The sequence below is a fragment of the Sphingomonas sp. FW306-1B-B10E genome, assembly GCF_058782005.1.
In genome coordinates, this window is record NZ_JBYSXG010000030.1 from 1 (window position 1) to 55,448 (window position 55,448).

The following is a 55,448-nucleotide window of genomic DNA, read 5'->3' on the forward strand; positions in this document are numbered from 1 at the left end:
GGTGGGTCGGGCAAGCCCCCGGCTTGCCCTAAACCATACGGCGCATGGTTTACCCAACGCTCCCTCCCGCAAGCGGAAGGGGAGCGCCTACTTCTACCATTACGCCTTTACCCCCAGCTCGCCATCGGGGGCAGGCTCATCAGGATCGCGTCGACATTGCCGCCGGTCTTGAGCCCGAACAGGGTACCGCGGTCGTAGATCAGATTGAACTCGGCATAGCGTCCGCGCCATTCGAGCTGCTGCGCCTTGTCGGCTTCGGTGAAGGGCTGGTCCATCCGCCGCCGGACGATCCGCGGGAACACGTCGAGGAACGCGCGGCCGACATCCTGCGTGAAGGCGAAGTTCGCATCCCAACTGCCTTCGAGATGATCGTAGAAGATCCCGCCGACGCCGCGATGGACCTTGCGGTGGGGAATGTAGAAATAGTCGTCGGCCCATTGCCTGAAGCGCGGATAATGCGCGGGGTCGTGCGCGTCGCAGGCCGCCTGGAGCACTGCGTGGAACTCGGCGGTGTCCTGCTCGACCGGGAGCGGCGGGTTGAGGTCGGCGCCGCCGCCGAACCAGCGCTTGGTCGTGCACAGGAAGCGCGTGTTCATGTGGACCGCGGGGACATGCGGATTGGCCATGTGCGCGACGAGGCTGATGCCGGTGGCGAAGAAGCTCGGATCCTCGGCCGCGCCGTGGATCGTCTTGGCGAAGTCGCCTTCGAAGGCGCCGCCGACGGTCGAGACGTTGACGCCGACCTTCTCGAACACCTTGCCCTTCATCACGCCGCGCACGCCGCCCCCGCCCGCTTCGCCCGAGGGATCGGTGCGGTCCCAGGCGAGATAGTCGAAGCGGGCGTCGGAGCCGGCCTCGGCCTCGATCGCTTCGAATTCGGCGCAGATCTGGTCGCGCAGGCTTTCGAACCAGGTCCGTGCCGCTTGTTGCTGGAGGTCGAGCGCTTGCATGGACCGGCTGATAGGCGGGGGCGGGGAAGGCTGTCGAGTGGACAGAATGTCCCGCCTCAGGCGGGCCAGCCGTCGGTCTGGCGCAGCGCCTCGGCGAGCGCGATCCCCGCGGATACCGAGAGATTGAGCGAGCGCATCCCGGCGGCGAGCGGGATGCGCACCGCCAGGTCGACGTCCTGGTGGACGAAATCGGGCACGCCGGCGCTCTCCGACCCGAACAGCAGAGTGTCGCCCGGCGCGAAGCGGACCTCGGGCAGCCGCGTGCCGCCGCGGGTGGTGAACAGGACCAGCCGCCCGGGCGTCCGGGCCTTGAACGCATCGAAATCGGCGTGGCGGGTGACCTCGACCTTGCCGTCATAGTCCATCGCGGAGCGCTTGCGTGCCTTGTCGCTCCACGGGAAGCCCATCGGCTCGATGATATGGATCGGCACGCCGAAACAGGCGCCGAGGCGGAGGACGGCGCCGACATTGCCGGCGATCTCGGGCTGGAAGAGGGCGATGCGCATGCGGGGCGCGATAGCGCCCGTGGCGGCGGGCGTCATCTCGATTGCGCATGGCGGTTGGCGGCACGGTGCCGGTGAGCCGTGCCGCTCGCGAGATCGGCGGCATGCCGCGACGGATGCGGCGGCGTGCGTCGGCGCTAAAAGGGGGCGACGAGGGAGGTCCGCGCTTGAAACGCTTTCTGCTGGCCGCGGCGTTCGCCGCCGCCGCTACATGCGGTATCGCCGCGCCCGCTCGCGCGCAGCAGCACCAATGCTGGCTCGATTCACTGTCCGATGCCGAAAAGCGCGCGCTCGTGCTCGGCTATGCCCGCGAGCAGCAGGCCGAGGGCAAGGCCGCTGCCGACGCCTGGGCGCAGGAACAGCGCGCCGCCTACACGCGCCGTGCGATCGACCAAGGCACCTGTTCCGCCGACGGCGCGGCCAAGCAGCCGAAGCCCGCGCCCGCGCCTGACAAGGAGCAGGTCCTCAACCGCTACGGCCAGCCATGCCGGCGGTTGGAGCTCGAGAATCAGAATGTGCCCAATCTAGGCGGAGCGATGGGGTGGGCGCTGGTCCAGGTCTGCAAGGATTAACGGCGCAGGCTCTCGAGAGCGGCCCGTCTGCTAGCGCCCCGATTGCCGACGCCTTCTTCAAGCCCTCTCCCGCTTTCGCGGGAGAGGGTTGGGTGAGGGTCTTCTTCTGTGCGTTCGTCTTCTCGATCCCCATCGCAGACCTCTATGTCACCCCGGCCTTGTGCCCGGGTCCACTGCGCCTCGAGCGACAGCCTCGCGACGCTTGCGCTTCGGCAAGCCTCCTGGTGGACCACGGCACGAGGCCGGGGTGGCGCTTGAGGTGGGCGCTTGCTTGCAGAGCTCCCGCGTATGGCGTGCGCGTGTGTTGTGAGAAGCAGAAGAAAGAAGACCCTCACCCAACCCTCTCCCGCGAGAGCGGGAGAGGGCTAGAAGAGCAACGGCAGCTAAACACCCAAGCTCGGACGTTCAGCCCTCGCGCCGGAAGCGATCGTTGATTGCCCACGGCATCGTAAGGCGGTGGCGGCCGAAGCGGGCGCCGCGCCTCTATAATGGAGCATCCGCGTGCGCGCGTGGGGTGGGGTGTTCCATGGCTTCGATCGGCTCCGTGTCCGCGATTCCGTATCTGCCGGCGAACTTGCTCGCGGAGGAAGCGGGCACCGAGATCGCGTCGAGCGTCCCGGGAAAGGCCGCGAACGCAGCGGCCATCCGCACCGCGTTCCTCTCGCCCGAGACCGCCGCGGCACTGCTGATCGAACAAACGGGAAGGCACGCGCTCACACCCTTTGCAGGGTCGCCGAACGGGAATTTCCATACCGTCGGTGTGACGCTGGCGAACCTCAGTGGTGCCGAACTGCGCAGCCCCGGGGTGCCGGGTATCGATCTCGCCGGCGTCGACCTGTTGATGGCGAGGCTCGCATTGCCGGGAATGGTGGCGAATTTGACTGGCTCGGCACAGCGCTTGCCGGGCGCGCCGCTGGGCCTTGTGCTGGGCGGCGGCGAATTTGCGGGCATCGACTTTGGCGGCGCCTATCTCGCCCTCGTCGGCACGGACGGTGATCTGGCCGACCTGCCTTGGGTGTCGGGTGATCAGGCGATGTTCGCTGGCGGCGACGGCAACGCCCAGCCGCGCGCGCCGAGCATGCACACGGTCTTTGCGGCTGGCTATCCAAGCGGTCTGGGGACGAAATCCTTGTTCCTGTTCGGCTATGCATTGGGCGACCCCGACCTCGAAGGCGTCGTCGGAACGCCGATCCGCGCCGCCACCGCCGAGGCGAGCGGCTTGGCGATGGCCGGGGCGGCGCTGCGGAGCATAGCGTATGCAAATCCCAATCTGGAGAGCGCGCGCCTTGCAGGGCCCGCGTTCCAATACACCGCCTTCTTGCTGACCGATCTGATGGCCGCGCATCTCGCCGGCGCACTGGGCGCATCTGCGCGGCGCGCGGCCGAGCGGGGCCGTGCCGAGCGGCGGCGGCTTCTCCGGCGCCGGCTCCAGTGGCGCCTCTCCTGGCGCCGGCAACAGCGATAGTCTCCGCGCCCGCCCTGGCGCCTCCGCGATGCCACGGCCCGTCACCTGCCGGTCAAAATCCTTGTTGGCAAAGCCGCTTCGGCCCGTCTATCAGACCCGCCAGCCACCGGGGGCAACCGGGCGGCGATGGGCGCGCATGCGCTCGTGTCCGGTTTACCCCGCGCGGTCGTCGCGGTTTGTTTCGAAGTGCAAGGGCTGAAGCATGGCAACGCTAGAAGACGGTGTTTCCCCGACCCAGACCGTGGTCCCCCCCGGCGATGTGATCGAGAACCCGCGCCGCCGCGATTACCTGCAGATCGCCGCCGTGGCATTTGCCGGCGTCGGCGGCGCCGTGACCGTGCTGCCGCTGATCAATTCGATGAACCCGTCCGCCGACGTGCTGGCCCAGTCGACCACCGAGATCGACGTCTCCGCGATCGAGCCGGGCCAGGCGATCAAGGCGCAGTTCCGCAAGCAGCCGCTGTTCGTGCGCAACCTGACCCCGGCGGAGATCGCCGCGGCCGACGCGGTTCCCGTGTCGAGCCTGCGCGACCCGCAATCGCTCAAGGATCGCACCAAGGAAGGCCATGGCAATTGGCTGATCACGCTCGGCGTGTGCACCCATCTCGGCTGCGTGCCGCTGGGCGCGGGCGAGGGCGAGAATCGCGGGCCGTTCGGCGGCTATTTCTGCCCGTGCCATGGCTCCGCCTACGACACGGCCGGCCGCATTCGCCAGGGCCCGGCACCGAAGAACCTCGAGGTTCCGGAATATGAATTCACGTCGCCTACGGTCGTCGTGGTCGGTTGAGGATAGACAAGCATGAGCTTTCCCTGGGCACGCCATTACGAACCCAAGAACCCGGTGATGCAGTGGGTGGACAGCCGCCTGCCGCTCCCACGCTTCGTCTATAACGCCGTCGGCGCCGGCTATCCGGTGCCGCGCAACCTCAATTACTTCTGGAATTTCGGCGTGCTCGCCGGGGTGGCGCTGGTCGTCCAGATCGTCACCGGCATCGTGCTCGCGATGCACTTCCACTCGTCTGCCGCGGGCGCATTCGATTCGATCAACGGCACGATCATGCGCGACGTCAACGCCGGATGGTTCCTGCGCTTCGCGCACGCCAACGGCGCGAGCATGTTCCTGACGGTCATCTACATCCACATCTTCCGCGGGCTCTATTACGGATCGTACAAGGCGCCGCGCGAGATGGTCTGGCTGATCGGCGTGGTGATCTTCCTGCTCACCATGGCGACCGCGTTCATGGGCTATGTGCTTCCCTGGGGCCAGATGAGCTTCTGGGGCGCGCAGGTGATCACCGGCTTCTTCTCGGCGATCCCGGTGGTCGGCGAATGGATCCGCGTCTGGCTGCTCGGCGGCTATGCGCCGGACGACGCCGCGCTCAACCGCTTCTTCTCGCTCCACTATCTGCTGCCCTTCGTGATCGCCGGCGCGGTGATTCTCCACATCTGGGCGCTGCACATCCCGGGCTCGGGCAACCCGACCGGCGTGGAAGTGAAGGGCGAGCAGGATACCGTGCCGTTCCACCCGTACTACACCGCGAAGGACGGCTTCGGGGTCGGCGTGTTCCTCATCGTCTTCTCGACCTTGATCTTCTTCTTCCCCGATTATCTCGGCCACCCTGACAATTACATCCCGGCCAACCCGCTCTCGACCCCGGCGCACATCGTCCCCGAATGGTATTTCTGGCCGTTCTACGCGATCCTGCGCGCCTTCACCGCGGACTTCATCATCCCGGCGAAATTGTGGGGCGTGGTCGCGATGTTCGGCTCGATCCTGCTGTTGTTCTTCCTGCCCTGGCTCGACAAGTCGCCGGTGCGCTCGGCGAACTTCCGCCCGATGTACCGCATCGCCTTCTGGGTGCTCGTCCTCGACGTGCTGATCCTCGGCTATTGCGGCGGCTCGGCGGCGACGCCGGCGGTGGTCATCACCAGCCAGATCACCGCGGCCTATTATTTCGCGCACTTCCTGATCATCGTGCCGATCATCTCGCGCCTCGAGCGTCCGAAGCCGCTGCCCAACTCGATCACCGAGGCAGTGCTGGGCGAGCATGGCGGCTCGCGGATGAGCGAAACGGCGCTGAGCGCGTAAAGGGGAAACGAGAAAATGCTTCCGCTGTTCTTGCGCTCGATCAAGTTCCTGATCGGTCTCGGCTTCGTCTTCGTGCTGTTCCTCGCGCTGATCGGGACCGTCACCGGCCTGATCAAGGAGCCGCCGGCCGCGACCGCCGAGGAGGAATTCCACCACCATCCGAAGGAGCTGTCGCTCGCCTCGGACGGTCCGTTCGGCAAGTTCGACAACCAGCAGCTGCAGCGCGGCTTCCTGGTCTATGAGAAGGTCTGCGCAAGCTGCCACTCGCTGAGCCTCGTCTCGTTCCGCGACCTCCAGCAGATCGGCTATAACGAAGCCGAAGTGAAGAAGATCGCCAAGGACTGGGCGAACAAGCAGCCGGTCCAGGACGCCAAGGCGGGCACCTGGGGCGAGCGCGATAATTTGCCCTCGGACCGTATCCCCAAGGTCTATTATCCAGGCACCGGCACGCCGCCGGACCTCAGCCTGATGACCAAGGCGCGCCATGGCGGCGCGGCCTATGTCTATTCGCTGCTGACCGGATATGAGGAGAAGCAGCCGGCCGAGCTGCTCAAGAAGTTCCCGGGCGCCAAGACCCCCGAGGGCTCGCATTACAATCCGTATTTCGCGAACCTCAACATCGCGATGCCGCCGCCACTGACCAGCGAGAACCAGGTCACCTATTCGGACGGTACCCGCGCGACGGTGGACCAGATGGCGAAGGACGTCGCGGCGTTCCTCGTCTGGACCGCCGAGCCGACGATGCAGCGCCGGCATTCGGCCGGCCTCGCGGTGGTGCTGTTCCTGCTGATCGCGACGGGGCTCGCTTATGGCGCCTACCTGACCGTGTGGCGCGGCGTGAAGCACTAAGCGGACGACATCGCTGGACTATCGAGATCCCGCCGCGGCGCCGCCCGGCGGGATTTCTTTTGGGAATGAGCACATGAACGACAATGCCGGCATCCGCGATCGCATCCGGACGATCCCCGATTTCCCCAAGCCGGGGATCATGTTCCGCGACATCACCACCTTGCTGCTCGACGCCGAGGGGCTGAAGCTGACGATCGAGCGGATGGCGGAGGCGGTCGACGGGCCGGTCGACCTCGTCGCCGGGATCGAGGCGCGCGGCTTTCTGTTCGGCGCGGCGCTGGCGGTGCAGCTCGGCGCGGGGATGCTGTTGATCCGCAAGGACGGCAAGCTGCCCGGCGCGACGATCGCCGAGGATTATGCGCTGGAATACGGCACCGACCGGATCGCGATCCACGCCGATGCCTGCGCGCCGGGCGCGCGGGTGCTGCTGGTCGACGACCTGATCGCCACAGGCGGGACGGCGCGCGCGGCGGTGCGGCTGCTTCGCAAGGCGGGCGCCGAGGTGACCCAGGCGGCGTTCGTGGTGGACTTGCCCGAGCTTGGCGGTGCCGACGCGCTGCGCGGCGACGGGATCCAGGTCGACGCGCTGGTGGCGTTCGACGGGCATTGAGCTTGCCGTCATCCGGTGAAGGCGGGGCCGCAGCCTCGACGGACTTGATGCGTGTATCCCGCCTACGCGAAATCAGTATAACTGGGCCCCGGCCTTCGCCGGGGTGGAACTAACTATTCTTCGGCCGGACGTCGCCGCATCAATGCAAGCGCGGTGAAGCGCAGCACCGGTTCGTCCTGCTGGTTGAAGGTGGTCATCTGGTTGCGCACGCTGCCCATCTCGGGGCGGCTCTGCGACGGGCGGACCTCGAGCACTTCGGTCTCGCAGCGAAGCACGTCGCCCGGATAGACCGGCTTGAGCCAGCGCAGTTCGTCGACCCCGGCCGCGCCGAGGCTGGCCTGAGGGTGTTCCTTCATATGCTCAACGAACATCGCCATGGTCATAGCACAAGTGTGCCAGCCGCTCGCCGCGAGCCGGCCGAAATGGGTCTCGGCGGCGGCCTCGTCGGTGAGGTGGAAGGGCTGGGGATCGTATTTCTGCGCGAAGGCCAGCACTTCCTCGCGGGTGACCTGGTAGCTGCCGAAGCTGCGCTTCATGCCGACCGCGATATCGTCCAGATAGAGCATGACTTCAGTTTCGGATGAAAACTGGAGTTTGGCAAGCCTCAGCGGCGGAGCGCCGGGGCGAAGACCGCGTCGCTGCCGTCGACCCCGGCCTGGGCGGGCAGCCCGACCAGGTCGCGCAGCAAGGGATATACGTCGACATTGTCGAAGGACGGCAGCCGCGCCGGGCGGAAGGCCGGGCCGTGCGCGACGAACAGCGCCGCCATCTCGGGCGCGGATGGGTCATAGCCGTGATTGCCACCTGTCTTCGGTTCGGTGGGCGCGGTCTTGACGACCTCCCAGCCGGTCTCGGCGAGGCAGAAGATCGGGGCGACGCGCGGATTGGTGCCGTAATGAAAGCGCGCGGGGAAGGCGCCGCGGCGCCAGCATTGCAGGTGCGCATGCTTTCGCAGCAACGCGCTTTCGACTGCCGCCTCCTTGCCGGGCAGCGGCGACAGCGTCGCGAAGGCGCCGGTCTCGATCAGGCGGATGGCGTCGAGCGGGACGATGTCGCCGAGCACGACGACGCGGCCGCTGCTCGTCGCGGCCATGCCGTGATCGGCGACGATCACCAGATTGGCGGGCTGGCCTTGTTCGGCGAGACCCGCGACCAGCGCGCCGATCTGGCGGTCGACCCCGGCCACCGCCGCCAGCGTGCGCGGATCGGCAGGGCCGAAATCGTGCCCGGCCTCGTCGACGGCATCGAAATAGAGCGTCAGGAAGCGCGGGCGGATCGCGGTCGGGCGGCGCAGCCAATCGAGCACGCCGTTGACGCGCTGGTCGCCGGTGATCGCACCGTTGAATTGCTGCCAGTCCGAGGGCCGCGCGCCGCCTTCGACTTCCCAAGCGTCAGGCTTGGGCCGCGTGCCGCCGATCGCCACGTTCGAGCCGGGCCAGAATTCCGTGGCGGTGCGGATGCCGACGCGCTCGGCGTCGAGCCAGATCGGCGTGGCCGCATTCCACCAGAACGGGTCGTCGGTCTTGGTGGTGAAGGTCTCGCCGGGGCGGGCGGGGTCCTCCATCTTGTTGGCGACGATGCCGTGCCGGTCGGGGCGCAGCCCGGTGACCAGGGTCCAGTGATTGGGATAGGTCTTGCTGGGGAAGCTGGGCCGCATCGCGGCGCGAGCGCCCTCACCGGCCAGCCGCGACAGGTTCGGCGTCACGCCCCGGTCGAGATAATCGGCCCGGAAGCCGTCGATCGAGATCAGGATCGTGACCGGCGTGCGCCCCTCGGCCGCCACGCCGGGCTGCGGCGCGACCGCGGGCGGGGTGACGCAGGCCTGGAGCAAGGCAGCAAGTGCCGCCGCGGCGAGCTTGGAGATCCAGCGCATGGCGCGCCTTTGGCACGGGGATGTTGCCGGCTTAAGTCGCTTGCCTGCCTGCAGACGGAGAGTAGCATTCCGAAAAATGGGAGGGAATGTCATGATTCGGAACGCCGCGCTCGCCATTGGACTGTCTCTTTTGGTTGCGACCGCCGCCCAGGCCGGCCCGGAGCGGGTCAAGGCGGTCGCCGCCGCGCCGTCGGCGGAGAAGATCGGCGGGATGGCGGCGAACGCCTATCTCGCGCGCCGCGACATCGTGCCGCTGCGCACCAAGGACGCGCTGGGCGTCCATTATGCCGACGTCGCATCGGGCTATGGCGCCGCGCGGCTCGCCGAGGCTACCGGGAACAAGGCGTTGCTCGACCGGGTGATCGCGCGCGAGCGGCAGGCGAGCGCGTTCGAGAATTCGGCCAACCATGTCGATGTCAGCGTCTACGGCACCTGGCCGCTCGAAATCGCGCGCCAGATGGGTGACAAGGACGCGCTGCGCCGCGGGCTGGCACTGGCCGACAATCAATGGGCCAGGACCGGCGAGGACGGGCTCACCACGCAGGCGCGCTATTGGATCGACGATGTCTGGATGATCGGCGCGCTGCAGGTCCAGGCGTATCGCGCGTCGAAGGACACCAAATATCTCGATCGCGCGGCGCTGATGGCGCGGCGCTATGTCGAACGGCTCCAGCAACCGAACGGATTGTTCTTCCACGGTGACGCGGCGCATTTCTTCTGGGGGCGCGGCAATGGCTGGGTCGCGGCGGGCTTTGCCGAGATCCTCACCGACCTGCCGGCCGCGCATCCCGATCGGGCGCCGATCGAGGCGGGCTATCGCCGGATGATGGCGGCGTTGCTCGCCGACCAGGCCGCCGACGGCATGTGGCGCCAGCTGATCGACCATCCCGAGAGCTGGAAGGAGACGTCGGGGACCGCGATGTTCGGCTTCGCGATGGCGCGCGGCGTGCGGCTCGGCATCCTCAAGGATCCCGCTTATACGCGAGCGTACAAGCGGGCCTGGGCCGCGCTCGCCGGCTATGTCCAGCCGGACGGGCAGATCAGCGACGTCTGCGTCGGCACCAACAAGGCGGACAATGTCGAACATTATCTGAACCGTCCGCGCGCCACGGGCGACCTGCATGGTCAGGCGGCATTGCTGTGGTTCGCGGCCGAGCTGGCCGGGCGCAAGGCGAAATAGACCGCAACGACCGGGCGAAGGCGCGCATTCCTTAACTCCTTCGTATGAGTCGCGGGCGTACCAAGCCTCTCATGCGGCGTGCTAATTTGCCCGACGGAAGCGAAGCGATCCGATTTGTGCGCGCCGGCGGCTTGCTGCTGGCGGGCGCGGCGGTGCTGGCGTGCGTGTGGCTGGGACATCCGGCCTGGGGGGTCGCGCTGCTCGCAGCGGCATCGCTGGCGGCGATGCTGGTCCTGCGGCGTCGCGTTTCGGCGATCGCGGCGCGACTGGCGGCGCTGGCCAAGATGCCGGCGGCACGCTCCCCATGGGAGACGCTGCGCCAGGCGACCGACCTTCTCGAAGACCGTATCCGCAGCACCGAGGATCGCATTGAGCAGCGCCATGCGCTCACCGGCCTGCCCACTCGCGAGCCGCTGCTGGCGCGGATGGAAAGCGAAGGCGCGGGAACGCTCGGGCTGATCGCGCTCAACGATTTCGACCGGCTGTGCGCGTTCGATCCCGCGCTCGCCGATCGCGCGCTCAAGCGCTTCGCCGAGCGGATCACCCGGATGGTCGGCGACGCGCGGATGGTCGCGCATGTCGATCGCTCGCACTTCGCCTTATGGCTCGGCGCGGGCGTGTCGAGCGAGGAAGCCGAGCGCCAGCTTGTCGCGATCAGCTATGCGCTGGGCGACGTGATGGTCGAGGACGGGCGCGAACTGGTGCCCGAGGTCCGCGTCCACCACGCGGCCTGGTCCGCCCCGCAGGAAGCCGCGCCGGCGACGCTGTCGCGCGTGCTCGCGGCATGCGCGGCAGGACCCGAGGGGCCGCTCCAGGTCCAGCGCGTCGACGCCAATTCGGCGGCGGCCGAGCGCGACCGCTATGCGCTCGAACAGGATCTGCGCGGCGCGCTGACCAATAATGAGTTCGAGCTGCGCTATCAGCCGCAGGTCGATGCGGCGAGCGGGCAGGTGATCGGCGCCGAGGCGCTGCTCCGCTGGAACAGCCCGAAGCGCGGAATGGTCTCGCCGGTGCTGTTCATTCCGATCCTCGAAAGCGGGGGGATGATCGAGGAAGTCGGGCTCTGGGTGCTCAATGCGGCGTGCCGCGAGGCGCGCGCCTGGCACCGGCTGGGGCAGGGGCCGCTGACCGTCGCGGTCAACGTCTCGGCGCACCAGCTCGACCGGCCCGACATCCAGACGCTGATCAAGCGTACGCTCGAGCGGCATTCGCTGCGCGCCGGACTGCTCGAGATCGAGCTGACAGAGAGCGCCGCCGCCGCCGATGTCGGGCGCGCCGAACGGCTGTTCGAAGCGCTGCACGGGCTGGGCATCCACATCGCGATCGACGATTTCGGCACCGGCTTCTCCAGCCTGTCGGCGCTGCGCGCGCTCGCCTTCGACAAGATCAAGATCGACCGCCAGTTCGTCACCGATGTCGAGCAGCGCCGCGACAGCCAGGCGATCTGCCAGAGCATCATCGCGCTCGCCCGCGGGCTCGGCATCCGGGTGCTCGCCGAAGGCGTCGAGCGGCAGGAAGAATATCTGTGGCTGCGCCGCCACGGCTGTTCCGAGTTCCAGGGCTATTATTTCTCGCCGCCGCTGGGCGGTGCCGAGTTCCAGTCTTTCGTCCGCAACCCCGCCCCGCTTCGCGACCGGCTCGTGCTCGACGCACGGCAGGTCCAGGCCACCCTTACCCGAAGGCTCGCCCGATGAACCACCGCTCGCTCCTCCGTCTCGCCGGCTTCGTCAGCCTAGCCGCGCTCGCCGCCTGCTCGAAGACGCCCGCCCCGCAGCCCGTGGTCGCCGTCGCACCGGTTGCCGAAAGTGCGATCGAAGGCGTGCAGGCGCTGCTGATGCAGGGAGACCGCAAGGGCGCCGAGAAGAGCCTCAAGCCGCTGATCAAGCGCGAGCCGATGAACCCCAAGCTGCAATTGCTCCGCGACTCGATCGAGGGCGATCCCAAGGAGCAGCTCGGGCCGACCAACTATCCCTATACGGTGCGCGCCGGCGAGACGATCGAGCAGCTCGCCGAACGCCTGCTCGGCAACCGGCTCAAGGCCTATCAGCTCGCGCGCTACAACGATCTCGCCAATCCTTCGGCGCTCGTTGCCGGACAGATCCTGCGAATCCCCGGATCGCCGCCGCGGCCCAAGCCGCTGCCCCAGCCGGCGCCTGAGCGCCCGTCGCGCCCCGCGCCTGCCGCCGCGCCGCGGCCCAAGCCGGCGGCGCCGGCTGCCGCGCCCGCACCGGCTAGGCCCGTCGCCAATCCGGCCGCGGCGCAGCGTGCGCGATCGGCCGGGCTGGCGGCGCTCAACCGCGGCGCGGTCCACGAGGCAGTCGGCCTGCTGCGGCGCGCGCATGCGCTCGACCCCGGCAATGCCGTGATCTCCCGCGATCTCCAGCGCGCCGAGCGGATCGCGGCGACGGTGCGCGCGCGGCAATAGGAAGAAATCCTTAAGTTCCCGCCGTTAAGCTCGGCCCCTCAGCGGGTGGAAGGCGTTATGGACAGGCTGGGCCGGTACAGGATCGAAGCGCGGATCGGCGAGGGCGCGATGGCCGACGTGTTTCGCGCGCACGATCCCGATATCGGGCGCGTCGTCGCGATCAAGGCGCTCAAGCCCGATTACCGCCGTGACCCCGAGCTCGGCGCCCGCTTCCTGCGCGAGGCGCGCGCCGCCGGCGCGCTCAACCATCCCAATATCGCGACGATCTACGATGTCGGCGAGGCCGACGGCGTGCCCTATATCGCGATGGAGCTGATCGACGGGCGCCCGCTCGACATCGTGCTCCAGGCGCAGGGACGCATGCCGTTCGAGCGCGTTCTCGCATTGGGCGCGCAGCTCGCCGACGCGCTGTCCTGGGCGCATGCGCAGGGCGTCGTCCACCGCGACGTCAAGCCGTCGAACATCCTGCTTTCCTCGGACGGCAAGACCGCCAAATTGCTCGATTTCGGCGTGGCGCGGATCGGCGAGACCGACGGGCATCTCGCGCGCACCCAGGCCGGGCAGATGATCGGCACGCCGCGCTATATGAGCCCGGAGCAGGCGCTCGGCCTCGTGGTCGATGCGCGCTCGGACCTGTTCTCGCTCGGCGTCGTGCTCTACGAAATGGTCACCGGCAAGACCGCGTTCGACGCGCCGGGGCTCGCCACTTTGGCGCTGCAGATCGCACAGGAGAAGGTGGCGCCGATCGAGCGCTCGGCGGCGGATTGCCCGCCGGGACTGCGGCAGATCATCGACAAATTGCTCGCCAAGAAGCCCGACCAGCGCTTCGCCGATGGCGGGCAGTTGCTGCGCGCGCTCCAGCGCGAGAGCGCGGCGCTGACCACCGAGGACAGCGTGACTCGGCGCGGGCTGTCGCTGCGCGTCAAGCTGCCGCTGGCGTTGGTGAGCATCACCCTGATCGCGCTCGTGCTCAGCATCGCGACGATCCTGACGCGCCAGCAGCACGCGCTCGAGCATATGGCGATCGGCTCGGGCGAGACGATCGCGACCTTCGTGACCAAGAACGCCGCCGTCTCGCTCGCCGACAATGCCGGGCTGCCGCCCGAGCAGCAGGATTGGGCTACGCTCCAGGCGTTCGTCGCCGCGGCGAGCCAGGACGGCGGGGTGCGCGGCATCGTCGTCGTCGACGCGGGCGGCACGATCCGCGCCGCGAGCGACGCCCGCCGCGTCGGCCAGCATTATGTCGCGCCCTCCGGCGAGCAGCGGCTCAATGATGGCGGCCTGGCGGTGACCAACGCCGCCGACGCCAAGGGTGGGGCGCTGCGCTTCGTACGGCCGATCCGCTATGCCGGTGCGGATTTCGGCAAGGTCGACCTACTGCTGCCGCGCACCGCGCTAGACGCGGCGATGGCCAATGCACGCACGCTGATGATCGCACTGGCGTCGATCGTGATGCTCGTGGTGCTGGCAATCGGCTATCTGACCGGCGCAATGGTCGTGCGTCCGCTGCGCCGGCTTCAGCAGAGCTTCGACGCGGCGCGCGAGCAGGACTTCGCCCTGCGCATCTCGCATCGCCGCCGCGACGAGATCGGCGCGCTGTTCGACGGTTTCAACCGGCTCGCCGCCGAAATCGAGCCGCGCCTGCACGGCACCGCGGTCGAGGAACCCGCGCTCGATGCGACGTGCATCCAGATCGCGCCGAAGCGCGCCGCCTGACCATGTACATGCTCCAGCTCTTCGACGTTGATGACGCGGTCCAGCCGATCGATGCGCGGCTGCTGCGCGACGGCATGATCAGCATCGGCCGCGACACCAAATGCGACTGGCCGATCGCCGATCCCGACCGCGCGCTTTCGCGCGAGCATTGCGAGGTCGCGGCGTCGACCGACGGGCTGATCGTCCGCCCGATCGGCACCAACGGCGTGTTCGACGATGCGACCGGCGACCGGCTTCCCGACCTGGTCGACGTCGCGGTCGGCGTGCCGTTCACATTGCGCATGGGGCGCTTCCGCATCGCGGCGACGCATGCGCCGCTCGACGACGAGAGCACCGACACCTCGCGCACGATGGTGCTGACGCCGCCGCTCGGCGCGTCGGTCGCGATCCCGACCGACTGGGTCGATGCGCAACCGATCGCGGCATCGAACGGCGAATCGCTGCTCGAGGCGTTCTGCCGTGGCGCCGGACTCGATGCGTCCTTGCTGTCGAGCGAAGAGCCGGTCGAAGTGATGGAGCGCGCCGGCGCGGTCTATCGCCAGATGGTGCTCGGCATCGCCGATCTGATGGTCGAGCGCGACCGTGCGCGCGGGCGCTACAACCTCACCCGGACGACGATCGGCGGATCGGGCAACAATCCGTTCAAATGGGCGCCGACGCAGCGTCTCGCGATCGACCTGCTTCTCTCCGGGGTTGGCGGGTTCCTGTCGGGGCCGACGGCGATCAGCAGCTCGCTCCAGGACGTCAAGCGCCATTTGATCGCGACCTTTGCGGGATTGCAGGCGTCGCTCCGCCAGGCGGTCGCGACCTTCGACCCGCAGGCGATCGACGCGGCGGTCGCGAAAAACGGCTCGCTGCTCAAGAGCAAGCACGCACTGCAGAGCCAGGAGATCGAGGCGCGGCACGCCGATCTGGCACAGCAACTCGACGGCGCCGAGGGGACGCTCGACCGCGCCTTCGTCCAGGCCTATGCCGCTGCCGAGCAGGGCAAGTGAGGCCGATCCTGGCGCGATCCGAACCCGCCGAGGAGCCGCTTGCGGCGTTCCGCTCGGTCTCGCGCAGCCATGTCGGGCGCGTGCGCAAGGTCAATGAGGACCGCGTGCTCGATCGCCCCGACCGCGCGCTATGGGCGGTGGCCGACGGGATGGGCGGGCATCGCGGCGGCGACATCGCCGCCGATCTCGCGATCGCGGCGCTGCGCGGCCTGGCCGACGCGCCGGCGCCGATCACGGGCGCCACGATCCGCGCAGCGCTCGAACAGGCCAATGCGGAGATCCTCGCGCGCGGCGAGGGGGCAGGCGGCGTCATCGGCTCGACGATCGTCGTGCTGCACATCGCCGACGGCGCGGCGCAGATCTTCTGGGCGGGCGATAGCCGTGCTTACCGTGCACAGAGCGGCGGCTGGGAACCGCTCACCCGCGACCATAGCCTCGTCCAGCAATTGCTCGACCAGGGGCTGATCGACCGGGCGCAGGCGGCGCGGCATCCGCAGGGGCATGTGATCACGCGGGCGCTGGGAGTCGAAGCGGCGGTCGAGGTGGAGACCCGATCGTTCTCGGTCGCGCCCGGAAGCGTGCTGCTGTTGTGCTCGGATGGTCTGAGCCGGTCGCTGCCGGGCGAGATTCCCACCGCATACGATTCGATCGACCCGCGCACAGCGGACCAGATTCTCGGCACTGCGCTCGAGAATGACGGTAGCGATAACATCAGCTTTGTAATCGTTTCCGCGCGCTAAGCCGCGGCATTCCCTCGCACTTTTCGAACGCGCGCAATCGAGGTCGCATTGCGCGTTGACATATCGATGTCGATTAGTAGGATCGCATACCAGTATGTGATACCACTGCGTCGAGTAATGTTAGCGCTACCATAAATATGGAGTGCGCCGGGCGGAAGCGGGTTGGACCCGTTTTTGCTCCTCGAGACGCCGGCGCGTGGTGATGGAGGGGAATATCGACATGAAAATTCTGGATATGCGTTCGCGCCTGCTGTGCGGGGCTGCACTTGCCGCGGCCGGGCTTTTGCAGGCCATGCCGGCTTTTGCCCAAACCGAAGCGACGGCAGCGCAGACCGAGGCGGATGCGCCCGCAGAGGCGCAGGAGAGCGAGATCGTCGTCACCGGATCGCGCATCGCGCGGACCGGCTTCGATGCCTCGACCCCCGTCAACGTCGTCGGTGCCGAGGACATCAAGCTCTCGGGCAATCTCAACGTCGAGAAGACGCTCGCCCAATTGCCCCAGGCGGTCGGCTCGCAGCTCGGCAGCGCGACCTCGAACACCGTGCCGGGCGGCTTTGCCGACGTGAACCTTCGCGGCTTCGGCGCGACGCGCAACCTCGTGCTGGTCAACGGCCGGCGTTATGCGATCTACGGCCCGGAGCAGGTCGTCGACCTCAACACCATCCCCTCGACCCTGATCGCGCGGACCGAGATCGTCACCGGCGGCTCCTCGGCGGTGTACGGATCGGACGCGATCACCGGCGTGGTCAATTTCATCACGCGCGACGACTTCCAGGGCATCGAGACGCGGATGCAGCTCAACGTCGACTATCCGACCGGGACGCCGGTCTACAATGTCGACCTGACCGCGGGGACCAACTTCGCCGACGGACGCGGCAACATCGTCGTCTCGGGCAATTATCTGATGCGCAACAGCATCACCCGCGGCGAGCGCGGCGACTTCGCGTTCGAATCGTTGTCCGACGGCTGCATCGTTCCGGGATCGGGCGGGCGCAACACTTCGGGTTCGCCTTTCGCGGTGCCGGCGGGGCAGACCTGCACTTCGGCGGGCGGCGAGCTCGGCTTCCTCGCGGGCGGATCGGGCGACATTCCCAATGGCCGCTTCTCCGGCATCCCGGCGGCGGGCGGCTCGAACGCAGCGCTCAACGCGGCCTATGCCGCGGCGGGGCTGAGCGGGCTCGGCTCGCGCGGCTTCACCTTCAACAGCGGCGGAACGGCAGCGCGCCCGGCGATCACCCCGCAGGACGATTTCAACCTCGGCCCCGACAATTACCTGATCCAGCCGCAGGAGCGCTGGATGGTCAACAGCTTCGCGCATTACGACCTGACCGACAAGATCACGGCGTATATGGAGCTGCATTACTCGCGCAATAAGGTCGCGGCGCGGCTGGCGCCGACCAATGTCGGCTCGCCGACCTTGTTCAACGTCAACAATCCCTATCTGAGCCCGCAGCTGCAGGAGGTGTTCCGCCAGCTGGACCTCGCCGAGACCGGCACCACCACGGTGACCAGCGGCACCGCGACGCGCACCACCGTTCGCGGCGACGGCCTCGCGCTCGTCACGGCGGGGCGGCGCTATGTCGAGGTCGGCCCGCGCAAGGCCACCGAGACGCGCGACGTCTATCGCGGCGCCTGGGGCATTCGCGGCGACATTGGCAGCGTCTCGGACAATGTGCTGAGCAACTTGAAGTTCGACGTCTATTACACCCACTCGCGCAGCGAGAACACGCTGCTGCTCCAGAATGCGCTGTCGCGCAGCCAGCTCCAGGCGTCGCTGCTGTCGGTCGGCGGCGCCGCGCCGGTGTGCAACATCTTCGGGCAGAACATCTCGCAGGCGTGCATCAGCGCGATCTCGATCGGCGCGACCAACCGCACGGTGGCGACCCAGCAGGTCGCGCAGGCGAGCCTGACCGGCGACCTGTTCACCTTGCCCGCCGGGCCGCTCGGCTTCTCGGTCGGCGGGGAATGGCGCAAGACCAGCGCGACCTTCTCGCCCGATACGTATCTGGCCTCGGGCGATGTCGCGGGCTTCAATCCCGGGCTGCCGACCAAGGGCAGCGTCACGGTCAAGGAAGTGTTCGGCGAAGTCCGCGTGCCGCTGATCCACGATACGCCGCTGATCCAGAGCCTCGTCGCGAACGGCGCGTTCCGCTATTCCGACTATGATCTCGACGGGATCGGCGGCGTGTGGACCTATCTCGGCGGAGTCGACTGGAAGGTCAGCCCCGACATCGCCTTCCGCGGCCAGTATCAGCGCGCGATCCGTGCGCCGAACGTCGGCGAATTGTTCGGCGGCACCACGCGCGTGGTCGGCGTCGCCACCGATCCGTGCTCGAGCCGCGCGCCGGTCGCGCAGCAGACCGAGGCGGTGCGCGCAGTGTGCATCGCCACCGGCGTCCCCGCCGGCCAGGTGTTCGCCGCGAGCGTCCAGCCCAACACGATCTTCCCGGCCGATTTCGGCGGCAACCCGAACCTCGGCGCGGAGAAGTCCGACACCTACACCGTCGGCGTGGTGCTGACCCCGCGCTTCGCGCCGCGGCTGTCGATCAGCGTCGACTATTTCAACATCACGCTCAACGGCGCGATCGCGTCGCTGGGCGGCGGTCTCCAGAACACGCTCAACCTGTGCTATAACATCCTCCAGGACGCCAATAGCGAGTTCTGCCAGGCGATCCGGCGCAGCCCGACCACCGGCGAGATCAACGACCCCTATGTCGCGCAAATCCGCAACGCCAATACCGGTGCGCTCAAGACCTCGGGGATCGACATCGCCGCGCGCTATCATTTCGGGCTGGGCTTCAATCCGTTCGGCGGTACCAGCTCGTTCGACCTGAGCACCAACGTCACCTATCTCCACGAATTCACTTCGACCCCGGTCGAGGCCTTCCCCGACATCAAGAATTATTGCGCGGGATCGTTCGGGCCGACCTGCGGCCAGCCGCTGCCGAACTGGCGCGCAATCAGCCGGGTTACGTGGAACATGGGCGACGATTTCAGCCTCAGCCTGCGCCACCGCTATATCGGCAAGGTCACCACCGACCGCTACATCCTGCCGACGCGCTCGGGCTCGGCTTCGGCGCCTTCGCTATCGAGCATCGCCTATCCGACACTGTCGGCGCAGAACTATTTCGACGTGTCGTTCGACTTGGACGTCAACGACAAGGTCGAGGTGTTCGGGGGCGTGAACAACGTCACCGGCAAGCTGCCGCCGGTAACGACGCAGGGCCCGAACTCGAATACCTGGGCGGCGACCTATGACGTGCTCGGGAGCGAGTTCTTCCTCGGCGCGACGTTCAAGTTCTAGAAGGGCGGCATGATCCTCGACCGGCGCAACCTGCTTCTCGGCGGCACGATCGGTGCGGCGGCATTGCTGGGCGGGCGCCCGGCGGCCGCCGCGCTGCGCGAGGCGGCGCGCGGGCGCGGCTGGATCGACGTGCGCGACTTCGGCGCCAAGGGTGACGGCGTCGCGATCGACAGCCCGGCGATCAACAAGGCGATCGATCACGCCGCAGCGCGCGGTGGCGGGACGGTGTGGTTCCCGGCGGGCACCTATGCCAGCTACACGGTCCGGCTGAAGAGCCGCATCACGCTCCATCTCGACAATGGCGCGACGTTGCTCGCCGCGCCGGCGCCGCAGGACGGGCGCGGCGGTTACGACTTGGCCGAGCCGATCGACCCGGCGATCGCGGGCTTCCAGGATTTCGGGCACAGCCATTGGCGCAACAGCCTGATCTGGGGCGAGGGGCTCCATGATATCGCGATCACCGGGCAGGGGTTGATCTGGGGCAAGGGGCTCGGGCGCGGCGATGGCAAGGACGCCTGGCTCAAGGACCCCAATGGCCCGGGCACCGGCAACAAGGCGATCGGGCTCAAGAATTGCCGCAACGTGACGCTGAGTGATTTCAAGATATTGGAGGGCGGCTGGTTCGCGCTGCTCGCCACCGGCGTCGACAACCTCACGATCGACAATCTGCTGGTCGACACCAATCGCGACGGCTTCGATATCGACTGCTGCAAGAATGTCCGCGTGTCGAACTGCACGGTCAATTCGCCGTGGGACGACGCGATCTGCCCGAAGAGCAGCTATGCGCTGGGCGAACCGCGCGTGACCGAGAACGTCACGATCTCGAACTGCCTGGTCACCGGCAACTACCAGGTCGGATCGGTGCTCGACGGCACGTGGCGCAAGATGCCGCCCGAATTCGCCAAGGACATTCATGGCCGGATCAAGTTTGGCACCGAGACCAATGGCGGCTTCCGCAACATCACCATCACCAACTGCATCTTCGAGGACAGCCGCGGGCTGGCGTTCCAGACCGTCGATGGCGGGATGGTCGAGGACGTGACGGTCTCGAACCTGACGATGCGCGGGATCGTCAACGCGCCAATCTTCCTGCGGCTCGGCAAGCGCATGCGCGGGCCGGCGGGGCGGCCGATCGGGACGATGCGGCGGATATCGATCGAGAACGTCGTGAGCTCGGGGGCGAACCTGCTGCCCTCGGTGATTGCCGGGCTCGCCGAGCAGCCGATCGAGGATATCCGGCTGTCGAACCTCTACCTCCAGCATGTCGGTGGGGCGCCGGCGGCGATGGCGCGACTGCAGCCGCCGGAGGCCGAGCTCGGCTATCCCGAGGCGACGATGTTCGGCGACCTGCCCGCGACGGGGTTCTTCATCCGTCATGCGCGGCGCGTGTCAATGCGCGACGTCGAAGTAGCGGTGGCCGCGCCCGATCCGCGGCCCGCGTTCCGGCTGGAGGATGTGGCAGACGCGGATTTCGTCGGGGTGCGGGTGCCGAAGGGGCCGGCGTTTTCGCTGGAGGGAGTCGTCGGGTTCCGGAGCACGGGGAGCCGGTGGGTGAGGGACCGCGTGGCCGACGGGGCGATTTCGGGGATATTCTAACACGCCGCGATTGCCGCGCGCGTCAGTTGCCCGCAGCGGGCTCGGCAAGAGTCTTACCGAGTTCGCGTCGCATCTCGGCACGTTGCGCATTGGCGCGAAGTTCGGGCCGGGTGCTATAATAAGCGTGCAGCATCCCCATGTCCCATTCGGTAAGCGACAGAGGCACTTCGCTGCCCATCGGCGCCTCGATCGCTCGGAGGATGCTTGGCGTCGTCGAACCGGCGAGTTTGTTCGGGTCGCCGCGAAGCAAAGTGCGCATTGTGGCATAGTCGGCGACCTGCGTAACGCTGAGCCCGTCCAGCGCGCCGGTCTCGATCACGACCACCGCTGCGAACGTCGACGTGCGTGCAGACCTGGTGATCCGCGACGCCTGTCGCGTGGTACGATTGAAATACACGCCCTTACCGCCGCCGAAATCCTCGCTCGCCAGCTCGACTCCGTCAGCATTGCGCGGCCTCCCGGCGATCTGCCACGCTGCGGCCGGGCCGGGCGATTGGGCGAGCCGGCGCACTTCGCTCTTGGGCACTCCGGCCAGGAAAGCGGGATGGCGGCGCGCGAGCGTCTCGATCAGCACGCGCTTGTCGCGGGTCGCGAGCAGCAGGGTGTTGGGCAGGCAATGGTCGCCGCCGACGCGAAGGCCCGCGGCGCGCGCGACGCGGCGCATGCGCTGCACAAGCGCGTCGCGCTGGCGGGGTTCGAAGCCGGCCGCGCCGGGGCAAATCTCGCTCTCGAAGCGGCTGAGTTCGCCCGGGCTCGAGGTCGGGGTGAGCGCGGCGACGAAATCGGTGATTTCCTGCTCGACGGTGCGGTTGGCGGTAATGACAACCTGCGGTTCGGACTGGTCCTGCGCGAGCCCGGGGCCCGCGATCGTCAGCGAGAAGACAGCCAGGCAGAGGCGGGCGAGGGCAGACTTCGGCATCGATGGCTCCGTTGGCGGGACCGGATACGCGATATTAGCGAGGCCGCGGGGCGAAGGATAGCGCGTGCACGGCGCGTCAGGCGAATACTCCGACCACGGCCTTGACCTCGAGGAACTCCGCCAGCCCGAACTTGCCGTGCTCGCGGCCGTTGCCCGATTGCTTGTAGCCGCCAAAGGGCAGGTTCGGGTCGGGCTGGCCGCCATTGACATAGACCATGCCGGCGCGGAGCCGCGGCGCGACGCGCTTGACGCTCTCCGCATCGCCGAACAGCACCGCCGAGAGGCCGTAATCGGTGTCGTTGGCGATGCGGATCGCGTCCTCCTCGTCGTCATAGGGAATGATCGTAACGACCGGGCCGAAAATCTCCTCGCGCGCGATCGTCATGTCGTTGCGCACGTTCGAGAAGAGCGTCGGCTTGACGAAATAGCCGGTCTCGATTCCGTCGGGCCGGCCGGGACCGCCGGCCTCGAGCTTGGCGCCTTCTTCGAGCCCCTTGGCGATGAGGCCCTGGATCTTGTCCCATTGCGTTTTGTTGACGACCGGGCCGAGATGGCGCCCTTCCTCGGACGGGTCGCCAGTCTGGGTGGCATTCATCATCTCGGCGGCGAGCGTCGCGACCTGGTCCTGCAGATGCCTGGGCACGAGCAACCGGGCGGGGGCGATGCAGCTCTGGCCCGAGTTCATCAGCACGCTGAACAGGGTGCCGGGCACGGCCTTGGCCAAATCGGCGCTCTCGAGCACCACCGAGGGCGACTTGCCGCCCAATTCCTGGTGGACGCGCTTGACCGTGTCGGCGGCGTTCTTGGCGACGAGGATGCCCGCGCGGGTCGAGCCAGTGAAGCTGACCATGTCGACGCCGGGGTGGCGGGACAGCGCAGTGCCGACACCGGGGCCGTCGCCGTTGACGAGGTTGAACACGCCCGCGGGGACGCCGGCGGCTTCGAGCACTTCGGCGAAGATCGCGGCGCAGCCCGGGGCTTCCTCGGAGGGCTTGAGCACCATGGTGCAACCGGCGGCGAGTGCGGGGGCGACCTTCGAGACGATCTGGTTGAGCGGCCAGTTCCACGGGGTGATCATCGCGACGACGCCGATGGGTTCGTGGACGACGAGGCTGTTGCCGATCTGCTCCTCGAAGGCGAAGCTGCGCAGCGCCTCGATCGCGGCCTTGAAATGGCCGATGCCCGAGCCGACCTGCGCGGTCCTGGCGAGGCTGAGCGGGGCGCCCATTTCGAGGCTGATCGCCTCGGCCATGTCGGCGGCGCGTGCCTTATAGGCCTCGACGATGCGTTCGATCAGCGCGATACGGTCGTCGACACTGGTCCGGGAGTAGCTTTCGAACGCACGTTTCGCTGCGGCGACGGCCTTGTCGACGTCCGCAGCGGAGCCGAGCGTGATCTCGGTGACTGCAGTCTCGGTCGCCGGATTGATCACTTCGTGGCGCGTGCCGCCGTCGCTCTCGACCCAGGCGCCGTCGATATAGTGCTTCAGGTTGCTGCGCATCCGCCTCTCCGATTCGAATTTTCGGTATGGCGTCTAGATGGCGGGCGGGCGATGCGGTTGCAAGCTACAACGCGCAACGCAAAACGCCCGGACCTCTCGGCCCGGGCGTCCTGCTGTCCGAACGGATCCGAGGATCAGGCCGAATAATACATGTCGTATTCGACCGGGCTCGGCGTCATCTCCCAGCGGGCGACTTCGGCGCGCTTGATCTCGACATAAGCGGCGATCTGGTCGCGGCTGAAGACGTCGCCCTTCAGGAGGAAGTCCTGGTCGGCTTCGAGGCTGTCGAGCGCTTCGCGGAGCGATGCGCAGACGGTCGGGACCTGCTCGAGCTCGGCCGGGGGCAGGTCGTACAGGTTCTTGTCCATCGGGTCGCCCGGGTGGATCTTGTTCTGGATGCCGTCCAGGCCCGCCATCAGCAGCGCGGCATAAGCGAGGTACGGATTGGCGAGCGCGTCCGGGAAGCGGAATTCGACGCGCTTGGCCTTGCTGCCCGCGCCGTACGGGATGCGGCACGAGGCCGAGCGGTTGCGCGACGAGTAAGCGAGCAGCACCGGCGCTTCGTAACCCGGGACCAGCCGCTTGTAGCTGTTGGTCGACGGGTTGGTGAAGGCGTTCAATGCCTTGGCGTGCTTGATCACGCCGCCGATGAAATAGAGGCACATGTCGCTGAGGCCCGCATAGCCGTTGCCGGCGAACAGCGGGTTGCCCTTATCCCAGATCGAAATGTGGGTGTGCATGCCTGAGCCGTTATCTTCCTTGATCGGCTTGGGCATGAAGGTCGCGGTCTTGCCATAGGCATGCGCGACCTGGTGCACGACGTACTTGTAGATCTGCATGCGGTCGGCGGTCTCGACCAGCGTGCCGAAGGTCAGGCCGAGCTCGTGCTGCGCGGCGGCGACTTCGTGGTGGTGCTTGTCGCAGGGCAGGCCCATTTCGAGCATCGTCGCGACCATCTCGCCGCGGATGTCGACGGCGCTGTCGACAGGGGCGACGGGGAAGTAGCCGCCCTTGGCGCGCGGACGGTGGCCGAGATTGCCGCCTTCATATTCCTTGCCCGAGTTGCCGGGCAGCTCGACATCGTCGATTGCGTAATAGCTGGTCGAATAGCTGTTCTCGAAGCGGACGTCGTCGAACATGAAGAATTCGGCCTCGGGGCCGACATAGACGGTGTCGCCGATGCCGAGCGTCTTGAGATAGGCTTCCGAGCGCTTGGCGGTGCTGCGCGGATCGCGCGCGTAGAGTTCTCCGGTCGAGGGCTCGACGACGTCGCAGACGAGGATCAGCATCGGGGTGGCCGAGAACGGATCGACCCAGACCGCGTCGAGATCGGGCTTGAGGATCATGTCGGACTCGTTGATCGCCTTCCAGCCTTCGATCGAGGAGCCGTCGAACATCAGGCCGTCGGTCAGCTCGTCCTCGCCGATCACCTTGGCGACCATGGTGAGGTGCTGCCACTTGCCCTTGGGATCGGTGAAGCGAAGGTCAATCCACTCGATCTCGTGCTCCTTCACCATCTTCAGCACGTCATTGGCCGAATTCGCCATCGCTAAACCCTTTCGCTCTCTTTCGTGTGCCCGACGAATCGGGCAATAAAATTACTTTTGCCAACGCCGCAATATTACAGTGCTGCGCTGCGTCAAATCGCGTTTTCGTTGCGTTCGCCGGTGCGGATGCGCAGCGCGGTTTCGACCGGGATGACGAAAATCTTGCCGTCGCCGATCCGGCCCGTCTGGGCGGCGGCGGCAATCGCCTCGACCACGCGCTCGGCAAGGGCGTCCTCGACGACGACCTCGAGCTTCACCTTGGGGAGGAAATCGACGACATATTCGGCGCCGCGATAGAGCTCGGTATGCCCCTTCTGGCGGCCGAAGCCCTTGGCCTCGGTGACGGTGATCCCGCTGACGCCGACTTCGTGCAGCGCCTCCTTCACTTCATCGAGCTTGAACGGCTTGATGATCGCTTCGATCTTTTTCACGTGTTCCCCCAAAGGAGTGAGGCAGAGCTCCCCGTAGCGCGCGTCTGGCAACATCCGTGCCAGAGGCGGAGTCGAGGATATGCCTCGGGTCGCACGCTGCGCCGCGCATAACAAGTGCCTGTCAAACGGGCAGTGGCCGTCAGGCTGCCCGATTGCGCGGCAGCGGCCGCTGCGCCGCTGACATCGTTACGACGCGGGAACATAGGTTAGGATTGCACGTTTCCGCATGTGATCTGAAAACGAGATTCATATGCTGAACGTGCCTATGAACATGCCTGCGGAGTTGCACCATCTGGGCCCAGCCGCGGCCGGACACAATCGCGTGACGCGGGCGCCGCTGGTGATCCTCGCTTATGGCCTGCGGGCGATGGAGCCGGGGCGGCGGGAGCAATTCGTGATCCGCAGCCCGCTCGGCGACCTGACCGCCATCGAGGCGGAGGCGGCGCTTCGCGACTGGCACGCGCCGCGCGCCGGCTGAGATTGGTGCCGGTCGCATTCGCCGGATCGTGATGTCGGTGCGGTGAAGCGTATTCCCTCGCATGCGCCGACGCTCGCCATCCGAAAGGATCTGTATTAGTCCCGCGCCACGCGATCGCGTATCCGGGCAGCGAGGGGGACACCGCTATGAAGATCAGGAAGCTATTGGCGCTGGCTGCGGCGTGCGCCGCTTTGTCGGCAGGGGCTGCGCCGGCGCAGGCGCAGTTCGGCGGCCTGGGTGGGCTTGGCGGACTGGCCAAGAAGGCCGGGATCGGACTTCCCAGCCTGCAAAAAGCGCCGATCAGCACGAGCCTCAAGGATGCCAGATGGGGGGCGCCCGACCAGGACGGCTTCACCCCGCGCGAGGCCAAGCGCTCGCTGATGCAGCTGCAGCGTACCCCAAATGGCGGCTTCGTCCTGCAGCAGGGCTATTATGAGTTCCACGACCAGAGCTATTGCCTGCATGCCGGCACGCACGGGCCGGGCGGCGGCGATGGCTATCTGTTCGGCCCGACCAGGGGCTCGGCCGAAGATGCCGTGATGTCGATCGTGCGCAATTCGGTGAACCATCCCGAGATCGACCAGCATGACATCCAGACCTTGCTCTGGGCGATCGTCGCGCGCGCCAAGTTCGAGGATCTGTCGACCGAGCACAAGGCGATTGCCGCGCGGCTGCTGACTCCGCGCCAGCTCGCCTCGCTCAACCGCAATGCGCTCGACATGCTGACCACGGGGCCGCTGGCCGACAATCTGCCGAGCGGCCTTCGCCAGGTGCTCCAGGCCGAGGCCGATCTGCGCCGGATGCTGACGTCGCCGGGAACGAGCTTCGCCGAGCTCGAGCGCGTCGCGGTGCTCGCCGGCGCGGCCGGGATCGGCCCGGGCAGCCAGGAAGTGCCGACGGGCCGCTGGAGCCTGCATCCGGACGGCTATTACATCCGCTATCTGCCGCAAAGCTACAGCAACACCGTGGTCAACATCTGGGTGCCGCAGGGCAGTCCGGCGGTGGGCAAGGAATATGATCCGGCGACCCATATCGCGGTGCCGGGGAATACCAGCCGCCAGCGGCTGATCCAGTCGGGACGGGCGTACGGGGCACGCTGAGCGAACCGGGACTTCGGGCGTAACGGCTAGGAATGCATGCCCGAACGGGGAGGGGATAGGATGCGCATACCTCTATTCGGTCGGAAGGTTCCAGCTGCGCCCGCTCCGCCGCCACCGCCGGTTGAGCAGGAAAATGAGAAGCGGGGCCACGCGGCCGTGTTGGCACACCTGCGCGAAAGGGACGCGGCGGAGCCGTTCGCCCGCTTGCAGCTCGCCGGGCGGGTGCTGTTCGACCTCACCTGCAGGATGATCCAGAACGAACGCGGCGTGCGCATCGAGGACGCGCTGGCCATCCTCGCCTCCACCGGGGGCTTCGCTTGCATACACAGCACCCTGACGCTGCTCGCTGCGCGGGGCGAGAGGCGCGAGGACGGGGGGATCGCCACCGCGCAGGGTGCGGACGGCAACGCCTATCTGTTCGGCGACCTGCCCAATCGGATGCTAATCGAAAGCGAGCATGCGTTGCTCAGCCTTGCCATTGGGCGCGGCGCAACATCTCGGCGGGCAGGTTTCGCTCGACATGGTGCATGATGCGATGCGGCATGTCGCGGGCAGCGTTGGGGGAGCCGAGTTCGGCGTGCCGCGGGTGCCGCCGCAGCACCAGCCCGGCGACCTGCCGGTCAACTATGTCCGCCATCTCTGGCCGAATATCATCGAGGCGCTCGATCTCTACGAAGTACCAGTCGAGCGGCGGCCCGCCGCGATCGGCTTTGCGCTGCAGCAGGCAATCGAGGCCGGCAAGGAGGCGCTTGATCCGACGATTTCGGCACTGATCGTCGTCGAGTGCGCTGCGCCTATGGCCAAACTCGATCCCGCAAGGTTCGACTGGGCCTGACGCGGGTCAATAAGGCGGGTTGTGGAGGCCCTTGGGGCTGGTGGTGAAGATCTCGCAGCCCGTCTCGGTAATGCCGATCGAATGCTCGAACTGCGCCGAGAGCGAGCGGTCGCGGGTCACGGCGGTCCAGCCGTCGTCGAGCAGCTTCACGTCGGGGCGGCCGATGTTGATCATCGGCTCGACCGTGAAGAACATCCCCGGGCGCAGCTCGGGGCCGGTGCCCGGGCGGCCGACATGGACGACCTCAGGCGCGTCGTGGAACACCTGGCCGAGCCCGTGCCCGCAGAAATCGCGGACGACGCCGTAGCGGTGCTTCTCGGCATGGCGCTGGATCGCGTGGCTGATGTCGCCGAGATGATTGCCCGGCTTGGCCTGCTCCAGACCCAGCATCAGGCACTCATAGGTCACGTCGACGAGGCGGCGCGCCTTGATCGGCACGTTGCCGACCAGATACATCCGGCTGGTGTCGCCATGCCAGCCGCCGAGCATCGGGGTGACGTCGATATTGACGATGTCGCCGTCCTTGAGCGTCTTCTCGCTCGGAATGCCGTGGCAGACGACATGGTTTATCGAAATGCAGCAGCTGTGCGTGTAGCCACGATAGCCGAGCGTCGCAGGGACGCCGCCGGCGGCGATTGTCATGTTGCGCACGATGTCGTCGAGTTCGGCGGTGGTGACGCCCGGAACGACGTGGGGGACGAGCGCGTCGAGGATCTCCGCGGCGAGGCGGCCCGCCTTGCGCATGCCTTCAAAGCCTGCGGGCCCGTGGAGCTTGATCGCGCCGTCGCGCGCCTGCGGCATGTCTTCGGTGACGGTGACATATTCGGTCATGGTCGGCGATATAGGCGTTTGCGCCACGGTTTGCGAGGCTCTAGGCCGGGCAAATGAGCGAGCGCATCTGGACCGCGGCATTGGTGGTGATCGGCGACGAGATCCTCTCGGGTCGGACGCAGGACAAGAATGTCGCGCAGCTCGCGAGCTGGCTCAACGTCCAGGGGATCCGGCTGCGCGAGGTGCGGGTGGTGCCCGATGTCGAGAGCGCGATCGTCGAGGCGGTCAACGCGCTCAGGGCGCGCGACGACTATCTGTTCACCACCGGCGGGATCGGGCCGACGCACGACGACATCACCGTCGATGCGATCGCGGTCGCATTGGGGGTGCCGGTGGTGGTGCATCCGGAGGCGCGCGGGGTGCTGGAGCATTATTATGAGACGCGCGGCGGGCTGACCGATGCGCGGCTGCGGATGGCGCGGGTGCCGGAGGGGGCGGACCTAATTCCCAACCGGATGTCGGGCGCGCCGGGAATCCGCTGGGGCAATGTCTTCATCCTTGCCGGTGTGCCGCACATCACCGCAGGGATGCTCGATGCGCTTACCGGCACGCTCGAGGGCGGGCTGCCGGTGCTGTCGCGGACGCTCGGCGCGTGGGTCGCCGAGAGCGAGATCGCCGACATGCTCGGCGCCACCGAGCGCGCGCATCCCGGCGTGTCGATCGGCAGCTATCCATTCTTCCGCGACGGGCGGACGGGGGCGAACTTCGTCGTGCGGGCTACCGAGCAGGAGTTGGTGGACCGGACGGTGGAGGCGCTGGCCGAGGGGCTGCGCGCGGCGGGGAACAGCAGTTTCAGCGCGTCGGCTGGAACCTACTTCGCCAGGTCGCGGATCACCGCTTTGTAGAAGGTCACCGCCGGGCCGATCTCGCCGACCGGGATGCGTTCGTTGAGGCCGTGCGCGAAGCTGTCGCTCGACTTCATGAACAAGGGGCTGACGCCGTAGCTCGGCACGCCCTTGCCCCGGAACCACATGCTGTCGGTCGCGCCGGCCGACATCACCGGCACCACCGGCACGTCCGGGAAGCGGGCGTGGACCGCCTTGGCGATGACCTTGATCAACGCGGGGCGGAGCGGCGAGGCGTCGCTGGGGACCGAGCCGCTCTCGACCTTGGTGACCTTGACCGCGGGATCGGCGATCACTTCGGCAAGCTTGGCCTGCACCGCGGCGATCGGCGTGCCGGGGAAGATCCGGCAATTGATGTTGGCGGTGGCGCGCTGGGGCAGCGCGTTGGTCGCGTGGCCGGCACTGGCCATCGTCGCGACGCAGGTCGTGCCGGTCTGGCCGACATAGCCGGGATCGGCGCGCAGAACCCCGCGCGCCTCGGCATCCTCGGGATTGGCGGCGAAGCGGCGCATCGCATCGGCGAGCTTGGCATCGGGAGTGCGCGCCGCCGTCGCCGCCCAGCTCGCCTTGGTGATCTCGTTGACCTGGCCGGGGAACTCGTAGGCCGCGACCTTGTCGAGCGCGGCGGCGAGCTGATAGATCGCATTGGCCTTGCGCGGCGCGCTCGAATGGCCGCCGGGATTGGTCACGCTCAGCTCGAAATCGGCATAGGTCTTCTCGGCGCCCTGGACGCCGAACATCACCGGCTTGCCGGCCTCGTCCATGTCGCCGCCGCCGCCGTCGATGTTGAGCAGCAAGTCGGCGTCGTGGAACTGCTCGGCGAGCGCGGCGGTGGTCTTCATATTGGTCTCCTCGTCGCCCGAGAGGAGCAGCACCACGTCGCGGCCGGGCCTGAAGCCGGCACGCTTGAGGTCGATCAGCGCGGCGACGAAGGTCGAGACGTCGAACTTGTTGTCGCTCGATCCGCGCCCGAACAGATAGCCGTTCTCGACCACGGGGGTGAACGGATCGCGCTCCCAATCGGCGGGCTTGGCCTCGACCACGTCCATATGGCCCGAGATCAGGATCGGCTTGGCGCCCGCCTTGCCGGTGCCGCGATAACGCGCGACGAGATAGGCGGTGTCGCCCAGCTTCTCGATGCGAACGTCGGTGTCTGCGAACCCGCCGGCGACGAGCTGCGCCTTGAGATAGGTCGCGAAATCGAAGGTCTGGTTGCCCGGGCCGGCGACGCTGCGGAACGCGACGGCGCGCTTGAGCAGCTCGAGCGCCTGAGTCTCGGCCGGCGATCCGGTCTGCGCCTGTGCGGGCATGGCGGCGAGCGCCCCAGCGAGAAGGATCGCGAGGTGGCGCATGCGGCGAGCTCCGTTTCGGAAAGGGATGGAGCGGGTGAAGGGAATCGAACCCTCGTCGTAAGCTTGGGAAGCTTCTGCTCTACCATTGAGCTACACCCGCAAGTCACGGTGAAACCGTCACTTTATCGCAGCGAACGGTCGGTTTGCGACCGGCCCCGCAGCGATATGCCCGGCGAGTGCCATAGGACGGGCGCTCGGGTCAACATGCCGCGCGCGAATTCGCGTCCGCTGTGCGGTCCGCCGCCGGGGCACTTCAGGGGATCAGGCGGTCGGCGCGGAGCTCTGCAAACAGGTCGAAAAAGGCGTCGTCGGTCGGCTGATATTCCTTGAAGCCGAGGCGGCGGCTCTTGGACATGTCGGTGACGACTTCGATCGGGCGGCCGAGATCGGCGTCGGTGTGCCACGCCGAGGCCAGGCGAGAGAGATCGGGCTCGACCAAGCCTTCGCGCTCGGCGATGCGGCGCCAGAGCTCGGCGTCGCTGACCATCTGCTCCTCGAGCGGGCGAACCACGCCGTCGAACGGCGCCGCTTCGACCCCGAACCATTCGGCGATGCGCTGCCACATCCAGCTCCAGCGGAAGACGTCGCCATTGACGACGTTGAACGCCTGGTCGGCGGCGGCGGGGGTGGTCGCGGCCCAGAGCATGTGGCGGGCGAGCTGACGCGCGTCGGTCATGTCGGTCAGCCCGTTCCACTGCGCGGCCGAGCCGGGAAAGGTGAAGCGCCGCCCGGTCTCGCGGCAGAGGGTGGCGTAGACGGCGAGCGTGGTGCCCATGTTCATCGCATTGCCGACCGCCTTGCCGATCACGGTGTGCGGGCGATGCACGCTCCAGGTGAAGCCGTCGCGCGCGGCCGCGGCGAAGACTTCGTCCTCCTGCGCATAATAGAAATTCTCGACGTCGAGGCGCCCCTGCTCCTCGCGGAAGGGCGTCTGCGGCAACGTGCCCTTTCCATAGGCCTCGAACGGTCCCAGGTAATGTTTGAGGCCGGTGACGAGTGCGACGTGGCGCGGCCCGGTCGGCTTGGGCAGCCCGTCGAGCAGGTTGCGGACCATCGCCGAATTGACCCGGATATTCTCCGCCTCGCTGTCCTGACGCAGCCAGGTGGTGATGAACACCGCGTCGGGCGCCACGTCGCGCAGCGCCGCCGCGGTGGCGCCGGCGTCCTGGAGATCGGCCGCGACCGGCTGCACGCCGTCCTGGACGGCCGGGCGGCGGGCGAGCCCGTGCACCGTCCAGCCTTGCTCGATCAGCAGCGCCGCCGTCGCGCTGCCGACGATCCCGCTTGCGCCTACTACCAATGCCGTCCGGGTCATGTTCTTTTCCTTGCGGTCAGGCCGCGAAATGCGCCTTGGGGATGTGGGTGATCCGGCAGGCCAGGTCGGCCTCGCCCGAGGCGACGACATAATGGTCGCCGGCATCGGCGATGCCGGTGCTGAACGCTACGTCGCGGACGTACATCTTGTCCTCGAGCGGGCGGGTGAGCTCGGCATCGGGCTCGAGCAGGGGCGCGTGCTCGGTGCGGATCACCTTCGACGGATCGTCCTTGTCGAGGATCGACCAATAAGTGCGGTAGATGCCGACGATCTCCTTGGGCTCGACGCCGTGCCACAGGGTCAGCCAGCCCTGGTCGGTGAGGATCGGCGGGGTGCCGCCGCCCATCCGCGCGGTGTGCAGGGTCGCGGCGTGTGGGCGCAGGCCGGGATCGCGGTGCGGCTTCCAGTGGAGCGCGTCGGGCGATGTGGCCAAGTTGATCGATGGGCCGCCGCGCCATTCGCTGCCCGGCGGATAGGTGAAATAGAGGTCGCCCAAGGGTCGGGTCTGCGCCCAATATCTGCCCCCGATCAGCCCTTCGAAGATCAGCATGTCCTTGTTCTGATGATCGAGGACGATGTCCTCGAAGGTCCAGTCGAGCCCGTTGGTGGAGCTGTAGAGTGTGGTGCTGTGGCGCTCGGGGCTGACCGAGCAGGTCGTCATCAGCCAGCGGTCGCCGACCTTCGATACGCGCGGATCCTCGACGCCATAGCATTGGAAGCTGGCATGCGGGGCGACCGCCTTGTCGTAATGGACCGTCACTACCTCGAGCCCGTCGGGGGTGAGCTCGACGGGAAGAATCCAGGACAGCGAGGTCAGCGCCATCACCTTCCAGCGGCCGCCGCGGATCAGGAATTTGCGCGGATCTGCGGTGTCGACCTGGTCGAGCGGCCAGGCGTCGAGGACATAGCGTCCGTCGTCCCACCGTATGGCATGGACATGCCCGTCGAACACCGGCGTGCGCAATGCCTCGGCGATGCGCACGAAGATCGCGAGGTTGCCGTTGGGGAGGCGCGTGAGGGCGGGGTTGAACGCCCCCAGCACATAGGTCTCGGCGCCGAGCTGGCCGGCAAGCGGCGAGCGCGACAGGTCGACATCGTCGGGGCCGAAGACCAGCCGGTCGGTTGCGAAGCTCATCGCGTCTGCAGGCGCGGCTCGACTTGCATCAGCGTGACCGCGCTGCGTCGCGGCTGGCTGAGCATGAAGTGCGCGGCGGCGGCGATGTCCTCGGCGCGCAGCATCTCGTGCTGGTGGATCATTTCCCGCTGCTTCTCATTCGGGATGTCCGGATATTGCATGTCCGAGCCGGTGAGGCCGGGCTCGATATTGCCGACCTTGATGTCCTTTTCGGCGAGCTCCTTGCGCAGGGCCTCGGCAAAGGCCTGCACCCCGGTCTTGGTGGCGGCATAGACGGTCGATTCGCCGCCGCGCGATTGCGCCGACATCGAGCCGATGATCAGGATGTCGCTGCCCGGCTTGAGATGCTCGAGCGCGGCCTTGCCCGCAGTCATATAGGCGGTGAGGTTGGTCTCGACAATATAGGGGATGTCGTTCGCCTCGGTTTCGGAAAGCGAATCTGCCGGGATCGCGGCGTTGAGCACGGCGATGTCGATCCCGCCGAGATAGCCGGCGCCTTCGCTGACGAAGCGCTTGACCGATTCGTGGTCGGTGAGGTCGATGCTCAGCCCGTCGCCTTCGCCTACTTCGCGGATGCGGGACAGCGCGTCCTGGAGATAATTGGGGTCGCGGCCGCAGATATAGACCTTGACGCCCTCGGCGGCGAGCAGGATCGCGATGGCGCGGCCGATCCCGGTGGTGCCGCCGGTGATGATCGCCTTGCGCCCGGCGAGGCTTGGCTGCTCGGTATGCGCGTCGGCTTCGCCCTTCACGGGCGGTTCGGCGAGATCGGACATTTTTTCAGGCTCCTAGCTTCGGCACAACAAGGATCGGAAGGGGCTTAGGTTCCTCACCAGGCCACGGTGATTCGTCCATTTGCGGGGACGTGGAATTCCATGCGGTCGTCGATCACGCGGCCGCGGACGCGGTCGCCGTCCATCGTCGTCACGGTGAAGTCGGGCAGCTTGGCGCGTCCGGTGCGGACCAGGCACAAGCGCGCCTTGCAACCCTCGCCGCCGCCGAGCTGGAAGCTCAGCGACTTGTCGCTCGGACGGTCGCTAGCGAGCAGGAAATGATCGCAGAAAATGCGGAATGGCGCGCCGCCCACGCTGTGGAAGGTGCGGCTGGCGAAGACGAACGCCGCGCCGGCGCCATAAATCTCCTGGCCGACCTGGCCGGCCTTCTGGCCATCGACATAGAGGTCCTCGACCGGGAAGGAGAGCTTGCGGTCGATATAGGAGTTGCGGACATTGTCGGTCTCGATCGCTTCCTCGGGGAGCGCGTCGGGATAATAATACCAGGCCCGGTCGAGCGCGTAGCGGCAATATTCGCTGAGCAGCAGCCGCACCGCGGGGATCACGTCGGGGCCGCTATCCTTGAGGAAGCGTTCGAACGCGGCGAAGCTGTCGAAGCATTCGTACATCGCCATGTACGGCGCGTCGTGCAGCGCGGTGACGCCGAGGAAGTTCTTGTAATGCTTGGCGTAACCGATCTCGGATTCCCAGATCGCATTATTGTGGAAGAAGCTCGCCAGGAAGACATAGGCCTGGTCGAGATAGGTCCGCTCATTGGTGATCCGCCATAGCCTGAGGCACGCGGCGGCGCCCCAGGCAGTGAGATTGGCCTGATAGTTGAGCTCGAAGCGCATGCCGCGCGTGGCGTCGATCCCGGCGCGGGCCTCGTCGAGATAGCGCTTGTCGTCGGTCAGCTCGAACGCCTGGAGCATGACATACGCGAAGATGCCGCCGACATCGGTCTGGCCGAGGCCTTCGTCGTCGCGTGCCGCAGTGATCACCGAGCGGTCGGTGATGTTGTACTGGATCGGCCATTTGTAGTCGAAATGGTGCGCGGACTCGATGCCGTAGTCGATCGACTGGAGGAAGAGGCGCTTGGCCCTGGCATTGCCGTCGATCGCGAGGCGGCCGAGGTTGAGGAGCGGGTGGTACAGATACCAGCTGTCGACGGCGTCCTTGTCCTTGTCCTTGCCGACATTGGGCAGATAGCGGCGCATCGTCCCCAGCTTGGGATCGTAGAATTTGCGCAGGCCCGCCTCGAATTCGTCGAGCAGCGGGATTTCCTGCTTCTTCCACGCCTCGTAGTCGCGGATCGAGGCGAGCACCGAGAGCTGGACCATCGAGTCGGGATATTCCGTGGCGGTGTAGGGATGGATGTAGCGGAAGCCGTAATGGCGGATCGTCGCGGCGGGGGCCTGGTCGAGGTCCCTGAGCGAGCGCTCGGCCCGGTCGACCCAGTCGTGATAGTCGGTCTCGGGATGGTCGAGACGGCGATAGACCGCGCCGAGCAGCCCGAGGAACCGCCCGGCCATCGCGGTCTCGTCGCCCGCCGGATCCTCGTGGAAAGCGAGATAGGTGTCGGCGATCGCCGTTTCCTTCCCCGCCGGAAGCGGGTTGAGCGAGGGCTTGCCCTGCTGCGGGGCAGTGGGGGGCAGATAGCCGATTTCGGGCCATTCGCCGCCGACCGCGCCATCAGGCTTGGTGCCGGTTGCCGCGAAATAGGGGTTCAGCGTGGTGAGGTTCTGGAAATAGAGCACGCTGCCGAAGCCGGGCTCGGTCAGCCGGAAATAGGCGTAGCCGGCGTTCATCCCGCGCTGCGCCGCCTCGACCTGGCCGACCGAGCGGGTGGGGTCGTCCTTGGCGTCGAGCGGGTAGAGGTCGCGCGGCAGGAACGGGACGAGCAGCGGCACTTGCGGAGTGAGGCGGGTGGTGACGCGCAGGATCGGCACCTCGTCCTCGTGGAGGCGGAAGGCGACGGTCTGGCGGCCGATCGTCGAATCGAATTCGAGCCGCAGCGCCTCGCCCTCCTCGGCCTTCCGCTTGCGGACGGTGCCGCAGCCGCCCGGGGCGTGCGCGGCACGAAGCGCGAGCCCGCCCAAGCCCTCGCGGCGGATGATCGCCCACAGGGAATCGCAGCCGGCGCTGATCTCGATCTCGACGTCGCCGAGCGCGAGCGTAGCGACCTGCTCCATCGATCCCGCGCGAAGTTCCTCGCGCAGCAGCAGGACCTGGGGGCTGACGCCGGGGAGCTTGCCGGCCTTTGCCGGTCGAGTGGGAAGCATGTCGATATCGGCCATGTCGCGGAAAACCCCGAAAAATCGAAAACGTTTCGGTTCCTAACCTGCTTTAGCGCGAAGCCGCTGGCGGCGCAGGAAACGTGCGCGGACTTCGGCCTCGCGGAGCAAGGTGGCGGGCAGGAAGGTAAGCGTGCGCAGCCCCGCGACAGTCGAGACATTGCGCACCGTACGTCGGGTCTGGTTCAACACCTGCTCGAGCATTTCGCGCCGCTTGATCTCGCCGCTCTCGGTGATGAGGGTCAACCGATGGATCGCATAGAGCCCGATCGCGCCCGAGATCAGGAAATAGAAATCCCATTGCGACAGGCGTAACGGTGAGACCAGGGCGACCCCTTCGGGGCTGGTCCAGCGCAGCAGAATCTCGAACTCGCGCGCCGCGAAGAAGTCGGCAAAGGCGCCGCCGAGGATCGGCGCGAGGCCCGCGGCGATCGCCGTGGCGAGGCCGGCGGTGGCGACATAGGCGGTCGACTGGCCCTTGGGGGAAAGCTTGAGCGCGATGCTGGTGGTGGCGAGCGTTGCGCCGGCGACTGCCGATCCCATGAACAGGTGCAACACGACCAGATAGGCGACCAGCCACGGCCCGTGGGCGATCTGCGACGCGCCGATCATGCCGAGGATGCACAGGATATAGGTCGGCGCGGCGACGAGCAGGACCGACTTGTTGGCGAAGCGGTCGGCGAGCGATCCCCAGTTGCGCAAGGCGACCAGGTTGGAAAGCTGGCTGACCACGCTCAGCACCATTACGAAGGTCATGTCGTAGCCGAGCTGGCGGACGATGAAGACGGTGAAGAACGGCGTGGCGAGGTTGATCGCGAACTGCCAGCTGGCGAGGAAGACGATCAGCCGGCGGAAGTTCAGGTCGGCGAGCGGCTCGCGCAGCAGCCCGAACAGCCCGAGCCGGGTCTCGGGACGCGGCGGCATCGCCGGCTCGGGAATGCGCGCGGTCAGCCAGGCGCTGATCAGCCCCGCGAGGAAGCCGAGCCCATAGAGCGCGCCGAAGATGATGCTGCGCCAGCCCGACCCTTCGCTGGTGCGGTCGAGCACCACCGCGGCGGCGATGCCGGCGACGAGGCTGACCGCGGCCGCGAAGGCCGAGCGGCGCGAGAATACCCAGCCGAGCCGGTCCTCGGGCGCGAGGTCGCGCATCCATGCATTCCACGCGCAGCCGCCGACCGCGCCCATCCCGCACAGGATGAGTTGCGCGACGACCAAAGCGGCGATGGCGGGACCGTGGGGGAGAAACGGCGCGAGTGCCATCAGAGCCAGCATCGCCCGGCCGGTGAGGCTCGAGAAGACCGAGATCGCCTTGCGCATGCGGAAATGCTCGACGAGCAGGATCGTCGGCGCCTGGAGCAACTGGCCGAGGAACGGCGCGCTGGCGAGCACGCCGATGACCAGGTTCGATGCGCCGAGATGGAGCGCGAGCGCGGTCAGGATGACGCCGCTGGTCAGCGCGGTGGCGGCGCTGGCGAAGGCGCCCTCGGTGACGACCTGGCGAAGTGCCCTGCCGCGTTCCTCGTCGCTGACGCTGACCTGGGGGGTGAGCGGCATCGTTCCACCTTTGCTGCGATGCGGTGAAAAGGCGCGGGCGGTCGCCGGGTTCCATGGCTGCGTAAGGTTGCAGGATCCGCAGGCGCTTCGTTACGCCTGAGAAGCGACCAAAAGCCGGCTCGCGCGTTGCGGCGGCATGGAAACGCTCTGGTTCATCACCAATCCCAATTCCGGCACCGCGACCCGCGCGAAGTGCGAGGCGCTCGAGGCCGTCTTCGAGGAAAGCGGGCTCAAGCTCGCCGGGCGGACCGAATTCCCCGAACAGAAGCTGCCCAAGCCCCAGGAGCTGGACGCGGCGAAGGTCGACACCGTCGTGCTGTTCGCCGGCGACGGGACGATCAACGCGGCGCTCTGCGCGCTGGAGAAGTGGGAAGGCGCTTTCCTGATCCTGCCCGGCGGCACGATGAACCTGCTCGCCAAGGGGCTGCACAGCGAGACCGACCCGCACAAGATCCTTCATGCCGCGAAGCAGTCCGAGCGGCGCGTGGCCTTGCCTTATGTGATCGCCGGCAAGCACCGCGCGTTCGTCGGGCTCATCCTCGGGCCGGCGGCGGCCTGGGCGCGGGCGCGCGAGGCAGTGCGCAAGGGCAAGGTCGGGCGGCTGGTCGGCGCCGCCAAGGCAGCATGGCGGCGGACCTTCCATGACCGCGGAATCCGCGTGGAGGGGGCGACCGGGCTGAGCGACGCCTATCAGGCGGTGTTCGTGACGCCGGACCTGCACGGGCTCGAAGTCGCCGCGGTCGATGCGCGCGACTGGGGTTCGATCGTCCAGCTCGGCTGGGACTGGCTGACCGGCGACTGGGTCGCGGCGCATGCGGTGACCGAGGGCTGGACGCAGGAATTGCGCGTCCATGGCCGCAAGCCGGTGATGGCCTTGTTCGACGGCGAGCCGGTGACGCTCCAGCCGCACGAGAAGATCCGATCGGGCAAGAGCCTCGAGACGTTCATCGCCACCCGCACCGACGAGGAGATACCGGCATGACGCGCCTGTTTCACGTCAGCGACGTCCATTTCGGCCGCGAGGACCGCGAGGCGATCGACTGGTTCGGCCGCAAGGTGGTCGAGGAAAAGCCCGACGCGGTGATCATGACCGGCGACCTGACGATGCGCGCGCGGGCGGCCGAATTCGCAGCAGCGGGCAAATGGCTCGAAAGCCTGGGGCGGCCGGTGACGGTCGAGGTCGGCAATCACGACCTGCCGTATTTCAACCTGTGGGCGCGATTCGTGACGCCGTACAAGCGCTACCGGGTGATCGAGCAGATGATCGAGAAGCCGCTCGACGTGAAGGGGGTCAGCGTGGTGCCGCTCAAGACCACTGCGCGGTTCCAGTTCCGGACCAACTGGTCGAAAGGCTATGTCAGCACGCGCGCGCTACAGGAATCGCTGTCGCTGGTCGAGGCAGTGCCGGCGGGCGACCTGGTGTTCATTGCGGCGCATCACCCCTTGGTCGAGGCAGGGACGCGCGCGACGTCGCACACCCGGCGCGGGCCCGCCGCGCTCGCGGCGCTGGCAACCGCGGGGGCGCATGCGGTGCTGACCGGCCATGTCCATGATCCGTTCGACATCGCGCACGAGGTCGACGGGCGGACGGTGCGGCTGATCGGCGCGGGGACGCTGTCCGAGCGGGTGCGCGACAAGCCGCCTTCGTTCAACGAGATCCGCGTCGACGGGACCAGCTTCGAGACGATCGCCCGGTTCAAGGGCGAAGGCGCGGTGGCGCTCTGAACTTCCCTCTCCCGTCGGGAGAGGGTTGCGCAGACTTGGGTCGCGCACTTCTGCGCGGCCCTAGTCGAAGCTGGGTGAGGGGATCGCCCTATCGATAAGCCGACTGCCCTCACCTAGCTCCGCTAGGCAGCAAGCTGCCAAGCTGCGCTACCTCTCCCATAGGGAGAGGAAGAACGGCGGTCATTCCCGCGTCAAATCCTGCCCGTACACCAGCAGATTGCCGTCGGGCACGACGACCATCAGCTCGCGCTGGCCGTAGATCTGGTCGATCGGGCCGTAAATGTCGCCGTCGTTGAGCAGCGCCGCCTTGGGCGCCAGCTCGGCCGCGACCGCGTCGACATCCTGCACGTCGATATAATAGCAGAAGCGCCGGTTGCCGGGAGGCGCGCCGTCGTCGCCGGCATTCTCGACCAGGCGGAAGGCGGCGCCCTCGCGCTTGACCGAAGCGTAGCGGCCCTGTTGGAAACGGCATTCGAAGCCGAGGATGTCGGTGAAGAACGCGACCGCCGCGGCGATGTCGGGCACGTGCATGACGGGGGTGATACGGTACAGATTGGACACGGGGTTTCCTCCCGCATCGACGATATCCGACCCAGTCATGCCGCGGTAGTGCAGTTCCATGCCTCGCTCCCTCATGTCGCGCGATAGCTGCGCGATATGGAAGGAATGTGGAGGAACGCCGTTAAGCGCGGAACAACCCTAGCGGACCGCGGCCGCCGGTGCTCCAGGTCGACCAATTGGGGAAGACATAGGGCATGTCGGCATCGCTGACGCCGTGCCAGCGCGCGATCGCGCCGATATATTCTTCCTGCGCGACCGCGGGGACGAAGCGGCCTTCGTTGCTGACGTCGTTGGCGCCGCCGAGCACCGGATCGGGATAGGCGCCGAAGATGCCGCCCGGCGTGACGTTGCCGCCGACGACGAGATGGTTGCTGCCCCAGGCATGGTCGGTGCCGTTCTGGGCATTGCCTTTGAAGGTTCGGCCGAAGTCGCTCATCGTGAACGCAGTGACGTTCTCGCCCATGCCGATCGACTGCATCGCGCGGTGGAAGCCGGCGAGCGCCATTGCGAGGTCAGCGAGGAGGTTGGCGTGGGTGCCGGTGTCGTTGTTGCCGCCGCCGACCTGGCCCGAATGGTTGTCGAAGCCGCCCTGGCTGACCAGGAAGGTCTGGCGGTCATGGCCGAGTGTCGAGCGCGCGGCGATCATCCGCGCGACGCGCATCAGCTGGCGCGCGACGTCGCTGGTCAGGGCAGCGCCGGTGGTCGGGTTGACGAAATAGCCGTCGAGTGCGCTGGTGGCGCTGATGATGTTGTTGGCGGTTACCGCCTGGCCATAGGCGCCGTTGATGTCGCGCGCGGTCGCCTCGGTCATCGCGCCATAGGCCGCGCCATTGGCGAAGGCGTCGACGCCGGCATTCTTGGCCATGTTCGCGGCGCTGCCGCCAGCGCTGTAGCCGGTGCGGCCGATCGTTCCGGTCGACGGGAGCACCAGCGCCGAGCTGGTCCGGCCAATCGTCGCGAGGTTCGAGCCCGCCAGCGAGATCATCGACGGCGTCGATGTCGCGGTCATTCGGTCGGTCATCCGGCCCATGAAGCCATCGATGCTGACGTCGCGGGCGCGCAGGCCCTGCCAATGCGCCTGCTCGTCGGCATGGCTCATCAGATTGGTCGGGCGCAGATCGGCGCGCGACTGGTAGGTCGCCTTGGTCAGCGGCGCGAACAGCGTGCCGGCATTGAGCACGAGCGCGAGGCTGCCCTCGTCCCAGAGCGGACGCAGCGCCGACATCGAGGGGTGCAGCGCATAAGCGGCGTTGGTCAGCGGCGTCAGCGCCGCCGCCTTGATGCCGACCGAGCCGCGCGAGGCGAGATAGGTGGCGTGGCGGGCATCGGTGGGGATCACCATGTTCCAGCCGTCATTCCCGCCGAACAGGAAGACGCCGACCATCGCGCGGTAGCTGCCGCTGGGGGCGGCCATTGCGCTGGTGCGGCCGAGCTGGCCCATGGCGGCCAGCGCGCCGGTGCCGGCGACGAGGCGCGTGAAATCGCGGCGGGACATGGTCATGACGGGTTTCCCTTACCGGTCGACGAGGAAGAGCGGGCTCGAGGCCGCGATGTAGAGCATCACTTGCGCGCGCTTGCGGGCCTGGATCACCGGATCGGCGTTGGTGGTCGCGGTCGCGGCGGCCTTCAACGCGTCCTTCTGCTGCTGGCTCAGCATATTGGCGAACATCAGCAAGTTGATGCGCGCGACCATCGCATCGATGTCGGTGCCGAGCGCTTCCCAATTGCCCCAGGCCGGCTGGGTCAGCGACGAATTGGGCAGTCCCGAGGCGAGGGTGAATTCCGAGCGCGTCGCGTCGCCGCCGATCGTCCAGTCATAGACGAAATTGTGCCAGCGCAGCACGTTCGAGGTATTGAGCAGCTTCGAAGCGGGGCTGCGCAGCGTGGTGCTGCCGGGCAGCGGATAATCCTGCGGGTAGAAGTTGAACACCGAAGGCGCGCGCATCACCGGCTGGCCCATGCTGCTATCGCGGTTGACGAAGACATAGCCGTCGGTGGTGAAGCCGATGACGCGGGCGAGCCCCGCCATCAGCAGCACCGGCTCCTTGACCTTGCCCGAAGCGGCACCCGGCGCGTTGCGCGCCTCGGCATCGGTCAGGATCGCGCGGACCACGGCCTTGAGGTCGCCGCGCACGCCGCTGCCGTTATTGGCGAATACCGCCGCGACGCGGCCGACATAGGCCGGCGTCGGGTTGGGCGTGACGAGGTGCGCGATCAGGAACTTGGAGACGAACGGCGCGGTCGAGGCGTTGTTGAACGCCGCGTCGACCACGGCGGAAACGCTGGCTTCCTGCGTGGCGCCGGCTGGGACGGTCGTTCCGAGGAATGCCTTGGCAGTGGTGTCGTAGCGTGCCGGCACCGTGATCATCGGCTGCGAATAGTCGCGGGCATTGCCATCGGTGATCGCCGCGCCGCCGAGGCGGGCATAGGTCCAGCCGGTGAGCGCGCGGGCGACGCCGCGGATGTCGTCGGGCGTGTAGTTCGGCTGGCGCGCGCCGCTGGCGTCGAGCTTGGGCGTGCCGTCCATGTTGAGCTGGTCCGGACCCATCGAGAAGAGCTGGAGGAATTCGCGGGCGTAATTCTCCGACGGCGCCGACTTGTTGCTGTCGGCCATGTCGAGATAGTCGCCCATATAGCCGAGCATCGTCGCGCGGGCGAGCACGTCGCGGAAATTGCCGAAGGCGTTGTCGAGGAAGATCTGGTTGAACGCGGCGATGCCGGCGGCCGAATTCACTTCCGCTTCCGAGGCGACGATCATCTGGCCGAGCGCGAAGGCGACGCGCTGGCGCAGCTGGTCGGGCGCCATCACGGCATCGGCGTAGAAGCGCATCGCGGCCGGGGTGCGCGAGAAATGCTGGCGGGCGCAGACCGTGTCGCCGCTGGTGCAGAAATCGCGGCGGACCTCGACGGCGAGATCGGTATAGGTGCTGCCGGTCGCGGCGAATTGCTCGTCGAGCCAGGCGTTGACGCCCACCTCCTTGATCCGCGCGACCAAAGCCGGGGTCGGGCCGAAGCTCGCCTGTTTGGCGAGGCGCGCGGCATCGCCCTCGGTAAAGGTCGGGGTGGGGGTGGGCGCCGGGGTGATCGAGACCACGCCGCCGCCGCCGCTGGGCGCGCTGGAGCTGCCGCCGCCACCGCCGCCGCAGCCCGAAAGCAAAGAGATGAGGGCTACGCTGAGCGCAGCCGATACGCTGGTTCTGAACACCGAATATCCCCCGCCGTCGCGCGTGCGCAACCTGCATCCTTATGAATAGATGTAGACGGTTAATTGGATAAGGTGAGGGAATAGCTAAGAAAAATTTAGCCAGCGCATTCCGGTGCCGCGGGGCGCCAGATCGCCCACCTCTTGGCCTTCGCCGAGGGCGGGCTCCGTCCAAACGAAAAGGGCGGCCCGTCGCCGGACCGCCCTCGCGTTGTTCGAACTGAAAAGCTCAGCGCTTCGAGAACTGGAAGCTGCGGCGAGCCTTCGCCTTGCCGTACTTCTTGCGCTCGACCGCGCGGCTGTCGCGGGTCAGGAAGCCTGCCGCCTTGACCGGCGCGCGCAGGATCGGCTCGTAGCGGGTCAGCGCCTGGCTGATGCCGTGCTTGACCGCGCCGGCCTGGCCCGAGAGCCCGCCGCCCTTGACGGTGCAGATCACGTCATACTGGCCCTCGCGCTCGGCGACACCGAACGGCTGGTTGATGACGAGGCGCAGCGTCGGACGCGCGAAATAGACTTCCTGGTCGCGGCCATTGATCGTGATCTTGCCGGTGCCCGGCTTGATCCACACGCGGGCGACGGCGTCCTTGCGGCGCCCGGTCGCGTAGGAACGGCCGAGGCTGTCGATGATCTTCTCGCGCAGCGGCGTGGTCGGCGCAGCCGGAGCGGCCGGTGCGTTCAGATACTCGTCGGCGCTGGCCGGGGCACCCGCGGGCGCTTCACCGGCGGCGATCGCGCCGAGATCGGAGAGGGACTGGCGGTTGTCGGACATTATGCGCCCACCTTGTTCTTGCGGTTCATCGACGCGATGTCGAGGACTTCGGGGTTCTGCGCGCCGTGCGGATGCTCGGTGCCGGCGAAGATGCGCAAGTTGCGCATCTGCTGACGACCGAGCGGGCCGCGCGGGATCATGCGCTCAACGGCCTTTTCGAGCACGCGCTCCGGGAAACGACCCTCGAGCACCTTGGCCGCGGTGATTTCCTTGATGCCGCCGGCATAGCCGGTGTGCTTGTAATAGACCTTCTGGCCCAGCTTCTTGCCGGTGAAGCGGATCTTGTCGGCGTTGATCACGACGACATTGTCGCCGCAATCGACGTGCGGGGTGAAGCTCGGCTTGTGCTTGCCGCGCAGCACGTTGGCGATGATCGTCGCCGCGCGACCGACCACCAGGCCGTCGGCATCGACGATGTGCCACTTCTTCTCCACCTCGGCCGGCTTCGCCGACTTGGTGGTCTTCATCAGCGCCTTCATGGCCTGTGACCTTTTTTCCAGTATGAAATGCAAGCGCGCCAGCCTTGCGGCCAGCGCGATCTGGCGGTCATCTGGCGGAGGCGCTCGCGAAAGTCAAGCAAATCGGGGGCTTTGCTGACGGGTATCTGAATACCAGTAGCTATTCTGGCCAATCTTCAGGCCGCGCCGGCGCGACGCTGAGGCGCGTGACTAGCAGGGTCTGGCGGGCCGCCGGACCCGATCCGACGGCGTTGCGCGTGGTGTCGAGCCCCGATGCGATCAGCCCGGTCCGCGGATTGAACGTGCGGATCCGCTCGAGCGAGACCGTCGCCGGGCGCGCGGGCGAATCGGCGCGGGCGGGGAGGGTCAGGGTCGCCGAAGCAAGGGTGTCGGTGCGGCGCAGGCCGTTTTCGATCGCGGCAGTATGGCGCGTGCCCGCCAGCGCTACTGGCGCGCCGAGCGGGGAAGCGCCGGGAAGCTCGACCGGCACATCGGCGCCGATCGGATCGATCGGTTCGGACGAGATCAATGCAGTGACCAGCGTGGCGAGTAGCGCACGCTGGCGCTCGGCTGGCAAGGCGCGGAGCGAAGTGGCAAGCTTGGCGCCGAGGCCTGCGGCCTCGCCCGCGGACCGGGTCGCGGCGGCATCGGCGACCCCCTGGCAGACGCGCTCCCACAACGCCGCCATGTCGTCGATCGCGACGACCTTGCCCGCGTTGTCGAGGTGCAGCACGATCTTGCGGCTGGCGAGCGCGGAAAGGCCGCGCTCGACAAGATTGCCCAGCGCGTGCGGCGCGTCGCTGGCGCTGCCGAGAATCACGACTTCGGCGCGATAGGCATTGTCCTCGCGCTGAAAGCGCACCAGCCGTTCGAGACGATAGCGCCGCGCCTCGGGCGAGGTTTCGGTTCGCTCGGTGGTGACGCGCAACGGATGATCGACCGGCGGTGCGAAAATCGGCGCCGCGACGCTGGCCTGCAACAGGATCGCGGCGAGCAGCATCAGCCGGTTTCCGTGGCGATCCAGTCGCTCACCGCGATGCCCGCGTCGACGGGCCAAGTCTCGACTACCGGAAGATCATAGGGATGCAACGCCTGGATGCGCGCGCGAAGCTTCCCGCCGAGCGGAAGACTGGTCTTGAACAGCGCCGGGACTTCCTCACTGCGCTCGATCGCGTCCTGCCAGCGATAGATCGACGTGCAGGGGGCGAGGATGTTGACGCAGGCCGCGAGATGCTCGGACAACACGCTCTCGGCGACCCGCCTGGCTTCGGCCTCGTTGGGAAACGTGGCGTAGAGCAAGGCGATATCGCTCACCGCCGCCGGCCGATCGCATGTGCGCCCCACACCGTGGCGATGACGAGCAGCGCGCCGGTGAGCTGGTGGAGCGCAGCGAGGGCGATGTTCACGCCCGACATCACCGTCGCGATGCCGAGCAGGACCTGCAGTCCGAACGCGCTGTGGATCGCGATCGAGGCGCGGCGGTCGATCCCGCGGGCCGCGCGCGCGAGCACGACCAAGGCCGCGACGACCACCCATGCCCACCAGCGGTGGACGAAGTGGACGATCGCCGGATCGTTGAACAACGCATCGAGGAAGGGGCGTCCCTCGACGGTGGCGCCGGGGAAGAAGCGGCCGTTCATCAGCGGCCATTGATCGGTGACGAGGCCGGCGTTGAGCCCGGCAACGAGCGCGCCGAACAGCAACTGGACGAACAGGATCGTGCCGGCGAGCGCGCCCAGTCCGGTCAGCCGTGTCGGACGCGCCTGGGGGTGGCGGATCAGCGCGCGCAGGTCGAGCGCGGTCCAGACGATCCCGGCCAGCGTGAACAGCGCGACGAGCAGATGCACCGCGAGACGGACATGGCTCACATCGGTGCGCACGGTGAGGCCCGACTTGACCATCCACCAGCCGATCGCGCCCTGCAACCCGCCCAAGGCGAGCAAGGCGACGAGCCGCCAGCCGAAGCCGCGCGGGATCTGCCGGCGCACCGCGAACCAGAGCAAGGGCAAGGCGAACGCCACGCCGATCAGCCGCCCGAGCAGCCGGTGGAGATACTCCCAGAAGAAGATCGCCTTGAACCCGGCCAGGGTCATGCCCTGATTGAGCTGCTGATATTCTGGGATGCGCTTGTAATTGGCGAATTCGGCCTGCCACTGCGCATCGTTCAGCGGCGGGACGATCCCCGAAATCGGCTTCCACTGCGTGATCGACAGCCCGGATTCGGTGAGCCGCGTAATCCCGCCGATCACCACCATCAGCACGATCAGCGCAGCGACGAAGAACAGCCAATTGGCGAGCGCGCGTGGACGCGTGCGGGAGGCGGGCGATGTCATCTTGAGCACCGGGCGATCTTAGCCGTTGGACGTGCGAAAGGCTATGCGCGAAACGGATTGGTGATGGTAAGCTGGCCTTGGATGAGCAGGCCGTGATGCATGTCCTCGGAATACAGAACATCGCAGCCACAAACGCGCGCGGCAGCGGCGATCATCGAGTCGAAGATGCCGAGCTTGTATCGTTCGGCGATATCGAGGCCGAGATGGTGGATTTCGACACTCTGCGGGACCACTTCGAGGAGGCTTCGCATTTCGGCGAGCGCGGCGTGGACGGTCGGCCAATCGTAGCGCAGCTTGTCCCTTAGGACGCGGGCGGCTTCGTTGAGCACCTGGACACTGATAAAGCCGCCTTGCCGGAGCAATTCATCTGCGCGCATGGCCTTCTTAGAGTCGGCCGAGATCGCATAGAGCAGGACATTGGTGTCAAAGAACGCGGGCACGTTATTCCGCGTCGCGCGAATTCGCCCATTCCCGGTCAAACTTGAAATCCTCAGGCAGGTGGCCGAATTTCCGGCTGATCTCGCGCAGGCGAGTCAGTGCTTGATCGCGCCGTTGTTGCTCGGTGATCAACGCCAATCCGCCATCAGGCATCGGCTGCAGCGTGACCTCGTCACCCTCTTTGAGCGACAGTTCCCGCGCGACGTCGGCGGGAATGCGGATGGCGAGGCTGTTGCCCCATTTCGCAACTTGCACGGCGACCTCCGGATATACTGCCTGCAAATGTATATCCCGATCTTCGATCAGGCAAGCTTGCCGTCAGGCGCGCGCGTCGCTCACCGCGGCTTCGTTGTAGCGGAGCGCCTTGAGCACAGTGTCGACGATGTGCTCGGCATTGAGCCGGGCCTCGTCATATTGCTTCTCCGGCTTATCCTGATCCTGGAAGAGGTCGGGCAGGCGCATCGTGCGCAGCTTGAGCCCGGCGTCGATCAGCCCCTGGTCGCTTGCGAGCGTGAGGACATGCGCGCCGAGCCCGCCGATCGCGCCTTCCTCGACCGTCACCGCGACTTCGTGGGCCGCGAGCAGCTTGCGGATCAGTTCCTCGTCGAGCGGCTTGGCGAAGCGAAGGTCGGCGACGGTGGTCGAGAGCCCGCGCGCCTCGAGCGCATCGGCAGCCTTGAGCGCTTCGCCCAGCCGCGTGCCGAGCGACAGGATCGCCACGGTCTTGCCCTCGCGCACGACGCGGCCCTTGCCGATCGCGAGCCGCTCGGGAACCTGCGGCAGCGCGACGCCGACGCCGTTGCCGCGCGGATAGCGCACCGCGATCGGACCGGAATCATGCTCGGCAGCGGTATAGGTCATGTGGACCAATTCGGCTTCGTCGGCCGGCGCCATCACGACGAAATTGGGAAGTGTCGCCAGATAAGTGACGTCGAAGCTGCCGGCGTGCGTCGCGCCATCGGCACCGACGAGCCCGGCGCGGTCGATCGCGAAGCGGACGGGAAGGTTCTGGATTGCGACGTCGTGGACGACCTGGTCATAGGCGCGCTGGAGGAAGGTCGAATAGATCGCGCAGAACGGGCGCATGCCCTGCGCGGCGAGCCCGGCGGCAAAGGTGACTGCATGCTGCTCGGCAATGCCGACATCGAAGGCGCGGTCGGGATGCGCCTGGGCGAACTTGTCGACGCCGGTACCCGACGGCATCGCCGCGGTGATCGCGACGATGCGCGGGTCGGTGTCGGCGAGCTTGGCCAGCGTCTCGCCGAACACGTTCTGGTAGGAGGGCGGTCCTGGGGGTGCCTTGTCCTGCGTGCCGGTGATCACGTCGAACTTCTGGACGCCGTGATATTTGTCCGCCGCCGCCTCGGCCGGCGCATAGCCCTTGCCCTTCTTGGTCACGACATGGACGAGGATCGGGCCGTGCTCGCTGTCGCGGACATTCTCGAGCACCGGGATCAGGTGGTCGAGATTGTGGCCGTCGATCGGGCCGACATAATAGAAACCGAGCTCCTCGAAGAGCGTGCCGCCGGCGACCATGCCGCGGGCGAATTCCTCGGCCTTCTCGGCGGCGTTGTGGGCGCGCTTCGAGATGCGGCGGATCGCGCGCTTGGCGAAGTTGCGCAGGCCCAGATAGTTGGACGAGGAGACGGTGCGCGCCAGATAGGCCGAGAGACCGCCGACCGGTGGCGCGATCGACATGTCGTTGTCGTTGAGGATGACGACCAGCCGGTTGCCTGCCGCTTCGGCGTTATTCATCGCCTCATAGGCCATGCCGGCGCTCATCGCGCCGTCGCCGATCACTGCGATGCCCTTGCCGGGCTTGTCGTTGAGCTTGTTGGCGATCGCGAAGCCGAGCGCCGCCGAGATCGAGGTCGAGGAGTGCGCCGCGCCGAACGGGTCGTATTCGCTCTCGCTGCGCTTGGTGAAGCCCGAAAGCCCGCCGCCTTGGCGCAAGGTGCGGATGCGGTTGCGGCGGCCGGTGAGGATCTTGTGCGGGTAGCATTGATGCCCGACGTCCCAGATCAGCCGATCGTTGGGCGTGTCGAAGACATAATGGATTGCGACGGTCAGTTCGACCACGCCGAGCCCCGAGCCGAGATGCCCGCCGGTGGTGCCGACCGCCGAGATCGTCTCCGCGCGCAGCTCGTCGGCGAGCTGGCGGAGATCGGCAGGCTTGAGCTTGCGGAGATCGGCGGGCGTGTCGACGGTGTCGAGCAACGGCGTGCTGGGAAGATCGGCCATCGACGATCTCTTACGCGAGTGATTCGCCTAAGTCGAACGCTCGAATCGGTGAAAAGTCGTGGAGTTTCCGTGCAGGCCTACTCGCAGTCGGAGCATTTGCCGCGGACTTCGATCACCGGCCGCACCGGCGAGAAGCCGGCGGTCTTCGCGGCGGACCTTACGTTCCTGGTGATCGAATCGTCATCGAGATGCGTGGTCTGGCCGCAGCTGTCGCAGACGAGGAAGATGCAGTCGTGCAGGCAATCGGGGTGCGCGTTGGCGACATAGGCGTTGGCACTCTCGACTCGCCGCGCGAGGTTCGAGCCGACGAAAAGGTCGAGGATGCGATAAACGCTGTTGGCGGCGACGCGGCGGCCCTCGGCCTTGGAGACGGCCTCGGCGATGTCATAGGCCGAAGCGGGTTTGTCGAACCCGGCCAGCGCTTCGAACACCCGCTCGCGCATCGCAGTCCATTGCTCGCCCGATTTTTCGAGCGTCGCCTGGGCGGCCTGGGTCAGATCTTGGCCGTGATGCTCGTGATGATCATGGGCGGGCATGGGGGTAATTTAGGATGCCGGGGCGCCCCCGGCAAGCTGGCTCAGTAGGTCGCGCGGCGGTTGAGGTCGTGGCCGAGCGCGACGAGGCTGACGCCGATCAGCGTCCAGAAAATCTCGAACCCGCCGTGCGGCAGCGACAATGCGCCCGCCATGATACCGATGCCGAACGCGCCGACCAGGGCCGGGGCCATGTAGCCGTGCGAGAGCACGCCCTTGCCGAGCGCGATGATGCCGAAGCCGATCGCGAGCGTGAGGCCGACCTCGTGGATCGCCGGGTGCAACAGCGCGCCGGCGGAGGAGAGCACGGTCAGCAGCACGGTGGTCGCCACGCAGTGGACGAGGCACAGCCCGCTCAGCCCGATCGCGATGCGATCGAAGCTTGCATCGATACCGCCCCAGAAGCGGGATAACGGAAGACTCACCGGCATGGCCGTCATATAGGCCGGAACGGGCGACGGTACAATATATCATCGTCGCGCCGTGGCAGGTTGCGACGAAGCGCACGCGAAGGCCGGCAATGTCAGGGGAAGAGTACGGACGTAGGCCGAGTGACGCTCTAGGGTACGTCACCCGGCCACGCCCGCTATTAACCTAAATAGGTCTGAAGCGGGTCGTTTTCCACCCCGGCTGCGCCGGTGCGGATATTTGCTGCGCCGGGACGAGGCGTGTCACGCCCGCGCGCCATAGTAATGCGCCTGCGCCGCCTCGGTTGCGCTCACCGCGAGCAGCGAGCGCGCGTCATTGGCCGAGCGGACCTTGCCGGTGCGATCCGATGCCGCGTCGAGCACCCGGTCGAGCAGCGACTGGCCTTCTTCCCACCAGCCGATTCCGCTGGCGGCGTTGAGATGGCCCTGCGGCCCGGCGTCGACGAAGAAGCTGCCCCAGCCGCCGGCGAGCGCACGCGCCTTTTCGGGGTCGATCCACGGATCGTCGCTGCTCGCCACGACGATCGACGGGAAGGGAAGGGGCTTGGTAGGAGTCGGCTGGAACGCCGAGAGCTCGGGGCGCACCGATTCGCGGTCGACATCGGCGGGGGCGACGAGCAGGGCACCGGCGACCGGCCAGCCGAACGGCTGCGGCGAGAGCTCGGCCCACCAGGCGACTGCAAGGCAGCCCAGGCTGTGCGCGGCGAGCACCACCGGTGCCTGCGCGCTGCGAATCGCCTGGTCGAGCTTGGTCACCCAGGTGTTGCGATGCGGCGAGTCCCACATGCCGAGCTCGACTCGGTGGGTGTCGGGGCGCGACTGCTCCCACAAGGTCTGCCAATGCGAGGGCCCCGAGCCGCCGAGCCCGGGGACGGTGAGGATGATCGGCGAACTGTCGTCGAGAGGCGAAAAGATGGACATATTCCAACTCCACCCGGAGGAAGGCCGGAAGGTCGATATATATCCTATCGAATTGGTGGGCAATAAGCCCTGCGCCGGATCGAACGGGGCTTGCGGCGAGGTGATGGCCTTTCCCTGCGCATGCCCAATGCGTTCCCCTCCCGCTTGCGGGAGGGGTTAGGGGAGGGGGTGTCTAACCGCGTTTGGCGCCGCCGGCCAGGCCCTCCCCCGACCCCTCCCGCGAGCGGGAGGGGAGCGAAAGCGGCGAGCGCCGGACGGATTTAGATGTGCAGCGCGCGTCCGTAGGCGCCCAGCACCGACTCGTGCATCATCTCGCTGAGCGTCGGGTGCGGAAACACCGTCTCCATCAGCTCGGCCTCGGTGGTCTCGAGCGTCTTGCCGATCGTGTAGCCCTGGATCAGTTCGGTGACTTCGGCGCCGATCATGTGGGCGCCCAGCAGTTCGCCAGTCTTGGCGTCGAACACGGTCTTGACGAAGCCCTCGGCCTCGCCGAGCGCGATTGCCTTGCCGTTGCCGATGAAGGGGAAATTGCCGACCTTGACCTCGTAGCCGGCCTCCTTCGCTTTGGCCTCGGTGAGCCCGACGCTGGCGATCTGCGGGTGGCAATAGGTGCAGCCCGGGATGTTGCGCGGGTCCATCGCGTGCGGATGATTGCCGGCGATGGCTTCCGCGGCGATCACGCCCTCATGGCTCGCCTTGTGCGCGAGCCAGGGCGGCGCGGTGATGTCGCCGATCGCGTAGAGGCCGTCGACATTGGTCTTGCACGCCGGATCGGTCTTGAGGAAGCCGCGGTCGTCCACCGCGACGCCCAGTTCCTTGAGCCCGATATTCTCGGTGTTCGGCACGATGCCGATCGCGACGATGACGTGGCTGAACTGGCCTTCGGTCGCCTTGCCGTCCTTGGCGGTGATCGTCGCCTTCACGCCGTTCGCATCGGCGGCGATCTTGTCGATCTTGGCGCCGGTCAGGATGTTCATGCCCTGCTTCTTGAGCGCCTTCTCCAGGAAGGTGGAGACGTCGGCATCCTCGACGGGGACGATGCGGTCGAGCATCTCGACCACCGTCACTTCGGCGCCCATATCGTTGTAGAAGCTGGCGAACTCGATCCCGATCGCGCCCGATCCGATGACCAGCAGCTTGGTCGGCATCTCGGGCGGGGTCATCGCGTGGCGATAGGTCCAGACGCGCTTGCCGTCGGCGGGGAGGTTGGGCAGGTCGCGCGCGCGCGCGCCGGTCGCCAGAATGATGTTCTTGGCCTCGAGGTCGGTCTTCTTGCCGTCCTTGTCGGTAACGCTGAGCTTGCCCTTGCCGGTCAGCTTGCCCTCGCCGAAATGCACGGCGATCTTGTTCTTCTTCATTAGGTGCGTGACGCCCTGGTTGAGCTGCTTGGCGACGCCGCGCGAGCGCTTGACCACCGCCTCGATGTCGGCGCTGATCCCCTGCGCGACGAGGCCGTAATCCTTGGCGTGCTGCATATAGTGGAAGATCTCGGCCGAGCGGAGCAGCGCCTTGGTCGGGATGCAGCCCCAGTTGAGGCAGATGCCGCCGAGCAGCTCGCGCTCGACGATCGCGACCTTGAGGCCGAGCTGCGCGCCGCGGATCGCGGCGACATAGCCGCCGGGCCCCGAGCCGAGGACGATGAGGTCGTATTGGTCAGCCAACGGATTTTTCCTCTTTCATTCGGCGAGCAACGTCCCCGCCGCGGCCCAGACCAGGCCGGTTATCATCCCCAAGATGGCGACGACCGCGGCGAACGCCACCGGTGCCCGCCAATCCTGCCGCGATTTTCGATTGAGCATCCCGAGCAATGGCAGACAGGCCAAGGGAGAGACGCCGATCGCTCCCGCTGTGGCGTATCGCATCCAATAGCTTGCCGATAACACCCCGCCCCACAAGCCCCGCTCCACCGTCGTGAACCAGATCGCCATGCAGGCGGCAAAGAAGATCAGCGCCAGCGCACCTGAACGAAGCTTCCTGCCCCTCCGCGTTACCAGCGCGAGCAGAAGCGCGAACGGCAGCGCCGCGATGAACGGCTGCAACAGCGCCAGCGGCAAAAAACCCCGGTGGAAGTGCCAGGTCATCGCTAGCGCGGTCACGCCCCAGACCGTGACATAGGCCGAAACCAGGATGGCGATCAGCCGCGTGCAGCCTTCCATGCCATAGCCGCTCGATCGTTGCGCCAGCCAGAGACCGACCAGCCCGACCAGGATGATCGGGAGCAATACGGTCAGTGGTGCGCCCGCCGCGAGGATCGCGGTGCCGACGATCGCCGCCACCATGCCGGGAACGGCCAGCAGCGCCGCGCCGAAAAGCATCATGCCGATCGTCTGCAGCACGCGTCGCCCGATCGGACCACTCCACAAGAGAGCGCCGCGCCGCCAATTCCGTACCGTCGCCAGGATCGCCCAGGCCGCCAGCAACAGCGCCCCGCTCACCAACGAGATGGTGACGGCGCGCTCGGCGACCGATTCCTGCATTAGCGGGCGTCACCGTCCACGACTCTAGGCTGGCGATGCTCGTCGATCGCGACGAAGACGAATTGCGCCTGGGTCACCAGGCAGCTCTCCTCGGCATGCCGCGCGCGGCGCCAGGCCTGGACATCGATCGTCATCGAGGTGCGGCCGACCCGGACCAGCTCGGCAAATACGGAGACTTCGTCGCCGACCGCGACCGGCGCGTGGAACTTCATCCCTTCGACCGCGATCGTCACCGCGCGGCCGTGCGAGTGGCGCGAGGCGACGAGGCCGGCGGCCATGTCCATCTGGCTCATCAGCCAGCCGCCGAAGATGTCGCCGTAAGGATTGGCGTCGGCGGGCATCGTGGTGACCCGGATCGCGGGCTGCTTGTCGGGCGGGCCTTGCTCAGCCATCGGTCTTCGCCTCCGGGGTGCGATCGAGTTTCCTGCGGTCGATCCTCACCGCGCGCCGGATCGGACCGATCCCCATCAGCACGACCAGCGCCATCGCAACGAAGGTCACCAGCCAGATGTCGTCGCTGGCGCGGGGGTACGACCAGGCCGCGGCGGCGGCGATCAACGCCGCCGCGAGCAGCCCGATGGCGATGTGGACCGTCTCGAGGAGGACGCGCACCCGGGCGGCCTCAGGCGATCATGCCCATCGGGGCTTCGACCAGCTCCTTGAAGGTCTTCATCAGTTCGGCGCCGTCCGCGCCGTCGATCGCACGGTGGTCGAAGCTGCCGGTCGCGCTCATGATCGTGGCGATCTGGAGCGAATCGTCGATCACATAGGGGCGCTTCTCGCCCGCGCCGATCGCCATGATCATGCCCTGGGGCGGATTGATCACCGCTTCGAACTGCTTGATCCCGAACATGCCCATGTTCGACAGGCTGGCGGTGCCGCCCTGATATTCCTCCGGCTTGAGCTTGCCTTCCTTGGCGCGGCCGGCGAGGTCCTTCATCTGGGTCGAGATCGACGAGACGCTGACGCCCGCCGCATCGCGGATGATCGGGGTGATCAGCCCGGTCGGGGTCGACACCGCGACCGAGACGTCGGCGCGGCTGTACTTGATCAACTTGTCGCCGGTGTAGGTCACGTTGCACTTGGGCGTCTGGATCAGCGCGACGCCGAGCGCCTTGATCAGCAGGTCGTTGACCGAGAGCTTCACGCCGCGCGGCTCGAGCGCCTTGTTGAGCTCGGCCCGGAGCTTGAGCAGCGCATCGAGCCGGATGTCGACGGTGAGATAGATATGCGGGATCGTCTGCTTCGACTCGGTGAGGCGGCGCGCGATCGTCTTGCGGATGTTCGAGAGCTTCTCTTCCTCGTGCGGAATGCTCTCGTCGTACCAGACCGGCTTGTGCTCGGCGGGCGCGGCGGCGGGTGCCGGAGTCGCGCTCGGGGCCGGGGCCGCGGCAGCAGCAGGCTGGGCGGCGGGCGCCGCGCCCGGCTTGGCGCCTTCGAGGTCGGCCTTGACGATGCGGCCATTGGGGCCGGAGCCGGTCACGGTCGACAAATCGAGGCCCTTCTCGGCAGCGAGGCGCTTGGCGAGCGGGCTCGCCTTGACGCGGCTGCCGTCGGCAGCGGAAGCTGGCGTCGGAGTCGGCGT

At 67.2% G+C, this 55,448-nt stretch carries 55 protein-coding genes and 1 tRNA gene (1 of these 56 running past the window's edge); 21 read left to right on the forward strand and 35 right to left on the reverse strand.

Going from position 1 to position 55,448, the window contains the following annotated elements:
* Window positions 1-107: 107 nt before the first annotated feature.
* Together hemF and AC3WJI_RS12670 are read right to left on the reverse strand one after the other, a co-directional pair.
* Window positions 108-950: an oxygen-dependent coproporphyrinogen oxidase gene (gene hemF / locus AC3WJI_RS12665; RefSeq protein ID WP_492757633.1), complete on the reverse strand. Its 843-nt coding sequence runs from the start codon at window positions 948-950 to the stop codon at window positions 108-110.
* A gap of 56 nt (window positions 951-1,006) precedes the next feature.
* The gene (locus AC3WJI_RS12670; RefSeq protein ID WP_492757634.1) at window positions 1,007-1,456 is read right to left on the reverse strand and encodes a tRNA (cytidine(34)-2'-O)-methyltransferase; all 450 of its coding nucleotides are present in this window, start codon (window positions 1,454-1,456) and stop codon (window positions 1,007-1,009) included.
* Between the two features lie 164 nt (window positions 1,457-1,620).
* Here AC3WJI_RS12670 and AC3WJI_RS12675 point away from each other — a divergent pair, with 164 nt between their 5' ends.
* From AC3WJI_RS12675 to AC3WJI_RS12700, 6 genes are all read left to right on the forward strand, one after another.
* A complete protein-coding gene (locus tag AC3WJI_RS12675; protein WP_492757635.1) occupies window positions 1,621-2,025 on the forward strand; it encodes a hypothetical protein in 405 nt (134 codons plus the stop codon).
* A 544-nt stretch (window positions 2,026-2,569) separates the two neighbouring features.
* Window positions 2,570-3,490: a hypothetical protein gene (locus AC3WJI_RS12680; RefSeq protein ID WP_492757636.1), complete on the forward strand. Its 921-nt coding sequence runs from the start codon at window positions 2,570-2,572 to the stop codon at window positions 3,488-3,490.
* A 202-nt stretch (window positions 3,491-3,692) separates the two neighbouring features.
* Window positions 3,693-4,277 (forward strand): ubiquinol-cytochrome c reductase iron-sulfur subunit, encoded by a 585-nt coding sequence (petA, locus tag AC3WJI_RS12685; protein WP_492757637.1) that lies wholly within the window; start codon window positions 3,693-3,695, stop codon window positions 4,275-4,277.
* Window positions 4,278-4,289: 12 nt separating this feature from the next.
* Window positions 4,290-5,579, forward strand: a complete 1,290-nt coding sequence (locus AC3WJI_RS12690) for a cytochrome b (RefSeq protein ID WP_492757638.1) — start codon at window positions 4,290-4,292, stop codon at window positions 5,577-5,579.
* A gap of 15 nt (window positions 5,580-5,594) precedes the next feature.
* Complete coding sequence (locus AC3WJI_RS12695; protein ID WP_492757639.1) at window positions 5,595-6,428, forward strand: cytochrome c1; 834 nt, start codon at window positions 5,595-5,597, stop codon at window positions 6,426-6,428.
* A 73-nt stretch (window positions 6,429-6,501) separates the two neighbouring features.
* Window positions 6,502-7,038 (forward strand): adenine phosphoribosyltransferase, encoded by a 537-nt coding sequence (locus tag AC3WJI_RS12700; protein ID WP_492757640.1) that lies wholly within the window; start codon window positions 6,502-6,504, stop codon window positions 7,036-7,038.
* Window positions 7,039-7,151: 113 nt separating this feature from the next.
* Here the strand turns inward: AC3WJI_RS12700 and AC3WJI_RS12705 are convergent, their stop codons facing one another.
* Both AC3WJI_RS12705 and AC3WJI_RS12710 read right to left on the reverse strand, forming a co-directional pair.
* The gene (locus AC3WJI_RS12705) at window positions 7,152-7,604 is read right to left on the reverse strand and encodes a MaoC family dehydratase (protein WP_492757641.1); all 453 of its coding nucleotides are present in this window, start codon (window positions 7,602-7,604) and stop codon (window positions 7,152-7,154) included.
* Window positions 7,605-7,642: 38 nt separating this feature from the next.
* A complete protein-coding gene (locus AC3WJI_RS12710; protein ID WP_492757642.1) occupies window positions 7,643-8,911 on the reverse strand; it encodes an alkaline phosphatase family protein in 1,269 nt (422 codons plus the stop codon).
* 91 nt (window positions 8,912-9,002) lie between these two features.
* Between AC3WJI_RS12710 and AC3WJI_RS12715 the strand changes: the two genes are divergently transcribed.
* The 8 genes from AC3WJI_RS12715 to AC3WJI_RS12750 all read left to right on the forward strand — a co-directional run bounded on the left by AC3WJI_RS12715 (window position 9,003) and on the right by AC3WJI_RS12750 (window position 20,867).
* Window positions 9,003-10,091 carry a glycoside hydrolase family 88/105 protein gene (locus AC3WJI_RS12715; RefSeq protein WP_492757643.1) on the forward strand — a complete coding sequence of 363 codons (1,089 nt, stop codon included), beginning with the start codon at window positions 9,003-9,005 and terminating at the stop codon, window positions 10,089-10,091.
* An 86-nt stretch (window positions 10,092-10,177) separates the two neighbouring features.
* A complete protein-coding gene (locus AC3WJI_RS12720) occupies window positions 10,178-11,785 on the forward strand; it encodes a putative bifunctional diguanylate cyclase/phosphodiesterase (RefSeq protein ID WP_492757644.1) in 1,608 nt (535 codons plus the stop codon).
* A complete protein-coding gene (locus AC3WJI_RS12725; RefSeq protein WP_492757645.1) occupies window positions 11,782-12,516 on the forward strand; it encodes a LysM peptidoglycan-binding domain-containing protein in 735 nt (244 codons plus the stop codon). Before AC3WJI_RS12720 ends, AC3WJI_RS12725 begins: the two co-directional genes overlap by 4 nt.
* Before the next feature lie 57 nt (window positions 12,517-12,573).
* Entirely contained in the window at window positions 12,574-14,232 is a 1,659-nt protein-coding gene (locus tag AC3WJI_RS12730) for a protein kinase domain-containing protein (RefSeq protein ID WP_492757646.1), read from the forward strand.
* Complete coding sequence (locus AC3WJI_RS12735; protein WP_492757647.1) at window positions 14,199-15,227, forward strand: type VI secretion system-associated FHA domain protein; 1,029 nt, start codon at window positions 14,199-14,201, stop codon at window positions 15,225-15,227. Before AC3WJI_RS12730 ends, AC3WJI_RS12735 begins: the two co-directional genes overlap by 34 nt.
* Window positions 15,224-15,967 carry a PP2C family protein-serine/threonine phosphatase gene (locus AC3WJI_RS12740; protein ID WP_492757648.1) on the forward strand — a complete coding sequence of 248 codons (744 nt, stop codon included), beginning with the start codon at window positions 15,224-15,226 and terminating at the stop codon, window positions 15,965-15,967. The genes AC3WJI_RS12735 and AC3WJI_RS12740 overlap by 4 nt, the downstream gene beginning before the upstream one ends.
* Before the next feature lie 220 nt (window positions 15,968-16,187).
* Window positions 16,188-19,271: a TonB-dependent receptor plug domain-containing protein gene (locus tag AC3WJI_RS12745; protein WP_492757649.1), complete on the forward strand. Its 3,084-nt coding sequence runs from the start codon at window positions 16,188-16,190 to the stop codon at window positions 19,269-19,271.
* 9 nt (window positions 19,272-19,280) lie between these two features.
* Window positions 19,281-20,867, forward strand: a complete 1,587-nt coding sequence (locus tag AC3WJI_RS12750; protein WP_492757650.1) for a rhamnogalacturonidase — start codon at window positions 19,281-19,283, stop codon at window positions 20,865-20,867.
* Window positions 20,868-20,889: 22 nt separating this feature from the next.
* Here AC3WJI_RS12750 and AC3WJI_RS12755 read toward each other — a convergent pair whose 3' ends face one another.
* The 4 genes from AC3WJI_RS12755 to AC3WJI_RS12770 form a co-directional block, all read right to left on the reverse strand.
* Complete coding sequence (locus tag AC3WJI_RS12755) at window positions 20,890-21,786, reverse strand: hypothetical protein (RefSeq protein ID WP_492757651.1); 897 nt, start codon at window positions 21,784-21,786, stop codon at window positions 20,890-20,892.
* Between the two features lie 76 nt (window positions 21,787-21,862).
* Window positions 21,863-23,287 (reverse strand): aldehyde dehydrogenase family protein, encoded by a 1,425-nt coding sequence (locus AC3WJI_RS12760; RefSeq protein ID WP_492757652.1) that lies wholly within the window; start codon window positions 23,285-23,287, stop codon window positions 21,863-21,865.
* 134 nt (window positions 23,288-23,421) lie between these two features.
* On the reverse strand, window positions 23,422-24,834 hold the full coding sequence (glnA, locus tag AC3WJI_RS12765; RefSeq protein WP_492757653.1) for a type I glutamate--ammonia ligase: 1,413 nt from the start codon (window positions 24,832-24,834) through the stop codon (window positions 23,422-23,424).
* Window positions 24,835-24,926: 92 nt separating this feature from the next.
* Complete coding sequence (locus tag AC3WJI_RS12770) at window positions 24,927-25,265, reverse strand: P-II family nitrogen regulator (RefSeq protein WP_294092475.1); 339 nt, start codon at window positions 25,263-25,265, stop codon at window positions 24,927-24,929.
* 250 nt (window positions 25,266-25,515) lie between these two features.
* On the opposite strand from AC3WJI_RS12770, the gene AC3WJI_RS12775 reads away from it, so the two are divergent.
* The 4 genes from AC3WJI_RS12775 (at window position 25,516) to AC3WJI_RS12790 (ending at window position 27,678) form a co-directional block, all read left to right on the forward strand.
* The gene (locus AC3WJI_RS12775) at window positions 25,516-25,743 is read left to right on the forward strand and encodes a hypothetical protein (protein WP_492757654.1); all 228 of its coding nucleotides are present in this window, start codon (window positions 25,516-25,518) and stop codon (window positions 25,741-25,743) included.
* 146 nt (window positions 25,744-25,889) lie between these two features.
* Entirely contained in the window at window positions 25,890-26,843 is a 954-nt protein-coding gene (locus AC3WJI_RS12780; RefSeq protein WP_492757655.1) for a hypothetical protein, read from the forward strand.
* Window positions 26,844-26,999: 156 nt separating this feature from the next.
* A complete protein-coding gene (locus AC3WJI_RS12785) occupies window positions 27,000-27,374 on the forward strand; it encodes a hypothetical protein (RefSeq protein ID WP_492757656.1) in 375 nt (124 codons plus the stop codon).
* A 4-nt stretch (window positions 27,375-27,378) separates the two neighbouring features.
* Window positions 27,379-27,678, forward strand: coding sequence for a hypothetical protein (locus AC3WJI_RS12790; RefSeq protein ID WP_492757657.1), 300 nt, complete (start codon window positions 27,379-27,381; stop codon window positions 27,676-27,678).
* Window positions 27,679-27,684: 6 nt separating this feature from the next.
* On the opposite strand, the gene map is transcribed toward AC3WJI_RS12790, so the two are convergent.
* Window positions 27,685-28,509 carry a type I methionyl aminopeptidase gene (gene map / locus AC3WJI_RS12795; protein ID WP_492757658.1) on the reverse strand — a complete coding sequence of 275 codons (825 nt, stop codon included), beginning with the start codon at window positions 28,507-28,509 and terminating at the stop codon, window positions 27,685-27,687.
* A gap of 53 nt (window positions 28,510-28,562) precedes the next feature.
* On the opposite strand from map, the gene AC3WJI_RS12800 reads away from it, so the two are divergent.
* A complete protein-coding gene (locus tag AC3WJI_RS12800; RefSeq protein ID WP_492757659.1) occupies window positions 28,563-29,354 on the forward strand; it encodes a competence/damage-inducible protein A in 792 nt (263 codons plus the stop codon).
* Here the strand turns inward: AC3WJI_RS12800 and AC3WJI_RS12805 are convergent.
* From AC3WJI_RS12805 to AC3WJI_RS12835, 7 genes are all read right to left on the reverse strand, one after another.
* Window positions 29,321-30,706: a M20/M25/M40 family metallo-hydrolase gene (locus tag AC3WJI_RS12805; protein WP_492757660.1), complete on the reverse strand. Its 1,386-nt coding sequence runs from the start codon at window positions 30,704-30,706 to the stop codon at window positions 29,321-29,323. The two genes, AC3WJI_RS12800 and AC3WJI_RS12805, sit on opposite strands and share 34 nt — an antisense overlap.
* 26 nt (window positions 30,707-30,732) lie before the next feature.
* Window positions 30,733-30,806 (reverse strand) — tRNA-Gly (locus AC3WJI_RS12810).
* 153 nt (window positions 30,807-30,959) lie between these two features.
* Window positions 30,960-32,021: an SDR family oxidoreductase gene (locus tag AC3WJI_RS12815; RefSeq protein ID WP_492757661.1), complete on the reverse strand. Its 1,062-nt coding sequence runs from the start codon at window positions 32,019-32,021 to the stop codon at window positions 30,960-30,962.
* A 16-nt stretch (window positions 32,022-32,037) separates the two neighbouring features.
* A complete protein-coding gene (locus AC3WJI_RS12820) occupies window positions 32,038-33,156 on the reverse strand; it encodes a glycoside hydrolase family 130 protein (protein WP_492757662.1) in 1,119 nt (372 codons plus the stop codon).
* Window positions 33,153-33,932, reverse strand: coding sequence for an SDR family oxidoreductase (locus tag AC3WJI_RS12825; protein WP_492757663.1), 780 nt, complete (start codon window positions 33,930-33,932; stop codon window positions 33,153-33,155). The genes AC3WJI_RS12820 and AC3WJI_RS12825 overlap by 4 nt, the downstream gene beginning before the upstream one ends.
* A gap of 53 nt (window positions 33,933-33,985) precedes the next feature.
* Window positions 33,986-36,226, reverse strand: coding sequence for a hypothetical protein (locus tag AC3WJI_RS12830; RefSeq protein ID WP_492757664.1), 2,241 nt, complete (start codon window positions 36,224-36,226; stop codon window positions 33,986-33,988).
* A 39-nt stretch (window positions 36,227-36,265) separates the two neighbouring features.
* A complete protein-coding gene (locus AC3WJI_RS12835; RefSeq protein ID WP_492757665.1) occupies window positions 36,266-37,777 on the reverse strand; it encodes an MFS transporter in 1,512 nt (503 codons plus the stop codon).
* Window positions 37,778-37,913: 136 nt separating this feature from the next.
* On the opposite strand from AC3WJI_RS12835, the gene AC3WJI_RS12840 reads away from it, so the two are divergent.
* Window positions 37,914-38,759 (forward strand): diacylglycerol/lipid kinase family protein, encoded by an 846-nt coding sequence (locus AC3WJI_RS12840; protein ID WP_492757666.1) that lies wholly within the window; start codon window positions 37,914-37,916, stop codon window positions 38,757-38,759.
* The gene (locus tag AC3WJI_RS12845) at window positions 38,756-39,502 is read left to right on the forward strand and encodes a metallophosphoesterase family protein (protein ID WP_492757667.1); all 747 of its coding nucleotides are present in this window, start codon (window positions 38,756-38,758) and stop codon (window positions 39,500-39,502) included. Before AC3WJI_RS12840 ends, AC3WJI_RS12845 begins: the two co-directional genes overlap by 4 nt.
* A gap of 180 nt (window positions 39,503-39,682) precedes the next feature.
* Here the strand turns inward: AC3WJI_RS12845 and AC3WJI_RS12850 are convergent, their stop codons facing one another.
* The 19 genes from AC3WJI_RS12850 to AC3WJI_RS12940 form a co-directional block, all read right to left on the reverse strand.
* The gene (locus AC3WJI_RS12850; protein WP_492757668.1) at window positions 39,683-40,123 is read right to left on the reverse strand and encodes a bleomycin resistance protein; all 441 of its coding nucleotides are present in this window, start codon (window positions 40,121-40,123) and stop codon (window positions 39,683-39,685) included.
* Window positions 40,124-40,184: 61 nt separating this feature from the next.
* On the reverse strand, window positions 40,185-41,564 hold the full coding sequence (locus AC3WJI_RS12855; RefSeq protein ID WP_492757669.1) for a DUF1501 domain-containing protein: 1,380 nt from the start codon (window positions 41,562-41,564) through the stop codon (window positions 40,185-40,187).
* 12 nt (window positions 41,565-41,576) lie between these two features.
* Window positions 41,577-43,268 (reverse strand): DUF1800 domain-containing protein, encoded by a 1,692-nt coding sequence (locus tag AC3WJI_RS12860; protein WP_492757670.1) that lies wholly within the window; start codon window positions 43,266-43,268, stop codon window positions 41,577-41,579.
* 226 nt (window positions 43,269-43,494) lie between these two features.
* Window positions 43,495-44,034, reverse strand: coding sequence for a 30S ribosomal protein S9 (rpsI, locus tag AC3WJI_RS12865; protein WP_492757671.1), 540 nt, complete (start codon window positions 44,032-44,034; stop codon window positions 43,495-43,497).
* Complete coding sequence (gene rplM, locus AC3WJI_RS12870; protein ID WP_492757672.1) at window positions 44,034-44,513, reverse strand: 50S ribosomal protein L13; 480 nt, start codon at window positions 44,511-44,513, stop codon at window positions 44,034-44,036. The genes rpsI and rplM overlap by 1 nt, the downstream gene beginning before the upstream one ends.
* 139 nt (window positions 44,514-44,652) lie before the next feature.
* Entirely contained in the window at window positions 44,653-45,492 is an 840-nt protein-coding gene (locus AC3WJI_RS12875) for a hypothetical protein (RefSeq protein WP_492757673.1), read from the reverse strand.
* Window positions 45,492-45,806 carry a divalent-cation tolerance protein CutA gene (cutA, locus tag AC3WJI_RS12880; RefSeq protein WP_492757674.1) on the reverse strand — a complete coding sequence of 105 codons (315 nt, stop codon included), beginning with the start codon at window positions 45,804-45,806 and terminating at the stop codon, window positions 45,492-45,494. The genes AC3WJI_RS12875 and cutA overlap by 1 nt, the downstream gene beginning before the upstream one ends.
* Window positions 45,803-46,825 carry a COX15/CtaA family protein gene (locus AC3WJI_RS12885; protein ID WP_492757687.1) on the reverse strand — a complete coding sequence of 341 codons (1,023 nt, stop codon included), beginning with the start codon at window positions 46,823-46,825 and terminating at the stop codon, window positions 45,803-45,805. The genes cutA and AC3WJI_RS12885 overlap by 4 nt, the downstream gene beginning before the upstream one ends.
* Before the next feature lie 41 nt (window positions 46,826-46,866).
* Window positions 46,867-47,265, reverse strand: coding sequence for a PIN domain-containing protein (locus tag AC3WJI_RS12890; RefSeq protein WP_492757675.1), 399 nt, complete (start codon window positions 47,263-47,265; stop codon window positions 46,867-46,869).
* A 1-nt stretch (window position 47,266) separates the two neighbouring features.
* Window positions 47,267-47,545, reverse strand: a complete 279-nt coding sequence (locus AC3WJI_RS12895) for an AbrB/MazE/SpoVT family DNA-binding domain-containing protein (protein ID WP_492757676.1) — start codon at window positions 47,543-47,545, stop codon at window positions 47,267-47,269.
* Window positions 47,546-47,581: 36 nt separating this feature from the next.
* Entirely contained in the window at window positions 47,582-49,504 is a 1,923-nt protein-coding gene (dxs, locus tag AC3WJI_RS12900; RefSeq protein WP_492757677.1) for a 1-deoxy-D-xylulose-5-phosphate synthase, read from the reverse strand.
* A gap of 77 nt (window positions 49,505-49,581) precedes the next feature.
* On the reverse strand, window positions 49,582-50,040 hold the full coding sequence (locus AC3WJI_RS12905) for a Fur family transcriptional regulator (protein WP_492757678.1): 459 nt from the start codon (window positions 50,038-50,040) through the stop codon (window positions 49,582-49,584).
* Window positions 50,041-50,081: 41 nt separating this feature from the next.
* Entirely contained in the window at window positions 50,082-50,468 is a 387-nt protein-coding gene (locus tag AC3WJI_RS12910) for a MerC domain-containing protein (RefSeq protein WP_492757679.1), read from the reverse strand.
* 240 nt (window positions 50,469-50,708) lie between these two features.
* Entirely contained in the window at window positions 50,709-51,386 is a 678-nt protein-coding gene (locus AC3WJI_RS12915; protein ID WP_492757680.1) for an RBBP9/YdeN family alpha/beta hydrolase, read from the reverse strand.
* A 260-nt stretch (window positions 51,387-51,646) separates the two neighbouring features.
* On the reverse strand, window positions 51,647-53,047 hold the full coding sequence (gene lpdA, locus AC3WJI_RS12920; RefSeq protein ID WP_492757681.1) for a dihydrolipoyl dehydrogenase: 1,401 nt from the start codon (window positions 53,045-53,047) through the stop codon (window positions 51,647-51,649).
* 15 nt (window positions 53,048-53,062) lie between these two features.
* The gene (locus tag AC3WJI_RS12925) at window positions 53,063-53,863 is read right to left on the reverse strand and encodes a hypothetical protein (protein ID WP_492757682.1); all 801 of its coding nucleotides are present in this window, start codon (window positions 53,861-53,863) and stop codon (window positions 53,063-53,065) included.
* Entirely contained in the window at window positions 53,863-54,255 is a 393-nt protein-coding gene (locus AC3WJI_RS12930; protein WP_492757683.1) for an acyl-CoA thioesterase, read from the reverse strand. The genes AC3WJI_RS12925 and AC3WJI_RS12930 overlap by 1 nt, the downstream gene beginning before the upstream one ends.
* Window positions 54,248-54,475 (reverse strand): hypothetical protein, encoded by a 228-nt coding sequence (locus AC3WJI_RS12935; protein ID WP_492757684.1) that lies wholly within the window; start codon window positions 54,473-54,475, stop codon window positions 54,248-54,250. The genes AC3WJI_RS12930 and AC3WJI_RS12935 overlap by 8 nt, the downstream gene beginning before the upstream one ends.
* Before the next feature lie 10 nt (window positions 54,476-54,485).
* Window positions 54,486-55,448 carry the 3' portion of a pyruvate dehydrogenase complex dihydrolipoamide acetyltransferase gene (locus AC3WJI_RS12940; RefSeq protein ID WP_492757685.1) on the reverse strand. 357 nt of this gene lie beyond the right edge of the window, so the window shows 963 of its 1,320 coding nt (coding positions 358-1,320); its start codon lies beyond the right edge, outside the window — the gene reads right to left on this strand; its stop codon occupies window positions 54,486-54,488.

What these genes read in the sequence shown, in the direction of transcription:
- hemF (WP_492757633.1), bottom strand. Translation starts at nt 950, where the DNA reads ATGCAAGCGCTCGACCTCCAGCAACAAGCGGCACGGACCTGGTTCGAA.
- AC3WJI_RS12670 (WP_492757634.1), bottom strand. Translation starts at nt 1,456, where the DNA reads ATGCGCATCGCCCTCTTCCAGCCCGAGATCGCCGGCAATGTCGGCGCC.
- petA (WP_492757637.1), top strand. Translation starts at nt 3,693, where the DNA reads ATGGCAACGCTAGAAGACGGTGTTTCCCCGACCCAGACCGTGGTCCCC.
- AC3WJI_RS12690 (WP_492757638.1), top strand. Translation starts at nt 4,290, where the DNA reads ATGAGCTTTCCCTGGGCACGCCATTACGAACCCAAGAACCCGGTGATG.
- AC3WJI_RS12695 (WP_492757639.1), top strand. Translation starts at nt 5,595, where the DNA reads ATGCTTCCGCTGTTCTTGCGCTCGATCAAGTTCCTGATCGGTCTCGGC.
- AC3WJI_RS12700 (WP_492757640.1), top strand. Translation starts at nt 6,502, where the DNA reads ATGAACGACAATGCCGGCATCCGCGATCGCATCCGGACGATCCCCGAT.
- AC3WJI_RS12705 (WP_492757641.1), bottom strand. Translation starts at nt 7,604, where the DNA reads ATGCTCTATCTGGACGATATCGCGGTCGGCATGAAGCGCAGCTTCGGC.
- AC3WJI_RS12710 (WP_492757642.1), bottom strand. Translation starts at nt 8,911, where the DNA reads ATGCGCTGGATCTCCAAGCTCGCCGCGGCGGCACTTGCTGCCTTGCTC.
- AC3WJI_RS12715 (WP_492757643.1), top strand. Translation starts at nt 9,003, where the DNA reads ATGATTCGGAACGCCGCGCTCGCCATTGGACTGTCTCTTTTGGTTGCG.
- AC3WJI_RS12725 (WP_492757645.1), top strand. Translation starts at nt 11,782, where the DNA reads ATGAACCACCGCTCGCTCCTCCGTCTCGCCGGCTTCGTCAGCCTAGCC.
- AC3WJI_RS12730 (WP_492757646.1), top strand. Translation starts at nt 12,574, where the DNA reads ATGGACAGGCTGGGCCGGTACAGGATCGAAGCGCGGATCGGCGAGGGC.
- AC3WJI_RS12745 (WP_492757649.1), top strand. Translation starts at nt 16,188, where the DNA reads ATGAAAATTCTGGATATGCGTTCGCGCCTGCTGTGCGGGGCTGCACTT.
- AC3WJI_RS12750 (WP_492757650.1), top strand. Translation starts at nt 19,281, where the DNA reads ATGATCCTCGACCGGCGCAACCTGCTTCTCGGCGGCACGATCGGTGCG.
- AC3WJI_RS12755 (WP_492757651.1), bottom strand. Translation starts at nt 21,786, where the DNA reads ATGCCGAAGTCTGCCCTCGCCCGCCTCTGCCTGGCTGTCTTCTCGCTG.
- AC3WJI_RS12760 (WP_492757652.1), bottom strand. Translation starts at nt 23,287, where the DNA reads ATGCGCAGCAACCTGAAGCACTATATCGACGGCGCCTGGGTCGAGAGC.
- glnA (WP_492757653.1), bottom strand. Translation starts at nt 24,834, where the DNA reads ATGGCGAATTCGGCCAATGACGTGCTGAAGATGGTGAAGGAGCACGAG.
- AC3WJI_RS12775 (WP_492757654.1), top strand. Translation starts at nt 25,516, where the DNA reads ATGCTGAACGTGCCTATGAACATGCCTGCGGAGTTGCACCATCTGGGC.
- AC3WJI_RS12780 (WP_492757655.1), top strand. Translation starts at nt 25,890, where the DNA reads ATGAAGATCAGGAAGCTATTGGCGCTGGCTGCGGCGTGCGCCGCTTTG.
- AC3WJI_RS12790 (WP_492757657.1), top strand. Translation starts at nt 27,379, where the DNA reads ATGCGGCATGTCGCGGGCAGCGTTGGGGGAGCCGAGTTCGGCGTGCCG.
- map (WP_492757658.1), bottom strand. Translation starts at nt 28,509, where the DNA reads ATGACCGAATATGTCACCGTCACCGAAGACATGCCGCAGGCGCGCGAC.
- AC3WJI_RS12800 (WP_492757659.1), top strand. Translation starts at nt 28,563, where the DNA reads ATGAGCGAGCGCATCTGGACCGCGGCATTGGTGGTGATCGGCGACGAG.
- AC3WJI_RS12805 (WP_492757660.1), bottom strand. Translation starts at nt 30,706, where the DNA reads ATGCGCCACCTCGCGATCCTTCTCGCTGGGGCGCTCGCCGCCATGCCC.
- AC3WJI_RS12815 (WP_492757661.1), bottom strand. Translation starts at nt 32,021, where the DNA reads ATGACCCGGACGGCATTGGTAGTAGGCGCAAGCGGGATCGTCGGCAGC.
- AC3WJI_RS12820 (WP_492757662.1), bottom strand. Translation starts at nt 33,156, where the DNA reads ATGAGCTTCGCAACCGACCGGCTGGTCTTCGGCCCCGACGATGTCGAC.
- AC3WJI_RS12825 (WP_492757663.1), bottom strand. Translation starts at nt 33,932, where the DNA reads ATGTCCGATCTCGCCGAACCGCCCGTGAAGGGCGAAGCCGACGCGCAT.
- AC3WJI_RS12830 (WP_492757664.1), bottom strand. Translation starts at nt 36,226, where the DNA reads ATGGCCGATATCGACATGCTTCCCACTCGACCGGCAAAGGCCGGCAAG.
- AC3WJI_RS12835 (WP_492757665.1), bottom strand. Translation starts at nt 37,777, where the DNA reads ATGCCGCTCACCCCCCAGGTCAGCGTCAGCGACGAGGAACGCGGCAGG.
- AC3WJI_RS12840 (WP_492757666.1), top strand. Translation starts at nt 37,914, where the DNA reads ATGGAAACGCTCTGGTTCATCACCAATCCCAATTCCGGCACCGCGACC.
- AC3WJI_RS12845 (WP_492757667.1), top strand. Translation starts at nt 38,756, where the DNA reads ATGACGCGCCTGTTTCACGTCAGCGACGTCCATTTCGGCCGCGAGGAC.
- AC3WJI_RS12850 (WP_492757668.1), bottom strand. Translation starts at nt 40,123, where the DNA reads ATGGAACTGCACTACCGCGGCATGACTGGGTCGGATATCGTCGATGCG.
- AC3WJI_RS12855 (WP_492757669.1), bottom strand. Translation starts at nt 41,564, where the DNA reads ATGACCATGTCCCGCCGCGATTTCACGCGCCTCGTCGCCGGCACCGGC.
- rpsI (WP_492757671.1), bottom strand. Translation starts at nt 44,034, where the DNA reads ATGTCCGACAACCGCCAGTCCCTCTCCGATCTCGGCGCGATCGCCGCC.
- rplM (WP_492757672.1), bottom strand. Translation starts at nt 44,513, where the DNA reads ATGAAGGCGCTGATGAAGACCACCAAGTCGGCGAAGCCGGCCGAGGTG.
- AC3WJI_RS12875 (WP_492757673.1), bottom strand. Translation starts at nt 45,492, where the DNA reads ATGCTGCTCGCCGCGATCCTGTTGCAGGCCAGCGTCGCGGCGCCGATT.
- AC3WJI_RS12885 (WP_492757687.1), bottom strand. Translation starts at nt 46,825, where the DNA reads ATGACATCGCCCGCCTCCCGCACGCGTCCACGCGCGCTCGCCAATTGG.
- dxs (WP_492757677.1), bottom strand. Translation starts at nt 49,504, where the DNA reads ATGGCCGATCTTCCCAGCACGCCGTTGCTCGACACCGTCGACACGCCC.
- AC3WJI_RS12905 (WP_492757678.1), bottom strand. Translation starts at nt 50,040, where the DNA reads ATGCCCGCCCATGATCATCACGAGCATCACGGCCAAGATCTGACCCAG.
- AC3WJI_RS12910 (WP_492757679.1), bottom strand. Translation starts at nt 50,468, where the DNA reads ATGCCGGTGAGTCTTCCGTTATCCCGCTTCTGGGGCGGTATCGATGCA.
- AC3WJI_RS12915 (WP_492757680.1), bottom strand. Translation starts at nt 51,386, where the DNA reads ATGTCCATCTTTTCGCCTCTCGACGACAGTTCGCCGATCATCCTCACC.
- AC3WJI_RS12925 (WP_492757682.1), bottom strand. Translation starts at nt 53,863, where the DNA reads ATGCAGGAATCGGTCGCCGAGCGCGCCGTCACCATCTCGTTGGTGAGC.
- AC3WJI_RS12930 (WP_492757683.1), bottom strand. Translation starts at nt 54,255, where the DNA reads ATGGCTGAGCAAGGCCCGCCCGACAAGCAGCCCGCGATCCGGGTCACC.